The sequence below is a fragment of the Domibacillus robiginosus genome (genome assembly GCF_000966195.1).
GTDB lineage: Bacteria > Bacillota > Bacilli > Bacillales > Domibacillaceae > Domibacillus > Domibacillus robiginosus.
In genome coordinates, this window is record NZ_LAHL01000015.1 from 1 (window position 1) to 57,671 (window position 57,671).

Annotated in this window: 49 protein-coding genes and 1 riboswitch (1 of these 50 running past the window's edge); of the genes, 30 read left to right on the forward strand and 19 right to left on the reverse strand. The window is 38.9% G+C overall.

What is annotated here, in order from left to right; genetic code table 11:
* Nucleotides 1-268: 268 nt before the first annotated feature.
* The 5 genes from crcB (VP97_RS11710) to garR all read right to left on the reverse strand — a co-directional run bounded on the left by crcB (VP97_RS11710) (nucleotide 269) and on the right by garR (nucleotide 5,484).
* A complete protein-coding gene (crcB, locus tag VP97_RS11710; RefSeq protein ID WP_050182061.1) occupies nucleotides 269-637 on the reverse strand; it encodes a fluoride efflux transporter CrcB in 369 nt (122 codons plus the stop codon).
* Nucleotides 634-1,008: a fluoride efflux transporter CrcB gene (gene crcB, locus VP97_RS11715; protein WP_050182062.1), complete on the reverse strand. Its 375-nt coding sequence runs from the start codon at nucleotides 1,006-1,008 to the stop codon at nucleotides 634-636. The genes crcB (VP97_RS11710) and crcB (VP97_RS11715) overlap by 4 nt, the downstream gene beginning before the upstream one ends.
* 55 nt (nucleotides 1,009-1,063) lie before the next feature.
* Nucleotides 1,064-1,124: riboswitch (Fluoride riboswitch) on the reverse strand.
* A gap of 482 nt (nucleotides 1,125-1,606) precedes the next feature.
* Nucleotides 1,607-2,926 (reverse strand): gluconate:H+ symporter, encoded by a 1,320-nt coding sequence (locus VP97_RS11720; protein ID WP_050182063.1) that lies wholly within the window; start codon nucleotides 2,924-2,926, stop codon nucleotides 1,607-1,609.
* Between the two features lie 225 nt (nucleotides 2,927-3,151).
* Entirely contained in the window at nucleotides 3,152-4,588 is a 1,437-nt protein-coding gene (locus VP97_RS11725) for a four-carbon acid sugar kinase family protein (RefSeq protein ID WP_050182064.1), read from the reverse strand.
* On the reverse strand, nucleotides 4,585-5,484 hold the full coding sequence (gene garR / locus VP97_RS11730; protein WP_050182065.1) for a 2-hydroxy-3-oxopropionate reductase: 900 nt from the start codon (nucleotides 5,482-5,484) through the stop codon (nucleotides 4,585-4,587). Before garR ends, VP97_RS11725 begins: the two co-directional genes overlap by 4 nt.
* Nucleotides 5,485-5,974: 490 nt before the next feature.
* Here garR and VP97_RS11735 point away from each other — a divergent pair, with 490 nt between their 5' ends.
* Complete coding sequence (locus tag VP97_RS11735; protein ID WP_050182066.1) at nucleotides 5,975-6,595, forward strand: GntR family transcriptional regulator; 621 nt, start codon at nucleotides 5,975-5,977, stop codon at nucleotides 6,593-6,595.
* A gap of 256 nt (nucleotides 6,596-6,851) precedes the next feature.
* Here VP97_RS11735 and VP97_RS11740 read toward each other — a convergent pair whose 3' ends face one another.
* Nucleotides 6,852-7,688, reverse strand: a complete 837-nt coding sequence (locus VP97_RS11740) for a class II fructose-bisphosphate aldolase (protein WP_050182068.1) — start codon at nucleotides 7,686-7,688, stop codon at nucleotides 6,852-6,854.
* A 520-nt stretch (nucleotides 7,689-8,208) separates the two neighbouring features.
* On the opposite strand from VP97_RS11740, the gene VP97_RS11745 reads away from it, so the two are divergent.
* From VP97_RS11745 to VP97_RS11765, 5 genes are all read left to right on the forward strand, one after another.
* Nucleotides 8,209-9,069, forward strand: a complete 861-nt coding sequence (locus VP97_RS11745) for a Cof-type HAD-IIB family hydrolase (protein WP_050182069.1) — start codon at nucleotides 8,209-8,211, stop codon at nucleotides 9,067-9,069.
* 257 nt (nucleotides 9,070-9,326) lie between these two features.
* Nucleotides 9,327-9,677, forward strand: coding sequence for a GNAT family N-acetyltransferase (locus VP97_RS11750; RefSeq protein WP_050182071.1), 351 nt, complete (start codon nucleotides 9,327-9,329; stop codon nucleotides 9,675-9,677).
* 56 nt (nucleotides 9,678-9,733) lie between these two features.
* Nucleotides 9,734-10,417, forward strand: a complete 684-nt coding sequence (locus VP97_RS11755; protein WP_050182072.1) for a GntR family transcriptional regulator — start codon at nucleotides 9,734-9,736, stop codon at nucleotides 10,415-10,417.
* Nucleotides 10,418-10,611: 194 nt separating this feature from the next.
* The gene (locus VP97_RS11760) at nucleotides 10,612-11,709 is read left to right on the forward strand and encodes a tartrate dehydrogenase (RefSeq protein ID WP_050182075.1); all 1,098 of its coding nucleotides are present in this window, start codon (nucleotides 10,612-10,614) and stop codon (nucleotides 11,707-11,709) included.
* Nucleotides 11,710-12,196: 487 nt separating this feature from the next.
* Nucleotides 12,197-13,225, forward strand: a complete 1,029-nt coding sequence (locus tag VP97_RS11765; RefSeq protein ID WP_050182076.1) for a glycoside hydrolase family 88/105 protein — start codon at nucleotides 12,197-12,199, stop codon at nucleotides 13,223-13,225.
* A 486-nt stretch (nucleotides 13,226-13,711) separates the two neighbouring features.
* Here VP97_RS11765 and VP97_RS11770 read toward each other — a convergent pair whose 3' ends face one another.
* Nucleotides 13,712-14,272 carry a GNAT family N-acetyltransferase gene (locus tag VP97_RS11770; RefSeq protein WP_050182077.1) on the reverse strand — a complete coding sequence of 187 codons (561 nt, stop codon included), beginning with the start codon at nucleotides 14,270-14,272 and terminating at the stop codon, nucleotides 13,712-13,714.
* A gap of 700 nt (nucleotides 14,273-14,972) precedes the next feature.
* Here VP97_RS11770 and nikA point away from each other — a divergent pair.
* The 7 genes from nikA (at nucleotide 14,973) to VP97_RS11805 (ending at nucleotide 22,726) form a co-directional block, all read left to right on the forward strand.
* Nucleotides 14,973-16,598 carry a nickel ABC transporter substrate-binding protein gene (gene nikA / locus VP97_RS11775; protein ID WP_050182079.1) on the forward strand — a complete coding sequence of 542 codons (1,626 nt, stop codon included), beginning with the start codon at nucleotides 14,973-14,975 and terminating at the stop codon, nucleotides 16,596-16,598.
* Between the two features lie 17 nt (nucleotides 16,599-16,615).
* A complete protein-coding gene (gene nikB / locus VP97_RS11780; RefSeq protein ID WP_050182080.1) occupies nucleotides 16,616-17,560 on the forward strand; it encodes a nickel ABC transporter permease subunit NikB in 945 nt (314 codons plus the stop codon).
* Nucleotides 17,557-18,390, forward strand: a complete 834-nt coding sequence (gene nikC, locus VP97_RS11785) for a nickel ABC transporter permease subunit NikC (protein ID WP_050182081.1) — start codon at nucleotides 17,557-17,559, stop codon at nucleotides 18,388-18,390. The genes nikB and nikC overlap by 4 nt, the downstream gene beginning before the upstream one ends.
* A gap of 15 nt (nucleotides 18,391-18,405) precedes the next feature.
* Complete coding sequence (gene nikD, locus VP97_RS11790; protein WP_156153478.1) at nucleotides 18,406-19,233, forward strand: nickel import ATP-binding protein NikD; 828 nt, start codon at nucleotides 18,406-18,408, stop codon at nucleotides 19,231-19,233.
* A gap of 31 nt (nucleotides 19,234-19,264) precedes the next feature.
* Nucleotides 19,265-20,077 (forward strand): nickel import ATP-binding protein NikE, encoded by an 813-nt coding sequence (gene nikE, locus VP97_RS11795; RefSeq protein ID WP_050182083.1) that lies wholly within the window; start codon nucleotides 19,265-19,267, stop codon nucleotides 20,075-20,077.
* A 259-nt stretch (nucleotides 20,078-20,336) separates the two neighbouring features.
* Entirely contained in the window at nucleotides 20,337-21,383 is a 1,047-nt protein-coding gene (locus VP97_RS11800; RefSeq protein ID WP_050182084.1) for a flavin-containing monooxygenase, read from the forward strand.
* A gap of 563 nt (nucleotides 21,384-21,946) precedes the next feature.
* Nucleotides 21,947-22,726 carry a PhzF family phenazine biosynthesis protein gene (locus tag VP97_RS11805; protein ID WP_050182085.1) on the forward strand — a complete coding sequence of 260 codons (780 nt, stop codon included), beginning with the start codon at nucleotides 21,947-21,949 and terminating at the stop codon, nucleotides 22,724-22,726.
* Between the two features lie 1,153 nt (nucleotides 22,727-23,879).
* Here the strand turns inward: VP97_RS11805 and VP97_RS11810 are convergent.
* On the reverse strand, nucleotides 23,880-24,764 hold the full coding sequence (locus VP97_RS11810; RefSeq protein WP_050182086.1) for a YitT family protein: 885 nt from the start codon (nucleotides 24,762-24,764) through the stop codon (nucleotides 23,880-23,882).
* Nucleotides 24,765-25,321: 557 nt separating this feature from the next.
* Between VP97_RS11810 and hprK the strand changes: the two genes are divergently transcribed.
* Nucleotides 25,322-26,257: an HPr(Ser) kinase/phosphatase gene (gene hprK, locus VP97_RS11815; RefSeq protein WP_050182087.1), complete on the forward strand. Its 936-nt coding sequence runs from the start codon at nucleotides 25,322-25,324 to the stop codon at nucleotides 26,255-26,257.
* Nucleotides 26,258-26,689: 432 nt separating this feature from the next.
* Here hprK and VP97_RS11820 read toward each other — a convergent pair whose 3' ends face one another.
* Both VP97_RS11820 and VP97_RS11825 read right to left on the reverse strand, forming a co-directional pair.
* A complete protein-coding gene (locus VP97_RS11820; protein ID WP_245629880.1) occupies nucleotides 26,690-27,424 on the reverse strand; it encodes an NAD-dependent deacylase in 735 nt (244 codons plus the stop codon).
* 350 nt (nucleotides 27,425-27,774) lie between these two features.
* Complete coding sequence (locus VP97_RS11825) at nucleotides 27,775-28,059, reverse strand: hypothetical protein (protein WP_050182088.1); 285 nt, start codon at nucleotides 28,057-28,059, stop codon at nucleotides 27,775-27,777.
* Nucleotides 28,060-28,874: 815 nt separating this feature from the next.
* Between VP97_RS11825 and VP97_RS11835 the strand changes: the two genes are divergently transcribed.
* From VP97_RS11835 to VP97_RS23835, 3 genes are all read left to right on the forward strand, one after another.
* The gene (locus VP97_RS11835) at nucleotides 28,875-29,657 is read left to right on the forward strand and encodes a TerC family protein (protein ID WP_050182090.1); all 783 of its coding nucleotides are present in this window, start codon (nucleotides 28,875-28,877) and stop codon (nucleotides 29,655-29,657) included.
* A 242-nt stretch (nucleotides 29,658-29,899) separates the two neighbouring features.
* A complete protein-coding gene (locus VP97_RS11840; protein WP_156153479.1) occupies nucleotides 29,900-30,145 on the forward strand; it encodes a hypothetical protein in 246 nt (81 codons plus the stop codon).
* Between the two features lie 186 nt (nucleotides 30,146-30,331).
* Complete coding sequence (locus VP97_RS23835) at nucleotides 30,332-30,499, forward strand: hypothetical protein (protein WP_156153480.1); 168 nt, start codon at nucleotides 30,332-30,334, stop codon at nucleotides 30,497-30,499.
* 471 nt (nucleotides 30,500-30,970) lie between these two features.
* Here the strand turns inward: VP97_RS23835 and safA are convergent, their stop codons facing one another.
* Nucleotides 30,971-31,570 carry a SafA/ExsA family spore coat assembly protein gene (safA, locus tag VP97_RS11845; RefSeq protein ID WP_050182093.1) on the reverse strand — a complete coding sequence of 200 codons (600 nt, stop codon included), beginning with the start codon at nucleotides 31,568-31,570 and terminating at the stop codon, nucleotides 30,971-30,973.
* Between the two features lie 851 nt (nucleotides 31,571-32,421).
* On the opposite strand from safA, the gene VP97_RS11850 reads away from it, so the two are divergent.
* On the forward strand, nucleotides 32,422-34,353 hold the full coding sequence (locus VP97_RS11850; protein ID WP_050182095.1) for a fructose-bisphosphatase class III: 1,932 nt from the start codon (nucleotides 32,422-32,424) through the stop codon (nucleotides 34,351-34,353).
* Nucleotides 34,354-34,569: 216 nt separating this feature from the next.
* Here the strand turns inward: VP97_RS11850 and VP97_RS11855 are convergent, their stop codons facing one another.
* Nucleotides 34,570-35,619: an alpha/beta fold hydrolase gene (locus VP97_RS11855; RefSeq protein WP_050182096.1), complete on the reverse strand. Its 1,050-nt coding sequence runs from the start codon at nucleotides 35,617-35,619 to the stop codon at nucleotides 34,570-34,572.
* Nucleotides 35,616-36,317: a hypothetical protein gene (locus VP97_RS11860; protein WP_050182097.1), complete on the reverse strand. Its 702-nt coding sequence runs from the start codon at nucleotides 36,315-36,317 to the stop codon at nucleotides 35,616-35,618. The genes VP97_RS11855 and VP97_RS11860 overlap by 4 nt, the downstream gene beginning before the upstream one ends.
* 181 nt (nucleotides 36,318-36,498) lie before the next feature.
* On the opposite strand from VP97_RS11860, the gene VP97_RS11865 reads away from it, so the two are divergent.
* Complete coding sequence (locus VP97_RS11865) at nucleotides 36,499-36,741, forward strand: hypothetical protein (RefSeq protein ID WP_050182098.1); 243 nt, start codon at nucleotides 36,499-36,501, stop codon at nucleotides 36,739-36,741.
* Between the two features lie 690 nt (nucleotides 36,742-37,431).
* On the forward strand, nucleotides 37,432-38,118 hold the full coding sequence (locus VP97_RS11870; RefSeq protein WP_050182099.1) for a CAP domain-containing protein: 687 nt from the start codon (nucleotides 37,432-37,434) through the stop codon (nucleotides 38,116-38,118).
* Nucleotides 38,119-38,333: 215 nt separating this feature from the next.
* On the opposite strand, the gene VP97_RS23840 is transcribed toward VP97_RS11870, so the two are convergent.
* Nucleotides 38,334-38,546, reverse strand: coding sequence for a hypothetical protein (locus VP97_RS23840; RefSeq protein ID WP_156153481.1), 213 nt, complete (start codon nucleotides 38,544-38,546; stop codon nucleotides 38,334-38,336).
* 381 nt (nucleotides 38,547-38,927) lie between these two features.
* On the opposite strand from VP97_RS23840, the gene VP97_RS11875 reads away from it, so the two are divergent.
* The 4 genes from VP97_RS11875 (at nucleotide 38,928) to VP97_RS11890 (ending at nucleotide 43,674) form a co-directional block, all read left to right on the forward strand.
* Complete coding sequence (locus VP97_RS11875) at nucleotides 38,928-39,314, forward strand: MerR family transcriptional regulator (protein ID WP_050182100.1); 387 nt, start codon at nucleotides 38,928-38,930, stop codon at nucleotides 39,312-39,314.
* A 38-nt stretch (nucleotides 39,315-39,352) separates the two neighbouring features.
* Nucleotides 39,353-40,675 carry a hemolysin family protein gene (locus VP97_RS11880; protein ID WP_050182101.1) on the forward strand — a complete coding sequence of 441 codons (1,323 nt, stop codon included), beginning with the start codon at nucleotides 39,353-39,355 and terminating at the stop codon, nucleotides 40,673-40,675.
* 54 nt (nucleotides 40,676-40,729) lie between these two features.
* Nucleotides 40,730-42,052 carry a hemolysin family protein gene (locus tag VP97_RS11885; RefSeq protein WP_050182102.1) on the forward strand — a complete coding sequence of 441 codons (1,323 nt, stop codon included), beginning with the start codon at nucleotides 40,730-40,732 and terminating at the stop codon, nucleotides 42,050-42,052.
* Nucleotides 42,053-42,612: 560 nt separating this feature from the next.
* Complete coding sequence (locus VP97_RS11890) at nucleotides 42,613-43,674, forward strand: phosphatidylglycerol lysyltransferase domain-containing protein (RefSeq protein ID WP_050182103.1); 1,062 nt, start codon at nucleotides 42,613-42,615, stop codon at nucleotides 43,672-43,674.
* Nucleotides 43,675-44,347: 673 nt separating this feature from the next.
* On the opposite strand, the gene VP97_RS11895 is transcribed toward VP97_RS11890, so the two are convergent.
* Nucleotides 44,348-44,842, reverse strand: a complete 495-nt coding sequence (locus tag VP97_RS11895) for a YhcN/YlaJ family sporulation lipoprotein (RefSeq protein ID WP_050182104.1) — start codon at nucleotides 44,840-44,842, stop codon at nucleotides 44,348-44,350.
* 673 nt (nucleotides 44,843-45,515) lie between these two features.
* Here VP97_RS11895 and VP97_RS11905 point away from each other — a divergent pair.
* The 4 genes from VP97_RS11905 (at nucleotide 45,516) to VP97_RS11920 (ending at nucleotide 50,081) form a co-directional block, all read left to right on the forward strand.
* A complete protein-coding gene (locus tag VP97_RS11905) occupies nucleotides 45,516-46,601 on the forward strand; it encodes a CdaR family transcriptional regulator (protein ID WP_050182106.1) in 1,086 nt (361 codons plus the stop codon).
* A 504-nt stretch (nucleotides 46,602-47,105) separates the two neighbouring features.
* Nucleotides 47,106-48,272, forward strand: coding sequence for a glycerate kinase (locus tag VP97_RS11910; protein ID WP_342667319.1), 1,167 nt, complete (start codon nucleotides 47,106-47,108; stop codon nucleotides 48,270-48,272).
* A 16-nt stretch (nucleotides 48,273-48,288) separates the two neighbouring features.
* Nucleotides 48,289-48,567: a YciI family protein gene (locus VP97_RS11915; RefSeq protein ID WP_050182109.1), complete on the forward strand. Its 279-nt coding sequence runs from the start codon at nucleotides 48,289-48,291 to the stop codon at nucleotides 48,565-48,567.
* Between the two features lie 272 nt (nucleotides 48,568-48,839).
* Nucleotides 48,840-50,081, forward strand: coding sequence for a diguanylate cyclase domain-containing protein (locus VP97_RS11920; protein ID WP_050182110.1), 1,242 nt, complete (start codon nucleotides 48,840-48,842; stop codon nucleotides 50,079-50,081).
* A gap of 222 nt (nucleotides 50,082-50,303) precedes the next feature.
* Here the strand turns inward: VP97_RS11920 and VP97_RS24350 are convergent, their stop codons facing one another.
* Complete coding sequence (locus tag VP97_RS24350) at nucleotides 50,304-50,504, reverse strand: hypothetical protein (RefSeq protein ID WP_050182111.1); 201 nt, start codon at nucleotides 50,502-50,504, stop codon at nucleotides 50,304-50,306.
* A 1,305-nt stretch (nucleotides 50,505-51,809) separates the two neighbouring features.
* On the opposite strand from VP97_RS24350, the gene VP97_RS11935 reads away from it, so the two are divergent.
* On the forward strand, nucleotides 51,810-52,907 hold the full coding sequence (locus VP97_RS11935) for a tartrate dehydrogenase (RefSeq protein ID WP_050182114.1): 1,098 nt from the start codon (nucleotides 51,810-51,812) through the stop codon (nucleotides 52,905-52,907).
* Between the two features lie 261 nt (nucleotides 52,908-53,168).
* Entirely contained in the window at nucleotides 53,169-53,927 is a 759-nt protein-coding gene (locus VP97_RS11940) for a GntR family transcriptional regulator (RefSeq protein ID WP_082220336.1), read from the forward strand.
* 215 nt (nucleotides 53,928-54,142) lie between these two features.
* Here VP97_RS11940 and fdhD read toward each other — a convergent pair whose 3' ends face one another.
* From fdhD to fdhF, 3 genes are all read right to left on the reverse strand, one after another.
* Nucleotides 54,143-54,925, reverse strand: coding sequence for a formate dehydrogenase accessory sulfurtransferase FdhD (gene fdhD / locus VP97_RS11945; protein ID WP_425388464.1), 783 nt, complete (start codon nucleotides 54,923-54,925; stop codon nucleotides 54,143-54,145).
* 141 nt (nucleotides 54,926-55,066) lie between these two features.
* Nucleotides 55,067-55,540, reverse strand: coding sequence for a helical membrane plugin domain-containing protein (locus VP97_RS11950; RefSeq protein ID WP_050182117.1), 474 nt, complete (start codon nucleotides 55,538-55,540; stop codon nucleotides 55,067-55,069).
* A gap of 17 nt (nucleotides 55,541-55,557) precedes the next feature.
* Nucleotides 55,558-57,671, reverse strand: the 3' portion of a protein-coding gene (gene fdhF, locus VP97_RS11955; protein WP_050182118.1) for a formate dehydrogenase subunit alpha. The gene runs 826 nt beyond the window's last position; only the last 2,114 of its 2,940 coding nucleotides appear in the window; its start codon lies beyond the right edge, outside the window; the stop codon is at nucleotides 55,558-55,560.

Consider the following 57,671-nt stretch of genomic DNA (forward strand, 5'->3'; position numbering starts at 1 on the left):
TCTGTAACCGGGTTATTTTTCACCTCATGATTACAAGCCGCCGGCGTAGTAAAGTACCAGTCCCGTAAGCTTTTGCGTATAAACCGTAATTCTAGAATAGAAGAAGAAAAGCGCTAGTACACGGATTCCTTTTCCTTAGTTAATTAGTGGTGAGCCTCTTCCCAATTTAATTATAGTATTTAAAAAAACGGTTAATATGAACTTCTTATTCTCTTTTACCACTGCTAAAATCAATAGAACATTAAAGGTAAAGTGACTACATGAATTTTTACTGATAGAAATTACCGACTACATAACCAATGTAAGCGAGAATAATCCCGATTCCATAGGTCATTATTGCATAGATGTAGAGCTTATTTATATTCTTCCTAACAATTATTTGTATCATTTCTAGCTTTAAAGTAGAAAAAGTAGTAAAGGATCCTAAAAACCCAGTTCCGAACAAAAGAACAATCATTATATCAGCTTTGGCTCCAGTAATTACCCCTAAAAGAAAAGCTCCAAATAAATTAACAGTAAGAGTTCCGATTGGTAGTAAAAATGCTGATTTATTATTTAGATGTTTACTAATCGAATATCGAGCTATCGCACCCAAAAAACCACCAATTCCGACCAGTAAAATATGTGTTGCTGTCACGATTGTTGATCCTCCTTTTTTACACTAAATCCTAATCGACTCATCAATAAACCGCCAAAAGCACTGATTAATACATAAAGTACAGCTAGCAGTGTATTCCCAGCTTGAAACATTGTAACGGTTTCTATGCTGAGGGTTGAAAAAGTAGTAAAAGAACCAACGAAGCCCGTTCCAATAGCAGTTGCAATAACAGGTGAAACGGAGAGCTTTTTGAAAAAATGGGTTGTTAACCAGGCCAATAGAAAACTTCCAATTAAATTGATGATTAATGTTGCATACGGGAACGAGCTATTTGTGAACAGGGAAACCCCCAGTAAATACCTTAAAATAGCACCAAAACTTCCCGCAATACCTACCCAAAAATAAACCACTTCCTGGTTGCCTCCTCATTCTTAAGAAATAAAAAGACTCCTGCCAGTAATAAAGTTACCAGCAGGAGTCATTAGCCTTTCGGCGGTTAAAGGTGAACTCCATCACCTATAAATGTTCACTAACATTATATATTTTATTTCGTCCGAAAAAAAGAAACTTCTTTATCACAAATCAGGCTTTTTTGTGTAATGAGCCTATCAAAATCTTGTGGGGAATTTGTATGTTAATAAAACATAGTATCAAATGGAGGTTATCGCGCTCGATCAGCTTGTGCCGGCTGATCATTTGTACTATACGGCAAGAGTATGCAAGGTGCAAAGAAACAAACGATTGAACGTTTTTTTGCAGCTACTGAAGAGGGCATGGCATGTGATGGACAATCATCAGGGGAATTGAGAAATTATCCATGCAGGCGATGTTTACTTTCCTGGCCATGAATTTTAAAGCTGGCCTGCCGGTCGTGGAAGCCAGCGCAGCCAGCTTGAATAGAGCTGTTTAATTGTATAAAAAACTAAAGCGGTTCTCAAATTGAAGATTTGAGAACCGCTTTATCTATAGTCTGAGGCATTATTCCGAAAAGCAATGCTTTTTTACAAGTTACATAAACATATCGAGGATCAGCACACCAGCAAGTCCCACTAAAGAAATAATCGTTACCATGACAGACCATGTTTTAATGGTTTTTCCGATAGTGAGGTTAAAATATTCTTTGTAAATCCAGAAGCCCGCATCATTCACGTGTGAGAAGGTAACACTTCCCGCACCAGCGGCTAGCACCATCAATTCTGGGCTAGCACCAGTTGAAGCGACAAGTGGTGCCGCGATACCTGCTGCTGTCATACCTGCTACGGTTGCAGATCCTACCGCTATCCTTAAGATCGCTGCAATCAGCCAGGTTAAAAGCAGCGGTGAAAGGGTAGAACCGGCCATAAGATCGGAAATATATTTGTCAATATGGCTGTCAATCAGTACTTGTTTAAACGCACCGCCAGCAGCAATGATTAATAGAATCATTCCGATACCGCTTACAGCTTCACTAAGAGATTGCATAATTTCCGGCATTTTTTTGCCAAGGTTTAAGCCAAATGTAAAGATGGCCACAAGAACGGAAATTAAAAGAGCTACATTTGCATTACCGATAAAATCAGTGATCGGTGCAACGGCTGATTCAGGTGCAAAGATTTGTACAATCGCTTGTAACGCAATTAAAATAACCGGTAAAAGCGCAGTGAAAAGGCTTACTCCAAATTTAGGGAGCTCTTCTTCTTTAAATTCCTTGGGATTAAATAGACCCTTTGGAATGTCAATTTCCAATGATTCTTTTTTAAAGAATTTTGTATAAACTGGACCTGCAAGGATAAAGGCAGGAATGGCAATGATGATTCCCAAGATCATTGTTAAACCGATATTAGCTTCAAAAACATTTGCAACTGCAGTAGGGCCAGGGTGAGGAGGTACAAATCCATGCATCGTAATCAGGGCAGCAATAACGGGCATGCCAAGGTATAGAACGGGAACTCTAGCAGCTGTCGCAATGGTAAATACCAATGGAATTAAAACCACAACCCCGGTTTCAAAGAACAAGGCGATTCCAACAATAGCAGCTGTAATAACAGAAGCCATCTGAACTCTTTTTTCTCCGAAAGCCTTAATCAATGTTGTCGCAATACGCTGCGCACCGCCTGAATCGGTCATTAACTTACCAAGTATAGCACCAAAGATAATAATCATGGTAAGATGTCCGAGTGTTCCGCCTAGCCCGGCTTCAATAGATTCAACTGCCTCAATCGGTGTCATTCCTTCTAGAATTCCTACCGCTAGCGAAACAATAATTAATGATACGAAAGCGTTTAATTTTAAGCCCATCATTAATACTAGTAACAGGGCAACTCCAATCGTAACTGAAATAATTGGCATTTTTTCTCCCTCATTTTCTAATTGGTTTCATAAAAAGAGGTCCGTATCCGTAAGGAGTTTACTCAAATCCCATAATCCAATTCTTGATGATTAAAAATTCTTGGTGAAAGACTAATAGTTGAGTGTTTACTCCTTACGTTAGGACCAAACCTAATGTTTAAAATCTGGTCAACCCGCCTATTGATTTATGATCCCAGGCGCTCAGCCAATTTCAAAGACGTTAGGTTATTTTTTACTTAACATTTCAACAACTTCTCTTAAATCTGTTTTTGTCCCTACATTTCCTGGGAAGATCACATAGGAAATGCCCGGGAACTTACTTTCGCTGCCTGTTGTCCAGACTGGAATTCCAGGTCGAATTTGACCGGCTACTGTTGCTCTTTTGACCTCCAGACCGTTTGTTCCAATATCACTAGATGTAATACCGCCTTTAGCGATAATGAAGGAAGGTCTTGCTTCTAACCGTTTGACGATACTTGTAACAGCATCTGAAATTTGGACAGAAAGCTTTAATTCTTCTTCTTTTTTGCCTTCTCCAAGATCCAATCTTTCTCTTCGTGTATAAACGGCTACATTTTTTCCTTCAATAATAAGCTTATTCGTCGTTTCTACGACTCTATCCAGTTCTTTTTCGAATTTTTCTGGCTCTAGTACAAGATGAACGTTAAATTCAATCAATTCAACGGCATCCGACTTTTTCAGCTCTTCAAACTGTTCGGTAGTCTTTTTAACATGTGAACCAATAATGACTAATCCACCGTGGTTTGTGTCTTCACTCATCATTTCCTCACGAGTGAGCAGGTTTTTATCGCTTACGCCTCCGATCACTTTTGTAAGGGCAGCTGCGCTTCTGAACATAAAGTTCTTTCCTTTATTCATGGCTCTGATTAGCGCAATCGCAAAGACTTTAACATCAGCATAATCTACGGCATTCACAATTACTTTATTAAAATGTTCCACTTTTAGCAGCTGCTGTTCAATAGTTTCAATATCTAGAGCACGCAGGCTTTCAAGTGAAATATAGGTCATATCCTTGGCTTTATATTCACCGTTAGATTTTTCTTCAGCCCACTCGCCTAAATGCGATTTGGTATAACCAAAGGTACGGTCTTTCGCAAATTCTGTTTCTCCTGCCGGGACTAAATATTCGTCATATTGAACGTAATGGGTATTATCAATTGTGAAGCGTCCACCTTCTTTAAAGAATGGAAGGATTACCTCACCATCAAATGTAGCAGCAGAGTTGCCTTCAACCGTTTCTTTTAATACTTGAGTTTCCAGCGGATAGTGGCCTCTTAGCGTTGAATCACCGCGGCTGATAATTGTAAATTCACGATTGTTTCTTTTGGCTGCTTCCACAATATTTGCGGCAATTTCCTGATGTGCTTTTGCTGTTTCGGCAGCTGTAAATCCACGTGAATTTGTTAAGATAAAGAACATAGAATTTTCTTCCTGGAAGCCTTTTGTGATACTGTCCAAAGACCAGTCTGTATAAACCGATATTCCATGAATCGTTTGAACGCCTGTTGGGTCATCATCCAGTACAATAATTTTTTTGTTTAAATTCTTAAGTTCCTTCTCAATCATTTCATTCACAAGGCTTGTATCAATAGAAGGCAGCTTGCTAAGAACTTCTTCTGCAACTCTTTTATTTACACTCATTGATTAGAACCCCTTACTTCTACATTTGCTAGTTTTTCATAATATTGAACGATACCGCCGTGATCATCCATTACTTTTCCGTCTACTTTTAATGCATGGAAGATTTCTAACAGATGGCTTGATAATGGAAGCGGTACACCAATTTCATGAGCTGTATCCATTACGTTCGTAATATCCTTCATGTTAATGGCAATGGTTCCGCCTGGAGCAAAGTTTCTATCAAGGATTAATGGAACCTTTGCATCAAGCACTGCACTTCCTGCTAATCCGCCTCGGATCGCCTGATACATTTTATCAATATCGATTCCAGCTTTAGCTGCCAGTACAAGCGCTTCTGACATGGCAGCAATGTTAAGGTTTACAATAATTTGGTTCGCTAATTTGGCAGTCACTCCGCAGCCGTTATCTCCAACTAGTGTAACCGCACTACCCATATCAAATAGTACTGATTTTGCCGTTTCAAATGCGTCTTCCTTACCGCCAACCATGATGGCTAGTGTTCCGTCAATTGCTTTTGGTTCGCCGCCGCTGACCGGTGCATCCAGGAAGCTAACGCCTTTAGCTGCCGCTTCTTCTGCAATTTCAATCGAAACCGCAGGGGTAATGGAACTCATATCGATAATAATTGTGCCTTCTTTTGCTCCCGCTAAAAGTCCATTTTCGTCTAAAACTACAGACTGTACATGATGAGAGGCCGGAAGCATGGTGATAATGATTTCACTGTTTTCTGCAACTTCTTTTGGTGAATGGGCTGCTGTTGCACCCGCTTTCACTAATGCTTGTACTGCCTCTTGATTAAGATCATTTACTGTTAACGTATGACCTGCTTTAACCAGGTTTAAAGCCATTGGTTTTCCCATTATGCCTAATCCAATAAAGCCAATTTTTTTTGTCATGCTGTTTTCCTCCAATGCATTTTTTTGAAAGGCTCAGTTAAATTGCCTGTTGATTTTCGCTTCAAGCGCTGGTCCTCCGCGGACGGTTTGGGAGCCTCCTCGAAAAATAAGAGAGGAAGGGGTTTCCCTCTACCTATTTTTCTCACGGGATCCTCGCGCTGTGCGGTTCAATCAATCTATTAGCAACTCAACAATGAGCTTTAAGATTGTCTTATAAAAAGTAGATAGCCGCTTGAAAAAAAATCGTTTTCCCATTTCAATCCGGGTCGTCTACCTTGGAATTAAAAGCGTGTAAGCAATCGCTTACATCATATTTACGTTTACATTGTATACTAAAATATATTTTTTGTATACAATTTATAAATAATTTGTGTACATTTTTGAAATATGCGTATACTTTTTGTGATTTTACTTTTTTAAAAAGTGTGATTTTATCAAAATAATTTGGTACTATGGATATTATTAGAACTGGGAAACTGGGGTGAAATTTGTGCTTGAAAGTAATAGCTCACGACCGGCGTATCATCATTGTTATGAAATTCTCCGTGATAAAATTTTAAATGGTGAGCTTCCTGGTGGTACGAAAATCGTTGAAGAAAAAATTGCTGCTGAGCTTGGCGTCAGCAGAACACCGATAAGAGATTCGATACGAAAATTAGAATACGAAGGCTTAATTGTTAAAAAGAGAGTGGTAAATCCAACGGAGAAGGATTTACGAAATATGTTTGGTGTCCGCCTCTTGCTAGAAGGATACTCAGCCCGATGTGCGGCAAACTTTTTAAAAGAAAACGAAATTGAGAAACTATACGAATATGTTGAAATTGGCAGAAGGGGCACGAAAGAAGAAATCATGTCCGCTAATGAAAGCTTTCACAATGATATTGTGAAAGCAAGCAATAATCCTGTCATGATCGATATTATTGATCGAATGCAGGCCATTATTTATTTGCTTAGAAAAACGGTTGTTATTTATAACCGTCCGCATCTTATTGATGAGCATGAAGAAATTTATGAAGCAATCAAGGCAAGAGATGGTGAAAGAGCTGAAATGCTGATGAAAAAACACTTGGAAATGGACTTGAACTTTTACCTGCACGTAATGGGCAGGTAATGCATCCCATTTTCTGCATACAATTGATGGATACACAAAAGTGCCCCGGTAAAATCTGAGGGCACTTTTGTTGTGTTTTTATAAATTATAAAAATACTTCGGGTCCAGACAGCTCTGCTTGGGCACCTGAATCTAGCTCCAGCGCTTAGCCTTTAAAATACATTTCGTTTCTGTTAGGGCTGATCAGCTGGAAAAGCTTCTTAGCATGATCATCGCAAGAACAATTATACTCGTGCTAAAGGCGCTTCCTGTTTTTTTATTTTTGGGATAACAAGCGTACAAATTTCGTTATTACAGGCTCCATTGCTTGCTGCATTTCGTCCATAATGGTAGATAGGTGAGCCATTTGTTTTTTTTCAGCCCATTTTCCAAGATAAGAGACAGCTGCCATGGAAACTTCTGTATTGACGTTTACTTTACAAATTCCCAATTCAATCGCCCTCTTTAAAACATCTTCCGGTGTTCCGGAACCACCGTGCAGAACAAGAGGGATACCAACCGCTTCACGAATGTTTTCTAGAAGAGCCAGGTCAATTTTAGGTTCGCCCTGGTACATTCCATGAACAGTCCCGATTGCAGCAGCTAAAAAGTCAACGTTTGTTTCAGCCACAAATGCCCTGGCCGATTGCGGATCTGTTAAAGTTCCATCTCCTTCTTCTTCGTCGGAGAATGCTCCGCGTGCTACAGAGCCGATTTCTGCTTCAACAGAAACTCCTGCCATATGGGCAATTTCTACAATCTCTTTAGTAAATTGAATATTTTGTTCAAGGTCATATTTAGATCCGTCGTACATAACAGAGGTGAACCCAGCGCGAATCGCTCGGATAATGGATTCTTTTTCGTAGGCATGATCAAGATGCAGTGAAACCGGAATTTTTACTTTTTCTGCCACCGCTTTGATCATGGCGGAAAAGCCTTCAACATCTACTGTAGGAAAATAGCGTTCTCCCAGAGCAATAATGACAGGTGTACCTTCTCGCTCGCTTACCTGGATAGCAGCCTGTGCTGTTTCCAGGTTGTAGACGTTAAAAGCAGCTACAGCATATTGTCCTTGTTGTGCCTTTGTTAAGATTTCTTTTGTATTCACTAACATGATCGTTCACTCCTTACTGATAGACTAGTTCGAGAACATTGTATACATTTTTATATTTTTTGTATACATTTTATTTTTATTTCTACGTACGCTTTTTTTAATGAACGATAAAGATATATAGAATATCAAAGCTTCTCTACTGAAACAGCAGTTACCCTTATTGAACCCGCTTTAAAGTTCTATTTATCGTATTACAAGCCAGAAGACTTCATCAAATTTTGCAGCAATTTGTACTAACATGATTTACAGTCGACAAGGATGTAAAGCATAGCCCATAGTTTTTTGTAAAAAACCTGTGTTAAATATATAAAGCACTTAATGAGTAAAAAGCTATATGGTTTTTCCACATAGCTTTTAAATAAGGGTGTTCAAGAAACAGGAACCAAGTAATCACAATCTTGAGATAAAAAATGAAAAGAAATTGTCCGAAAAGCTCTGAATTTTTCAGAGGAGGAATGACATAATGGTTTATACTGAGGAGGCAGTATTCTATTCAATTTTAGTATAAGAGGTGAAGAATATGAAACTGATTGCTATTGATTTGGATGGCACCTTGCTGTCCCCGGAAATGGAGATTACAAAAGAAAGTGTTGAAGCACTGAGAAAAGCACAGAGCCAGGGGGATATTGTCATGATTTGCTCCGGCCGGGCTCCAGAAGATATTCAACAAATCCTTAAAAAGTTTGACATTTCATGTCCTTTGGCAGGAAGCAACGGAACAGTTGTTCAAGTCAATGAAAGTGTTTTGGAAAGTATCTCGATGGATAGAAAAGATATTGTAAAGATTGCAGAAAAACTAGATGAAGACAGGGTTCCACATCGGATCTATACCAACCATGGGATTTATGTGCCCGCAGACTGGTCAGAACGAGTAGCGTTTGCTGTGAAAAAGGATCAGATCAAAGTTGAAGGACTTCCGGACGAAGTTTATCAGAGAATCACTGAACAACCACAAAAATCTAGTCTCATTAACTATTTTAATCACTATAGTGAATTGTTTAACAAGAAGGACTTGACGGTTCAAAAATTCTTTGTGCTAACGTTAAACAGCAGCATTAAAACAGAGTTACTTGCTTATTTCGGGGAAGTTTCGAGCATTGTCGTCACTTCTTCAGGCCCTTTAAATATTGAAGTGATGGACCAAAACGGAAATAAAGGGAATGCGCTGAAAAAAGTAGCTGAATACTACGGTATTCCTCTGGATGACACCGTGGCCATTGGAGACAACTTTAACGATATCCCAATGCTTGAGTTGGCTGGCCTCTCAGTGGCAATGGGGAACGCAGACCCTCTAGTAAAAGAAATATGTGATATTATTACACATTCAAATGATCAAAACGGTGTAGCTTATGCAATAAATCAATATATACTGGATAAGTAAATAAAAGACTCCATTAAGTTCTTATATCAGTTTAGAAGCAGATCATATCTTGTACAAAAATGTCTTTTAAGCGGAATTCATTTTATTAAATGCCAAACACGTTACCAATAAGCTAATAAAGTTTTAAGGAATGAAGCAGCTCATTCAAATGTAGTTGCTTCATTTTTTTTGATATATACTAAAATAAAAATAGTTTGGAGAAGCAGCAATGGAAACGATCATTAAAGAGCTAGCCTGGAAGTATAAGGAATAAAGTGATGTGGCCTAATAAAAGTTTTGAGCACATTATGTTAAAAGGTGATGATGACGGCCTGCGTTTTGGTGTATATAACAAAACAATGTTAATTTCAGTTGTCTCTCTTTTTATAGAGGGTGAGGAGGCTCAATTCAGAAAATTTGCTACTCTTCAGGAAGAGCAAGGAAAAGGGTATGGCAGTCAGCTGCTAAACTATATCATAAAAGAAGCAAAAAGCAGAGGCGCAAAAAGGATCTGGTGTAATGCTAGAAAAAATAAAGTAGACTTTCATAATAAATTTTGGTTTACAGAGTCAGGCTCTGAGTTTGAAAAAAACGGAAAGGAATACGCTATAGTGGAAAAGTATTTGTAATCTTTTCGTATATGCATAAAAAAAGAAATAGCCACCATAGGAAGAAGGATGAGAAAATGAGCGACTTTACAATTGAAAAACAGCTCCCATACTATGAACAATTTTACCAGTCTATTAAAAGAATGATATTTGAAGGGAAATTTAAACCGGGAGAGCGGATTATTGAAAATCAGTTAGCAAAAGAGTTTGGGGTAAGCAAAACCCCCGTCAGGGAAGCCATTCGTCTTTTAGAGAAAGACGGACTTGTCGTGATGGATGAAAAGTCTAGAATTATCGTATATGAGCCGACTTTGAAGGACGTAGAGGAAATTTATTTTTGCCGGATGGCGCTTGAATCCTTTGCTGTTGGATTAACAACGCAAATTGCCACAGAAGCTAATATAGAAGAAATAGAAGAAATCTTACTGAAGACAGAGCAAGCTATTAATGATTCACTAGATGCTAATAGCATCATCACATTAAATGAACAATTTCACAGTTTAATTATTCAATACACTCAAAATCGCCGACTTCAAAAGCAGCTAAACGATTTAAAGTCGCTTATGTATTTTTTCCGCATTTTAAATTTTCAAGGAGAAAATCGAGCGGAAATTATTTTAAAACAGCACCGCCATATATTTTCGTATATAAAAAAGAGAGAAGAGGAGCAGGCCTCTTCAGCCATGATGGAGCATTTAAAACTTGATCTGGAGCACCTTACTAATGTTCTAACCAATTCAGCTGATACGACCAAACCATGATTAAATAATTCATGGTTTTTTGCTTGTATCTAGGAGAATAAAAATGAAAAATTTTAAAATTTCAAAAATATCTTGCGTAGAAAATCGTTTTCAATTAAGATAAAAACATAAATCGGTCGACCGGATACCAGATACCGAATTTAGATTTTTGAAAGTTTTATCATCTTATTAAAGAAAAGGTGAGGAGAGATAAAATGAAAGCGTTAAAAGTTGCGAACATCCCGGGGGACGGAATAGGAAGAGAAGTAGTACCCGCAGCAGTCGAGGTTTTAAAAACGATATCTGACATTCATGGCGGATTAAAATTTGAATTTACCGATTTTCCCTGGAGCTGTGAATACTATTTGGAACACGGTAAGATGATGGCGGATGATGGCATGGAAAAACTTAAGGATTTTGATTCCATCTTTTTAGGTGCAGTAGGTAATTTACAGCTTGTACCCGACCATGTGTCTTTGTGGGGCTTGCTTATTAAGATCCGGCGCGAATTTGAGCAGCAGATTAACATACGACCTGCTAAAGTGCTAAAAGGCATTCGTTCACCGCTTATAAATCCAAAAGATTTTGACCTTATCGTAGTACGGGAAAACAGTGAAGGGGAATACAGCTCAGTTGGCGGAAATATTTACAGCGGTGATGATGAAATAGCCATTCAAAATGCTGTGTTTTCAAGAAAAGCTACTGAAAAAGCCATGCGCTATGCGTTTGAATTAGCAAAAAAGCGGAAGAAGCACGTAACAAGCGCAACCAAGTCTAACGGAATTACGTTCTCTATGCCATTTTGGGACAATGTGTTTAAAGATGTAGCGAAAGACTATCCAGATATCCAGAATGATTCTCAGCATATTGACGCGTTGTCTGCCTTTTTTGTCACACAGCCTGATCGTTTCGATGTCATTGTGGCCAGCAACTTATTCGGAGACATTTTAACGGACCTGGGTGCAGCTATTATGGGCAGTATTGGAATCGCACCAGCAGCTAACATTAATGTAAATGGAAAATACCCATCTATGTTTGAACCTGTACATGGATCTGCTCCTGATATTATTGGAAAAGGAATTGCAAATCCAATTGGACAAATTTGGACGGCTAAAATGATGCTGGATCATTTTGGCGAACAGGAATTAGGTAGTACATTATTAAATGTTATTGAAAGTGTAACAAGTGATGGATTTTTAACACCTGATATTGGTGGGAAAAATACTACCAAAGAAGTAACAGACGAAATCATTAAACGGCTTAAAAAAGTAGACAAAAAAGGCTTAGAAGCTATTGAAGTCAATCATCTTTGATGAATCATGATTAAGTCAAAGGAATGTAACTGAAAGAATGATACGCTGACTGGTGTTAATTTACAGAAAAATAGGTTTGTTTTCTAGCTGCAAACATAAAAAAACCGGGTCTTGTATGAGGCCCTGGTTTTTTTATGTTATTCAATTTATGCAGCCCTTTATAACATAAAGCGGAATGAAAGTCGGAGAGTACAAAAAATTATTTAAAAAGTGAAAAGCGTTCCGAAATCCTTGAAATGTGTGCATTTAACAGTGTTTTTTGTTCAATTTATCAACATGCAGGAAAATCCTATATAAAGTAAAAAAGATGTATTTTACAATAATGACATACGAAAAAGGGGTGTTCGGTCAAACGTGCAATTATCGATTATGTATTCCATCAATCATAATGCTGATCAGCATCTCCTCATATATCCTTGTAGCTTCATTTTAGCTTCGCAGGATCATGTATCGAATTTTTTACTTTTATCAATTAGGAGAGTGAAAGATGGTTAAACTTGTTTTTGATGAGAATGAAGTAAAGAACAAAATAGGTAAAGTGATTGAACGGACTATGAAAATGGATTATGGATGGGACTGGCCAGGCGGAGTAGCTTTTTTCGGTATTGCTGAAGCATTTGAAGCCACCGGAGAGGAGAAATATTTACATTTTCTTAAGAACTGGATAGATAAGGAACTTGAAGACGGTTTACCACTATTATCTGTAAATGCTTGTGCCATCGGCCACACGCTTCTTACTTTATACAAGGCTTCAGAAGAAGAAACGTATTTGAACTATGCAATGGAAATGGCCGATTTTTTATTAAATGATGCAGACAGATTTGCAGATAGTATTTTACAGCACACGGTTAACGGAGGAAAGGACGTATTTCCCGAGCAGGCATGGGCAGATACGATGTTTATGGCGGGATATTTTCTTTTGCGAATGGGCCATATGTTAGATCGAAATGATTATTTTGAATTTGGCTTGAAACAATATCACGGACACGAGCAGTTTTTACAGGATGAAACCACAAATTTATACTATCACGGCTGGGACAATGTTGCTCAAAATCATATGTCTGGCGTTTTTTGGGCAAGAGGAAACAGCTGGGCAGCTTATACGATGGCAAGAGCATTAGAGTTAATCAAAGTACAGCATCCGTCTTATATGATTATTGCTGATTCTCTTCGTGATCAGTTGAGTGCCCTGGTCCGTTTGCAATCGAAAACGGGACTCTGGCATACGGTTTTGACAGATTCTGATTCTTATCAAGAGACATCGGCGTCCGCTGGCATTGCTGCTGCGCTGCTATCTAGAGGCAAATTGTACAATGAATACACCCAGAGATCGATTGAAGGGATTTTTAGCCAGATCAAAGAAGATGGATCCGTAGCAAGTGTCTCTGCAGGAACAGCTGTAATGGATGATGCAGAAGGGTACAAGCAGGTTCCGTATAAAAGAGTTCAGGGCTGGGGACAGGGATTAACATTAGCTTTCTTATCAGCACTGTTAAAACAAAAAACAAAGAATTAATGCGGTTAAACAACAAAAAGAACGAAATTAACATTCTTTCGTTCTTTTTGCTATTTTTTATTCAAAAGAGCACGCGTCTTGTTTCAAAAATTTCTTATTCCTTACAAATTTTCCGGCAGCCATTTCAAGAAGCTTTAATGAACACATTTATGCCGGGGATAGCAGCCTGTACTTGTCTTAATTTGTAAGGTAGATCCATTTGTATATAGCCACAAAACAAGAGGTGTTTTGAACAGCTTGACGCTCTGAACAACTCAAACGTACTTGAAGGTAAATGGGAAATTTGTGAAAATGATGGAATAAAGACAGTAAAGGATCTTTTCAAGAAATGGCTCGTATTCCATCAACTATAGCGAGTAATGAAGCCTGCTTTGCGACTGGCTTGAAAAAGTAAATGACAAAAAAGAAACAGTTCCCAGGCAAGAGAGTACTATTCTGTTTTAACTCCCTTGGTTAAAAAGACTGAACCAGGAGAAAAAGCCATCCCTAACCTTCCTGCTTCCCATCTCCACGAAAAGACAGCCGATGAAAGGTATTAATAAACACAAACAATTCTTCTCCCGTTACCTTCCCCGAATCAGCAGCCAGGGGAAGGTACATAGCCTGGTAGGTTTCCGGCACCCAGATATAGTGATGGACATACTCTGTGAGAACAAAGCCGCATGATTGCCAAAAGTGGATACGCCTTTTATTATCTGGTGTTTCTTCTGACTCAGCCTCAATGATTAATTTTTGATACCCCTCATCACCTGCTTTCTTTCGCAGGTAATCAACAAAATGTTTGCCCAACCCTTGATCTCGCTTTTTGGGGGATACAGCCAAATAGTCGATGATCATCACCCGATCAAGTGCGAGTTTCCCTGTAAGAGCCATCGCAACTGCCGCCGACTCATCGTACGCCACATGAAGCTCGGCAATTCCCTGTGTAAACATATTTTTGATGATCTTAACTGGCTTGGCTCCCTTATCTCCAAATGCCTCCATATAAAGAGGACTCGCGTCTTGCCAGAGGTCATCGTTCCAGGCGCTAACAGTTTTAATTTTCATAAAGATTTCTCCTGCCTACTTTATTGTTCCTATTTTACCACCAAATCCGGGTTTTACTAACTTACCGGTGAATCTTTCCTCCTTTTATATTTATATATTTAATTTAAGAAGTATTTTTCCATTTTTTTGATTTTCCTGCTTTTAAATTACTGGTCGACTGTACAGTACATTGTAAAAGCTATTGGCGGAGGATGTCCGATTGATAGGGAGCACAAGCTGGGGTAACGATATCTCAGAAATAAACCAAACGCTTGCTAGGAAGAGTTTAGAGCCGGGAAAACAGAAGAGACTGGGATCACTGCTGTCCTTGTATATGAAGCAGTAAGGAACAATAAATTATTTGAAAACCAGCCCGGTTCCCGAAATTTACAAATGCAATTCATCACGAGCAACGAGACCATTGAAGATTAAAGGAGAAGTTTAGCGTTAGGAAAGTGGTTGTTGAACCAAGAGATTATGTACTCGCAGATGCAGAGGGAATGGATAAAATGATTCACACAAGCAGCCTTGAACAAAGAAAGAAGCAAAAAAAATACATGAACCCACTAATTGGGAATAAAACTCAAATTTGCTATTGCCATTTTGAGCTAGTTATATAAATCGATTCCATTTAGAAGGAAAATTCAGATATTACATTGACAAAGGTATATAGCACACTTACAATTGAAAACGATTATCATAATCAGGAGGAACCAACACCATGTTTAATGAAAAAAGTAAACGAAATATCTTACTAACAACTGTATTTGTTTTAATTCTGTCAACGCTATTACTTGGTTGTACAAATACTAGCAGTGATGATTCAGCGTCAAAGGCGGATCATGACAACATGCTTACAATTGCCTGGCCGCGGGATGTAGGCGAAATGAACCCACATGTTTATAATCCTTCACAATTATTTGCTCAGTCAATGGTGTATGAACCGTTAGTGAGCTACGGTGATGGGGGAGAGCTAAAACCGCATCTGGCTGAGTCATGGGACATTTCTGAAGACGGAAAAGTATATACGTTTCACCTGCGTCAAAATGTGAAATTTGCTGATGGAACAAGTTTTAATGCAGACATTGTTAAAAAGAATTTTGATACGATACTAAATCATATGGACTTACATAGCTGGTTGGGATTCCTTACGAAAATCGATCGTACAGAAGTAATCGACGAACATACTTTTAAAATGACATTAACTGAACCATACTATCCAACGATTCAGGAGTTAGCTGTTGTTCGGCCTGTTCGTTTCTTAGGTGAAGCTGGATTTCCGGAAGATGGTGACACATCAAATGGGGTTGTGGAAGCGGTCGGTACAGGTCCATGGATTTTAGATGAGTATAAAGCGGATGAATATGCCGTTTTTAAACGGAATGAAAATTATTGGGGTGAGCTCCCAGAAGTAGAAAAAATTCAAGTCAAGATCATTCCTGATGCGGAAACAAGAGTACTTGCGTTTGAGAAAGGTGAGCTAGACTTAATTTATGGAGAAGGAACGATCAGCTTAGATGCCTTTAAACAATTGGAATCTACCGAAAAGTATGAAACGAGTATTTCTGATCCAGTTGCGACGAGACTGCTTGTTATGAATACAAAGAGAGAACAGCTTGCTGATGAACGTGTTCGTCAAGCGCTGCATTATGGATTTAATAAAGAGGCAATGGTTGATGGAATTACTTCAGGATTAGAAGAAGCAGCAGATCATATTTTACCAACAAACTTCCCTTACACTTCCAAAATTGACGTAATGTCAGTTGATTACGATGTGGAAAAAGCAAAATCGTTATTAGACGAGGCCGGCTGGACACTTCCTAAGGGAAAAACAGTTCGCGAAAAAGATGGACAACCACTTGAAATAGAATTGATGTATGATTCAGCAGAACTAATTCAAAAAGCCATGGCAGAAACCCTACAATCAGAATGGGCAGCTATTGGTGTTAATTTGAAAATTGTTGGTGTAGAACTAGCTGATCAAGTGCAAAGATTTAAAGATAATAAATTTGATATTAATATCTACAGCAACTTCGGGGCTCCTTATGATCCACATACATTTGTAAATATTGTGGCAACCGAAGGATATGGGTTTAGTGAAGCTATTTCCGCTTATCCGAACAAAGATGAATTACTTGAGCAAATGGCACGGGTTCCACAGACAACTGATGATGAGGAACGTCAACAGCTTTACTCCACTGTTTTATCATCATTGCAAGATCAGGGAGCAATTGTTCCTGTTTCTTATCTCAAGAAAACAGCGATTTATAAAAAGGATATCACTAATTTCACTTTCTCTGCTAATCGTGACGAACATCCATTCACGGGAATTAGCATTAAACAGTAAGTAGCAGGAGGACCCCCATGGGCACCTATATATTAAAACGAATTTCGTCCATCATCCCAGTTTTTCTACTGGCCGCGCTGCTTACGACTGGGATGATTCACCTTTCACCGGTAGATCCGGCCGAGGCCTATTTAACAGCAGCTCATATCCAGCCAACCGATGAGATGTTGGCCCAGAAAAGACATGAGTTTGGTTTAGATCAACCATTCTTCATTCAATATGTAAACTCTATTATAAAGATATGCCAGCTTGATTTTGGCATATCTTATATTTCGAATAAGCCCGTTTGGGACGAAGTGATTTACCGAATACCAGCGACCATCCAGCTTGCGCTTGGGAGCTTATTCCTAGCGGTAGTTGTGAGTGTGCCGCTTGGCTTTCTGGCAGGAGTAAAGAAAGGTAGTGCAGTTGATCACTTTAGCCGGTTACTTTCCTTTTTCGGAGCTTCCATTCCTTCTTTTTGGCTGGGTTACCTATTGATTTTTTTCTTTTCTGTAAAGCTTGATCTTTTCCCGGTTGAGGGGACTGGAACATGGCAGCATCTTGTGCTGCCTTCCATTACACTGGCCCTCCCCTTAATTGCGATGTATACAAGACTGTTGCGTGCTAGCATTCTTGAAAATGTACAAGAGCCCTATGTGCTGTTTGCCCGTACAAGAGGACTTAAAGAAAGAACGATTATGGCCAAGCATGTTTTGAGGATAGCTATTTCTCCAATGATTACTGGGCTGGGGATGAATCTTGGAAAACTGCTGACAGGAACAATTATTGTTGAGACCGTTTTTTCTTGGCCGGGGTTTGGGCGTTATTTTATCGAAGCGATTTTTAACCGCGATATACCTGTTATTCAATGCTACGTGCTCATTGCAGCTAGCTTATTTATTTTGAGTAACTTAATTGTTGATCTTATTCAAATGTATGTTGACCCACGCATTTCCAGGAAAGAAGGTCAGCATCGATGATGACAAGTATAAGCAAGATATTAAAAAGTCAAAAAGTGATCCTCATGTGTTCTATAATATTAGGTACTCTTTTTATCATTTCTATATTTGCCCCGTGGATAGTACCAAATGATCCGATTGCTGTCAATTTAGCCTATAAACTACAGTCTCCATCCTGGGACTTTCCATTAGGAACCGACCATTTAGGAAGATGTAATTTATCCCGCATTATATATGGATCACGAATTTCATTGGGATTTGCCATGCTTATTTTCATTTCCTCTTTACTAATTGGTTTAATCATCGGAACCTTTTCAGGATACAAGGGTGGCTGGATTGATCATATTCTGATGAGATTTTGTGATGGAGTTATGGCTTTCCCAAGTCTTATCCTTATCCTTGGACTGGTTGGTATTTTTGGACCTGGACTTCCACAGGTCATCTTAGCGCTAATGCTTGTGCAATGGGTCTATTACGCGAGAATGTTCCGGGGAATGGTGCTTAGCCTGAAAGAACAAAATTTTATAGCAGCTGCAAAAATAAGCGGCTCCTCTCAATGGAAGATTATAAAAAATCATATTGTTCCAAATGTTCTCCCGCCACTTGTCATAATGGGCACATTGGAAATGGGATGGGCGATTATGGATATATCCGCCATGTCGTTTCTTGGATTAGGAGTGCAGCCGCCTGCATCTGAATGGGGAGCGATGATTCACGAAGGAAAATCGTATATCCGGACGAACCCAGAATTGATGCTTTATCCAGGTTTGATGATTATGGTTGTTGTTGTTACCTTCAATTTATTAGGCGAAGCGTTATCGGAACGTTTTGGTATCAAACGTCGATTTTAAAAAGGAATGATGATGTTGGCTGAAGAACAGTCGAATGTGTTACAAGTGAGAGATTTACATGTACAGGTAAAAACAAAAAGTGGTGCTACAACCCTCGTTGAAGGTATCAATTTTGAACTTAAGCGCGGAAGAGTACTGGGTCTTGTTGGAGAAAGTGGATGCGGTAAAACCGTTACGAGTATGTCCATTCTTCAGCTTCTTGATCGTAAAACAACAAAGGTTGAAGGAAGTATCATATTACAAGGGAACGAATTGAACGGTTTAGGAGAAAAAGACATGCGTGAGATCCGTGGGAAGGACATAGCTTTTATTATGCAAAATCCAATGAATGCTTTTACGCCTGTTTTTACGATCGGTCATCAATTTGTTGAAACCATTTGTTCCCATACGAAATGGAATAAAAAACAAGCAACAGAGCTGGCCAGTGATGCGATGCGGCATGTGAATTTACCTGATCCAGTTAAACTATTAAAATGTTATCCTTTCCAATTAAGTGGTGGGATGCTTCAACGAGTGATGATCGCAATAGCAGCATGTTTACATCCAGCTGTTATTATTGCCGATGAACCAACAACCGCCCTTGATGTAAATAACCAGAAGAAAGTGCTGTACCATTTAGATAAAATTCGTGCTGAATATGGTACAGCCATTTTATTAATATCCCATGATCTCGGAGTCATTGCTGAAATGGCAGATGAAATAGCCGTTATGCAACAGGGCAGAATTGTAGAAAAAGCGGATGTGTTCCAACTATTTGATGAGCCACGCCATGAGTATACGAAAAAACTTTTAAATGCACGCTCAATTTTACATTTAGATGAGACGGCCATCTCTTTAGCTTGAGTGATGATAGGCATTTATGAGGAGTGAAAAAATGAGTTTATTGCAAGTAAATGAAGTAACTCATAGCTATGGTACCCGAGCGCTTTTTAATTGGAAAGGTCACTCCCAAAAAGTGCTTTCTAATATATCTTTTTCTTTGGGGGAAGGAACCTGTTTAGGAATGCTTGGTACGAGCGGAGCTGGTAAAAGCACGTTGGGAAAAGTCATTCTAGGGTTAGAACGGCCTCAATTGGGGCAGGTTCTATTTCAAGGGCATGATATCTATACAGCAGACAAGCAAACACGTCAAAACATTCGCCGTGATCTTCAGGTTGTTTTTCAGGATTCATATTCGGCGGTCAACCCTCGAATGTCCGCCAGGCGTATTATTGCAGAGCCACTAGAAAACTACGAAAAGCTAACAATAACCGAAATGAAACGCATTGTTATTGAATTATTGGAAAGGGTAGGGCTGAGTGAAGGGGATTTAAACAAATATCCTCATCAATTTAGCGGCGGCCAATTGCAGAGAATCAATATTGCAAGAGCTATCGCACTCAAGCCCAAGCTGATTGTCTTAGATGAATCTGTAAGCAGTCTAGATATGGTTAATCAAACCCTTATTTTAGAATTACTAAGAGAGCTAAAAGAAGACTTCGGGTTATCCTACTTCTTTATTACACATGATATTAAAGCTGCTTATACGATTAGTGATAAGTTAGGTGTACTCGAAAAAGGAAAATTAGTCGAGCTTTACGATTCGAAAAATCAGTTTTTCACTTCAGAACATCCGGTAGTAAAGGAAATGAGAGATTCTATACTTGCCGAGCACCCGCGTTTTCGATCAGTTAGAACAAGGGCTTAGCCATATATAACTTAACAGCATCTACATTAAATTAAATTCCAAGCGCAACAAATACAATTATGCTGCATTGGAAACACTCCAGAACTTTAGGATCTGGGGTGATTTTTTTTTTCTCCCCCTAAGGTTATTTTAGTACTTTATCATATTGAGGTATTTGTTATTTACCTAAAAATAACAAATGATTGACTTCTTATTTATTTTACTTATAATTACATTCAAATATATATTTGAATGTTATGGGTGTAAAGGAGCTGATCATGTGGAGCATTATGAAGTTGCAATTGTTGGAGCAGGCCAGGCTGGAATTACAATCGGCTATTATTTAAAAAAAGAAAAGGTTCCATTTATCATTTTAGATAAAAACGAGAAGGCAGGAGATTCATGGAGAAAAAGGTATGATTCTTTAATTTTATTTACTCCGCGAAAGTATAGCAGTCTTCCTGGATTACACATGAACGGCTTACCTGAAGGGCTTCCGACAAAACAAGAAATGGCCGATTATTTAACTGAGTATGTTAATTATTTTAAGCTGCCTATCCTCAATAATGTAACCGTAGAAAAGCTAGATAAAATAAAAGGTTTTTTTTATTTGGATACCAATAAAGGCATTGTAGGAGCAAAAAAAGTCGTTATTGCTACGGGAGCATTTCAAAAACCATATGTGCCGTCTTTTGCGAAAACAGCAGAAGAAAGCTTCTATCAACTTCATTCAGCTGCCTATCGATCTCCGGATCAACTACCGGGTCATTCTGTATTAATTGTAGGAGGAGGAAATTCGGGAGCACAAATTGCAGTGGAGCTGTCAAAAGAAAAAACAGTGACAATAGCTGTTAATCATCCATTTAAGTTTTTACCTTTGTATTTATTTGGTAAAAGCATATTTGATTGGTTGAAATTCACTGGTCTTTTATATGCAGGTATTAATACAACAAAAGGAAATTGGTTTAGAAAACAAAAAGACCCCGTTTTCGGTCAGGAATTGAAAGCATGTATAGAACAGGGGAAAGTTGATGTAAAGCCCAAAGTAATTGGTATTGAGGGGAAAACAGTAGTCTTTCAGGATAACAGCCAACAGTCATTTGACAGTATTATTTGGTCTACAGGTTTTGTTCCTTCATATGACTGGATTACGGTCGAGGGTGTGGTTTCGTCAGAGGGAAAACCTATTCATGAAAGAGGCGTAAGCCCAATTAAAGGGATGTACTTTATTGGGCTGCCCTGGCAGCATCAACGCGGCTCCGCTTTAATTTGTGGAGTTGATCTTGATGCGAAGTTTTTAATTCATCGTATTCTTGAAAAGGATTAATGTTGTCATCAAAATTAGCAACTGAATGGAAATATCCTTACTAAAACCTCCACACAGGATGCTACTTATCATTTACTGTGCATGCTCTATAACATAAATATTTCTGTTTCACCGTTGTTAGCAGAATTAGCTGCCCAGTTCATTGTGTCTCATATATCTGGATACAATCATTGATAAACTTCGAAAACACACGATTTACCGAAATCAATTGGTGAATAATTATTTATCGGGCTATGATTCTTACAATGATGAAATGGTAATTTTTAGCTGACTGAAGCTTCCAGCCCATAGATCAGGAACAGATTTTGAGGCCCTTGCTTTAAAGCATGGTGTTGAAGCAAATGCTGCTGAACGATTGGCAATAGGAAGCAGTATTCCTAAGAGAGTCGTTCGTCTATCTATTTGTGGGCCTGAAACAAATGAACAATAAGAGAAGGGTTTCATCATTTTACAGCTATTATTTAAAAGTCTTTAATTAATTTGTATGCCACACATTTTTGGGATTGTGTGGCTTTTTTGGGCATGTTACCATAACATCAATTGATTTCGAGGAGGTTATAGCGATGAGAATTCCTATTTATCAGATTGACGCGTTTACAAATGAACAATTTAAAGGGAATCCCGCAGCAGTATGTCCACTAAATAAATGGATAAAAGATGATGTAATGCAGAAAATTGCAGCAGAAAATAATTTATCTGAAACAGCCTTTTTTGTTAAAAAGGATAAGGGGTATGAATTAAGGTGGTTCACTCCAAAAGGAGAAATAGATTTGTGTGGGCACGCCACACTGGCATCTGCTTTTGTGATCTGTACGTATCTAGATCAGAAGGTAAAGGATATAGCGTTTTATACAAAAAGCGGGCTCTTAGAAGTGTCTCGGGATAATGGGTTGTTTACACTATCTTTTCCTTCCAGAGAAGGAGAAAAGTGCAATGCTCCAGAGGCACTTATTAAAGGCTTAGGTAAAGTACCTGTAGAAGTGTATAAGTCCAGAGACTATATGGCCGTATTTGATACGGAGCAGGACATTTTGAATCTTGAATTAAATATGGATGAATTAAAAAAGCTAGATGCTTTTGGCGTAATTGTAACAGCTAAAGGAAAGGAAGCAGACTTCGTATCAAGATTTTTTGCACCAAAGGCTGGAATAGATGAAGACCCTGTTACTGGTTCTGCTCACTGTACATTGATTCCTTATTGGAAAAACAAATTGAATAAATGTAAATTTACTGCATGGCAGTTATCAGAAAGAGGCGGAAAATTGTATTGTGCTGATTCAGGTGAAACGGTAAAAATGTCTGGAGAAGCTGTCTCTTATCTAGAAGGATATATAACTATTTAGATACATTTACTCAACAAATAAAGAAACTTATTAAGCTAACGGGCGTGCAGCTGAAGAAAGTAAAACATAAAACCCGCTTCCAAATATAAGATAAGTGCAATTATGCTGTATTTCTAATATAAAGTGAATTGTTAAATAATCGGTAAAATGGACAATCTGTTTCAAGGATATACTTATACATGAGAAAGGGGTGAGAATAATAAAAAAGTATCTTATATTTTTAATTTGTTTTGCTGTATTGTATATGATAGTTCAAACCGGAACAGGTCTATTTCTCACAGCGTGGTACACGCCCGATCTTTATTCAACAAGGGGGAATCCAGGTCCAGAAGTGGCCTTTGGACAAGCCTCTTCAAGCTTCGTTTTTATCATATTCCTAACAGCTACATTCGCTTATTTTCTTTCTCAAAAAGTATACAAACAGCCTAACTAGCCTGTTTAAAATATGGTTTAGAACATGATGTTCACAATGTAAGAGTATCATTAACTTATAGGGTATTTCTCCCTCAAGATAAGCGAGAAAAGCTTCAAGCTTGGTCCAACGGTCATATTTAGTCATAAAAAAGCTGCATCTTCAATTGTTAATTATGTTTAACAATTGGAGATGCAGCGCAAAAATGGTCCTTTTTCTTCTTCTAAAATAAATTGTTATTCAACAGTTCGTCCATTCAGGCAAGCAGCGCGAATCTCAGCTTAAGATAATGTGAGGAAATCGGCTCCAGGGCTCTCGTAGTTACAGTGAGTGATTGACTGGTAAAGCCAAAAGTGGGATTGTCTCGCAATGCCGGGAAGGAAGAAGATGCATAAAAATACAAATAAGCATTTGCCTGTACCTATAGTTAAAAGGATGTCTTTTTGTTTTGTTTTTTGTTAGACTTTTAAATTCATATGGAGAGGTATTTCTTTTTGGTTAGCCCGTAATCCCTACTTTTACACAGATAGTAGCGTTATGCTTATGTAAGTTAACCTTCATTTTCATCCAACAGAAAAATGGATGAAATTAACATATAGTCAATCAACAGTACTTCTACATAAATAAACAATCATATTTTCAGGCTCACTAGCTATTGAGTATCAAGAGATGATGATTTTCTGTTTTCTTCCTTAATTAAAATTCACTTAATGACCTATACTCCATTAACAGGGCTGGTTATTAATGAATATCTCTCTTTTTAAAACGCCCTCCACGAACTTCTGTAATGTCTCCTACTGCCAAAAAAGCATTTGGATCTAACTCTTCCACAATCCCTTTTAACTTAGCTTCTTCCAGGCGCGTAATAATACAAAAGATTACTCTTTTTTCGTCGCCTGTGTAAGCTCCTTCACCATTGAGAAACGTTACCCCACGCCCTAAACGGTCATTGATGGCCTCCCCAATTTCCTGAAAATGATCACTGATAATCCAGGCGGATTTAGATTCTTCCAGCCCGGCAACCACCGTATCAATTGTTTTGGAAGCAATAACATACGCTAAAATCGAATACATCGCACGATCCCAACTAAAAACGAATCCTGCTGCACTTAAAATAAATACGTTAAAGAACATTACAATTTCACCAACAGAAAAGGGTACTTTTTTATTAATCAAAATAGCAAGAATTTCTGTTCCATCTAACGCTCCGCCGTAGCGAATAACAAGGCCGATACCACTGCCGAGTGCCATTCCTCCAAAGATTGTAGCAAGAAGAATGTCTTCTGTAAAAGGAGGAATAGGATGAAAATAAGCTGTGAAGATTGATAGCATGAAAATGCCAAAAATAGTTGATAAAGCAAAGGTTTTACCGATTTGTTTGTATCCAATGTAGACGAACGGTAGGTTCAAGAGGAAAATAAAGAGCCCCAGGCTCACTCCAGTAATGTGGGAAAGCATGATAGATATGCCCGTAATTCCCCCATCAATAACGTGGTTTGGAACTAAAAAGATTTCCAGGCCTGTTGCCATCAATAAGGATCCAACAGTGATAACAGCTCCTCTTTGAATAATCTCAAATAGTGAAGCCCTTTTGTGCTGTGCTTTTAGTTTTCCTGATTCTGCCAATGTATTCCTCCCTTTCGTTAAATATGTATTGTAATAGTCATACATTTTTGTTTGGAATAGAAAAATATTATTAGAAAAAACCTGCAAAAATAAATATGACTAAATGGATCATAAGATTTAGAAAATTGCCATGTTTATAATACATTCTTTCTTACAGAATAAGAAGTTAGACTTTAAAGAAACGATAGAAGACCAGAGATATAACAAAAACACTTCACTAATTGACAGTTAGATAATAGTTGTACTGAGGAATAAGAAAATTGTAATCGAGGGGATAAGAGTAAAAAAAATGTGACAAACCATCATTCAGATAACAGGGCATCTGATGAATCAAAACTTTAACGAGTACCTGCTCTAATCCTCTTTTATTTTAAGTTCTCACTTTTATTATTATACTACGTAGCTTGCCTGGGAAGAAAGGCTGCATATCATCACACTGCAACGAAACTGACAGGTTATATGAATATCCTTTGGAAGGTCCGTTCGTAAACGAGTGACGCCATCCATAATCTAAAGTATAATTCATTATAAAAAGGCTAATAGGACGTGAGTATAGAGTGAAAAAAATAACGGTTGAAAACTTGGTTGAAAAGTTTTCATTAAAAGTACTGGCTGGTGAAGATCAGCTACAGCAAGTCATTACGCAGCCACGAGTGCATCGTCCTGGTCTTGAGTTTGTTGGTCATTTTGATTTTTTTCCAACAGAACAAGTTCAAATTTTGGGGAAAAAGGAAATTACGTATTTACATAAATTAAGCCATGAAGAACGTAAGCTCCGAATTGGAAATATTGTTCATTATCATCCGCCATGTTTTATCGTAACGGCTGGTGAAGAGGGACTTACTTATTTAATTCATCATTGTACAGAGCAGGGAATCCCTTTGTTAGTAACAAATAAGCCACAGATCACTTCAGAGTTTATCACCAGATTGGATTACTATTTAATAAAGGAACTGGCGTCCGAAATGGCGGTGCACGGAGTTTGTATAAATGTGTCAGGCATTGGGATATTACTTCGTGGAAGCTCGGGAGTAGGGAAAAGCGAGACAGCGCACACATTGATTCGCCGGGGACACCGGCTGGTTGCCGATGATATCGTTGTCCTAAAGAGGCTTAGTCCGCAAACAATTCTAGGTACACATGATGAGAAAACCAAAGAGTTTTTGGCTCTCCGCAGTATTGGATTATTGAACGTGGTTCGCTTATATGGTCGTAAGGCGTTTCAGGATGAAACACGAATCGCTCTTGATATCCATTTGACGAAATGGGAGAAGGATGCCTTGTATAATGATTTGGAACAGGAATTTCACTATACTGATTATATGGGTGTTAAAATTCCTTCTATAGAAATCCAGCTTCAGCCTGGGCGTGATGTGGCAGGGTTGATTGAAGCAGCTGCAAACAACTGGTATTTAAAGGAGCAAGGATACAGTGCAGCAGAAGAGTTTATGAGCAGAATTGAAGCTGATATTACGAAATCTGATAATGAATAATTTTTTAAGCCTTGTTAAATGAAAGCATTTTATTGACGAGTATGTATTCATTGGGGATTTTTATATATCATCCAAGCAAGCTCTCCTTGTTCAAACAGCCCATAACGTTCTTTAGGAAAGAGATTTTTTTAAGAAGAGTAGTCAATATGGCTGTTTAATAGAACTCGAAGGTAAGAAGAGAAGGTGAATTATTTCCCTTCTCTTTTTTGATTAAAGAAATTTTCTGGAGCTGTTATCCATTTTATTACTAATAATGGTTTAAAGAGAAGGTGTATTGTATTACCGCTAGTTACTCAATAGTTCATCCGTATAGCTGGGTAAGCAAGGTTTACTTATTTCAGCCACAGTTAAGCAAAACGATTTAAGACAGAGCTTGACTTTTTCTTTTACAGAGGTAAAGAAGTTGAAAAACAGCGCCAGAGAATGATGATGTTATACCAGGTATTCGTTTACCGCCTGCAAGGCTGCTGTAATTTTATCATGCAGTCGGATACTGGCGATTCCGTCATAGGGTGTTTCGCTTTCTGTTACAATAACAATTCGGGCGGCATTCCCTCCCTGATAGGCTTCATCAATTAAGGAGTTGAACGGCCATACTTGAAGAGATGTGCCAAGAACGATAACCAAATCTGCTTTTCTCGCTTCCTGAATCGCTTCAGACCAGGCAAGGTGCGGAAGTTCTTCTCCAAAGAGAGTCACATTTGGGCGAACAGTTCCTTCGCAATCCAAACAGGCATCACTGTGTTCAACCGTAAATTTACTTACATCGTAATCTCGTCCACACCCATTACAAGTGAGGTAGCGAAGATGTCCGTGAAGCTCAAGAACTTTTTTGCTTCCAGCCGCTTTATGGTATCCGTCAATATTCTGGGTAAGGATGGATTGAACCAATCCCTTCTTCTCCCAATCTGCTAAAAGGCGGTGAGCAGCATTCGGTTTATGCTCGGCTGCATCATTCAATCGTTTTGTGAAAAAGTCACGGAACTCGTCTGTCCCTACTTTAGAAGCGTGGGAGATTTCTTCTGGGCGCCTACCGTCCCAGAGACCGCCCTGTGAGCGAAAATCGGGAAGGCCACTTTCAGTCGAGATGCCAGCTCCAGTTACGATAACTGCATAGTTTGACTCTTTCAACAGCTTGGCAATGTTTTTTGATGCTTCCTTTGTCACAATAAGTCCCCCCTAGAGTTTGACGATATTATTCATAATAAAATACTTTAGTTAAAATAAAAAGCAGCCAGGCAAGGCCTGACTGCAGAAATGGATTACCAGCCCCGTATTATAGACCACCATTCAAGAAAATCCATTCAAAAAAGCCAGGAAAGCTCCCACGGCTTTTTAAAAGTACGGATACTCTGCGATATGAAAATAAATGATGAAAACATGACCGAAAAAATTAGCCTACTGTAGAATGCCGTCTGTGCGATAAAGAACGGCAGTTACAGGAAGTCGCCAAACTTCTTTACATTAAGCCAGGGATGGACCGTTTTATATAGACCTATACAAGCAGCTCATCCATATTACTTATGATGAGCTTTCTTTAAAAAGGAGGCAACACTTATTTTTAAAGAAACATACGAACCGATCGCCGCATAGCCATAAAACCAGCCTATAAATAAGCCTGCCTTTAAATGACCTGGATGACTAATTAAGACAGAAATAAGAAGTCCAATTACCAGAGCAATAGTAGGGACCAGGGCTTTGGCTGGTTTAAACTTCAGTTTAATTAACTGTGTTAGAATCATTACAATTGGAACAGCAGTCACTGCATCCCAGAAATTTGTATGTATGGTAGGAAAGTACATGAAGGTATCACCTTTTTACTTACAGCATTCCAATGTTGGAAAGCTTTTATTCGGGGACTTGTCCAGCAAATTATCGCTTAATAAAAAAGCAGCCAGAGAAAGCCTGGCTGAAGAAATGGCTGCGTTCATATGGGGTGGGTTTGAAACTAACAATATCAGTATAACCTTTCAAATGAATATTTATACAAAAGATGAAGAAAAGCCGAGAAAGGTCCCGGCTAAAGAATGTACTTACCTATGTTGTAATTGGAGCTAAAGAATCAACTTATCTACCTGTTCACTATAGTGGAGCGTTTCTTAACTGCCAGGGCCACAATTTAACCCGGCAGTTTCCTGAGTATTTGTAAAAATAGTAAAAGACAAAGGAGAAGCCATTTTAGCTAGAATAGAGAACTTTAAAAAGAATTAGACATTTTATATATAATCTAGATATAATTAGATTGTATTTAAAACGTCATAGCCAGTTGAGCGTTGATCGGGGCAATTTTATCCCGCAGAAAATCTTTTTCCGTTTTAAATATCCGGATTATCCTTGTGAATGGAATGGGTTGGCAGAGGTGAAAGAACAATGCGCCCATATAAAGGAATAAAAAATCAAGAAAAGCTGAAGGATCTATTCTTGATTTTTTATGTTCACATTACGAATTAGGCAGTCTCTTTTCACATTTCCATTAAAAGATACGGTGTCCGCTGCGGATAATTGTCTAAGAATAGAATCGTATTTTATAGGATTAACGGTGGAATGTGAGGGAATACATACTATTGGTATCAAAAATTTTACATAGCAAACTATATTGTTAAAAGGAGAGAGATGAATGGATTCAATCTGGCTGGAGTATGCCTGGGCATTATTAATCCTAATTGGATTAGAAGGATTGTTATCGGCTGATAATGCCCTTGTACTAGCAGTTATAGCCAAGCATTTACCTGAAGATCAAAAAAAGAGAGCAATAAGTTATGGGATTCTTATGGCCTTCGTATTCCGATTTGCTGCACTTTTTGCCATTTCTTTTATCGCAAATGTCTGGCAGATACAGGCGATAGGAGCAGCTTATCTTCTTTACCTGGGCTTAAAGCACGTCATTAAGGCCCGGTTTGGGAAAGAAAATGAGAATATCCGTGAGGACGTGGAAGAAGAAGCAGAACAAGCCGCAGGAAAAGGGTTCTGGCCGACAGTAGGGAAAATTGGTTTAGCGGACCTTGCTTTCGCTATTGATTCAATTCTAGCTGCGGTTGCGCTGGCCCTCGGTCTTCCGGATTCACCGCTTGGTAACTTCGGCGGCATGGATGGAGGAAAGTTTATTGTTGTTCTTCTTGGAGGAATTGCTGGCCTTATTTTGATTAAGTACGCAGCAACCTGGTTTGTCAAGCTGCTTGATCAACGTCCAGCATTGGAAACAACAGCTTATGCCATTGTTGCCTGGGTCGGTGTCAAGCTTGCTGTTATTACTCTTGCCCATGAGGACATTGGTGTCCTGGACCATCATTTCCCACACAGTACCGTGTGGACGCTGATTTTCTACGGAGTATTAGTTGGTATTGCTCTAGCCGGCTGGTTTGCACCGGCTAATAAGTCATTAGAGAAAGAAGAACTGTAAAAGGAAAAAAGATAAAAGCGATTATAGGAACAGGAAAAACATTTATGTAAGCTGAGCAGCATGCCATTGATGAGGTTAACCAGTAAAAACTGGTTAACCTTTTTATATAGGAAGGGTTATATCGGCAGCTAAACTTGTATAAAAAGCGAAGCGATAATCATGCAAGCTGCTGGAAAACAAATAGAGAAAAAGGATAAATGAAGTGAAATTTTTTATAAAAGTACGTTACTTGGTGAATAGTATTGGAAGACAAAATGTTTTTAGGTTTAGTAAAAAACTCAAAGTTCTGCTTTTCAAGAGAAATTCCGATATCCATCATAATCGGTAAGAAGCTGCATAAATTGAAACAGCGTACAGTAGGTATGTCTAAAACGAGCATGCATGAAAACGAAGGAATTGGAGCAGTAGGCCAGGTCAGCAAGCCTACTGAACAAGCCGCCCTAGATCAAAATAAGGATTTGCTACTACGGAATAACCTGGAACATTAGCTTCAGATACACCTTATTAAGGTCATCTATAATATGATAAGATGAACAACTGAGCATACGAAAATGATTCATGCCTATTTTTATACAAGAAAGAAGCGGACCTGGGAGCAGATAACAAAGAGAGCGAATGATTGTGGCTGCTGCAGAAATGCCAGGGCTTTGATAAAAGTAGACTGAAGGGCGTGAATGGCAATGAAATATGTATTTGTAATGAAAGGTGAGGACATTGCTGGTACTTTGCATGGTGTCGGTACCAGTTTCGCCAAAATGACCAACATGCTTCTCTTTAAAGGGTACGGAATTAAATATGTGACCAAAGAAGAATTTCTAGAAGAAGAAGCACGAGAAATTTAAAGCTGCTGTCTAGGTCATAAAACCAATGAAGCAGATTGGGAAATCCTTCAAACAGAATTTAAATAGTAACAGAAGAAAAAGCAGCCATACCATCAAAGTATAAGAAGCTTAATCAAAGAGCAAGTATGATCCAGCAAGGTTATGAAGAGTTAGTAAAGATGATAGGTCGGGCGAGAAAGATGGTCGTATTTGAGGATAAGGGAACTTAAAAGCCTTTCGTGAGCTGGAGAACAATAAAGATTTAAAGGAGATAGCAGAGTAAAAAGCACAGCAACATCGCTGTGCTTTTTTATGTTTCACATTTTGCCATTGTATAGGGCGGGATATTGACTATAAAACCAGATTCATTTGATCGAAAATAATCGAACTATATAAGAATCACGATTGATACGTACAGAAAGAACGTGTGTTTAAGAGAGGTCTTTTTTACAAAGACAACAGGGTAAGCTAACTAACTTACCTTTTTCATCCTTACTTCTGGATAAATTGCTGTGTCCAATAATTTCCATTCGGCTCGTAGCCTACACCAATTTGAGTGAAGTTACTGTTTAAGATGTTTGCTTTATGACCGGCTGAATTCATCCAGGCTTTCATGACTGCTGCAGGTGTTGTCTGCCCCTGGGCGATATTTTCTCCTGCTGATTTATATGTAATGCCAAAATTTTTCATCATATTAAATGGAGTACCATATGTAGGTGAATTATGGGAAAAATAATGATTGTTCATCATGTCTTGAGATTTGATTCGAGCAACACGAGAAAGCTCCCAATTTTGTGTTAATGGTTTAAGGCCCGCCTTTTGACGTTCAATATTCACTAAACGGACAACTTCTTCTTCCATATTTGTTATATTTGTGGAAACCGTCGGAATATTTAGCTTCTGGCCCGGATAAATCGTGTTTGGATTCTTTACCGAGGGATTGGCTGTAATAATTTCTGAAGTTCCAACCTTATATTTACTGGCAATTTTCCACATTGTATCTCCAGATTGAACCGTATAGGTGGTGGCTGCTGAGGCAAGAGATGGCATTAGAGAGACGGTAAGCAGTGTTGCGGCAATAATTTTCTTCATGTTTCCTCCTGAAATTTCTGATTGATTGAATAAGACTTTTCCATTTAAACACAAATCTAGAAACCAACCAATAATCAATTTCTCCCATTAAAAAAAGAATAAGACAATATTGTTATTTATCTACTTGGTTAAGCTATCTGTTTTGGGCAAACCAGTATGCGTGGTGGTAATAATTAGCGAATATTGAGGAGCTTATTGAAAAGCTGGCTGTATGGGCTGAACATGAGTTATTGATCCAGTAAAAGCAGAAGAAAGAGAAGAAGAAAAAAAGCTGTTTTTCAGCGCTTGTATGATGAAATCGGTGAACGCATCCGAGCGTTTTGCGAAAATAGGCGAATAATAATAAAAATCGTGAAAACTTTCCCGGCTACAGTATTGCTAAAACAAAAAAAACATCTTGGGAGATTTTTTATTGTTAGATAAATGAATCCTCAAGATCATTACATTTTCTTATGCCTGTTTGCTTAAAATTAGTATTTTGATTTCTTTATGGTAGCATCCTTTAGTAGAATTTATAGATCAGAGCCAAATTTACCCTTGAGTGTATACTTATATATATGTATATGAATATATGAGTAGATTTATCTACAAGTTCATTTATAGGTTTAGGCGCAGGCTCATTGACAACTGTCTTTTCTTTTTTTGCTTATTTTTTCTTTACATAACTTGTCCATAAGTACGATTTTATTCAGAGGATGTTAGTTTTAAAAGCGAAAGAGCGTACACTTAAAGTAACATCGATAAATATTAATGATTGTTATAACGTCTATTTCATTTTTCCTTTATAATGGGAGTATGAAATAGGTTAGATTAGAAATAGACAGTGATTTTTTGAAAGGGGATACATAACTTTGAATTCAAAATACTTAGATTTATTAGCGCAAAAATACGATAGCGAAGAAAAAGTAGCCACTGAAATTATTAATCTTGAAGCGATCCTTAACCTGCCAAAGGGGACTGAACATTTTGTCAGTGATTTACATGGGGAGTATCAAGCTTTTCAGCATGTGCTGCGAAATGGTTCGGGAAATGTAAAAGTGAAAATTAGAGACCTTTTTAAAGATAAATTATATGAAAAAGAATTAAATGAATTTGCCACATTGGTTTATTACCCTGAAGAAAAATTACAATTAACTAAAAGTCATTTCGGCAATGAAAAAGAATTACATGAATGGTACATAGAAATCATAGAGCGTATGATGCAGCTTATTTCTTATGCTTCCTCCAAATATACACGCTCGAAATTACGGAAAGCACTGCCTAAACAGTTTGTCTATATTGTAGAAGAGTTATTATATAAAACAGATGAATTTAAAAACAAGAAAGATTATTATACAAAAATGGTCCAGCAACTTATTTCACTTGATCAGGCTGATAAGTTGATTATTGGTCTTGCTTATACAACTCAAAGATTGGTTGTGGATCATCTTCATGTCGTTGGGGATATTTATGACCGTGGACCTGATCCTCATAAAATTATGGATACTCTTATTAATTATCATTCCGTTGATATTCAGTGGGGGAATCATGATGTTCTATGGTTAGGTGCTTTTGCCGGTTCAAAGGTTTGTCTTGCCAACATTATTCGTATCTGTGCCCGTTATAATAACTTGGATATTATTGAAGATGTTTATGGAATCAATCTAAGACCGCTTCTGAACCTTGCGGAAAAGTACTATGACGACAATCCAGCTTTTTGGCCAAAGAGACAATCAAACAACAACCTATCGGAGCAGGAACATTTGCAAATCACCAAAATTCATCAGGCCATTTCCATCATTCAGTTTAAGCTAGAAAGCCCGATCATCAAAAGACGCCCGTGCTTTGATATGTCGGAGAGGCTTTTGCTTGAAAAAATTGATTATGACAAAAACGAAGTAACGATTCAGGGAAAAACGTATCCGCTGGAAAATACGTGTTTTGCAACCATTAACCCGGAGCAGCCCGATCAATTATTAGAGGAAGAGGAACAAGTGCTGGATAAACTGTTATTTTCTGTTCAGCATTCAGAAAAACTAGCTAGACATATGAATTTTCTCATGAAAAAAGGCAGCCTTTATTTGAGATATAATGGGAATTTGTTAATACATGGATGTATTCCTTTAGATGAAGAAGGAAACATGGAAAAAATGGTGATTGAAAATAAAACCTATGCAGGTCGTGACTTACTTGATACTTTTGAGCATTATTTACGGTATGCATTTGCACATCCGGAAGAGACCGATGACCTTGCGACGGATATGGTCTGGTATTTATGGACAGGAGAATATTCATCACTCTTTGGGAAAAGAGAAATGACAACCTTTGAGAGATACTTTATTCAGGATAAGGAAACCCATAGAGAAAGAAAGAATCCATACTACTCTTTACGTGAAGATGAGAACATTTGCCGTAAAATCTTAACCGAATTTGATCTTAATCCTGACCAAGGTCGTATTATCAATGGTCATACGCCCGTTAAAGAAATTGATGGAGAAAATCCGATTAAGGCGAACGGGAAGATGATTGTCATCGATGGCGGTTTTTCCAAAGCGTATCAATCAACAACAGGTATAGCTGGATACACTTTGCTATACAATTCCTATGGGATGCAGCTGGTCGCTCATAAACATTTTAATTCAAAAGAAGAGGTTTTATGTAAAGGAACGGATGTTTTATCGGTAAAAAGGCTGGTAGATGAAGAATTAAAGAGAAAAAAAGTGAGAGAAACGAATATTGGTGAGGAGTTATTACAGGAAATCTCCATTTTGAATAATTTGAGGGAATATCGTTATATGAATTGACATTAGTTATTACACTTTGATTGAGTTCAAAATGGAATACAAGCAAGAAGGACGGCTTAAAGAAGTAGCGCCAAACAGCTAAAATCTTCATCAAGAGATCTAACCGTAAGACAAATACAAAAAGAAGAGCGGCTGGTTAAAGCCGCTTTTTTTATTATTGAAGTCAATTATTCATTTTAATATTTTTGTCAGCTTTCCTGATTTAGTTCTGTGACATTATAATTTATCAGATCTTGGCGGAAGCCAGTCTGCCAGAAAAGGCGGAAGGGCGCCTCCCTTGACGGCCACTGTTGTATGCCCGCCGGAGACGAGGCGGTAGTCCTTGTCTGGACTGGATACCTTGTTGATGAAATCCTGGCTAAGCGTTGCGGGAACCAGCCGGTCATGTTCTCCTGCCACAACTAGAAGGTTTGCCTGGATGTTCGCTGGATCAGCATTTTTGCCTCTGATCACAAGTGTTCCTTTCATAAATTTATTATCTTTGCCGATTTCGTTGGCCAACTGTTTAATGGCTGCTCCGGAAAAGCCGACATGCCCATTCGTCCATTTGTTGAACCTCCGCCACCTGTCGACATAGTCCTTGTCGTAGGCCTTATTTAAAAGGGAAAGATATGGGCTGATATAAATAGGGGAGCTGGCCAGCCGTAGTCCGTACTTCATAAACCTGCCTGGAATGAATCCCAGTGCATCAAGAGTTGGATCCATACTGAAATCGCCATTTTTCATCGCTTCTGCTAGTTTATCAAAAATCGGCGGTTCAGAAAAATTAAGAGGTGCCACAAGAATAATCAAATTTCGGATAGGTTGTTCTGAAACGGAAGCATACAGGGCGGCCAGGGTCCCTCCAAGGCAGACACCCGCCATTGTAAGCTCGGCTGCATGAGAATGCTTTAACGCCTTTCGGACTGCCCGATCAATGTAATCTATCAAGTAGTCATCAATCGTGATATCCTTGTCTTCATATCCGGGTGAACCGAAATCCATTAAATAGACGTCATACCCATTTTGCAGATAGGATTCAATCATGCTCGCTCCTGGGGCCATATCCAATACAAATGCCCTGTTTACAAGTGAATAGACAAGGAAAAGGGGGATAGCGTATTTCTTGTTTGGGGATGGATAATACCAAAGGGTAGCTTTATTTTTCTTCCAGACAGCGATTCTCGGTGTCTGGCCTACTTCGGGTTCTGGCGTAGTCCAAATACTGAAAAAACCTTTCCAGCGCTGCCATTCTTTTTCATGATCAAAGTCCGGCCGCTCTTTCATCTCTTCTTTCTCCTTTTTACCTTCATATCCTGTAGAAATTTTAAAAAAATCTCATCTCCAAAAGCAGAATCCAAAGGAATAAAGGACTTGGAGTCCATGGCTGGGTTCAGAAGTTCTTCGAGGTTTACTTTCTTCTTATTATGCTTGGCTTCTGATTTTCTTTTACACTTTGCATATCGAGTCAATGACGAATGGCTGAAGACCGGCCTTTTATGGGTTCCTTTTCTGAGTTCTTCTACCACTGCTGCTAAATCATCCATTCTGTTTATCAAATCATTTACTTTTTCCTCAGTCTGGCTTAATAGCTTTGAAACACTTTTTTCTGCGTACCGAGCCGATGATGAATGGCTGGAGGCCGGCCTTTTATACGTTCCTGTCCTGAGTTCCTCTATCACAGCTACCAAATCATCCATTCTGTCGTTTAAATCATCTACTTTTTCTTCTGTCTGAATCAGCAGTTTTGCAACATTTGCCACATCGTCCTTGGTTGGCGTATTTAAATGGAGAGAAATAATTTCCTGGTATTCTCTAATAAACTGGATCAGCTTTCCCTGTACATTTGATAAAAAGGCTGCCGGTAACACAAGCTTTTCTTTATTTAATTGGTCCTGGATCCACTCATTAAACTGTGTTTCCAGCCCAAATCCTATGTTTCTGATTGCTTCATATATATCTGTGTATTCGGTTTTTTCCGCCATTAAGAGCGCTCCTTTCAATAATTTCTGTTTGTTTATTATAAACAAGCAATAAGAGAAGTGTGCGTAAATTGGTGAACAAGTCTATGTACTTTTTTATAGCTGGCAAGAGGGGCTATGTGCCGGTTCCATTCTGTTATTCGGTCATACTATAGGAGGAATCTAGCAGAAAGGAGAGTGGAAAATGACAGAAGAAGAAACGGAAAGTATCTTTGGAGTTTATGGCCACGGCAAGATGTTTGAAAAGCTACAGTATCCGCTTAATGTTTCTGGTGAGCTTGATGATGAGCATCCTGATATTTTGGAATCGTTCTTTGACTGGTGTGATTTTGAAGAAGGAACTATCTTCCATTTTAATGAGTTTAAAGTTCATTTCAGGATTTTTAAGATGTTATATGATAGAGACATATTGCCGTCTATTTATTAGTCTGTAAAAATAGCTCTGGGACTGATCTCCGTTTTCAAGACGGGGGCAAAGCATTTTTTAAGCAGCCAGCTGCCGGTTATAACGGGCAGCTGGCTGCTTCGTTTCACTTCATATATGGCAGTAAGGAATCGATTCGATTGCTGCCATTAAAATGCTGAACAAAATCGTTGCCATTCACCATTCTTTTTTCTTTATTCATTTATAATAAACATGTAGTTTAGGCGAAAATATATGTTCGGAGGAAGTCGAAAGGCAAAGCTGCCGTTTCTTTTTCATAATTCCCGGGCTTATTTTAAGGCTTCAGAGCAGTCCGTCATTTTCTGAGTAAGTCATAAAACCGCTAAGTTTAACTTGGTGGTTTTGTTTTTATGTAAAGGACACACCAGGCATTTAAAGCATAAAACATTTTTTTACCATATTTTTTGTTTGAACATTGTTATAACAATTATAACAATTCAATTACAAAAACAGAAAATTGCTTTTTATTATAGAAGCAGCATTTACTCCAGGATCAAGCCACGCTTACGTTTATAGTCTAGTTTTAAATTGGAAGTTTATCATTGCAGAAAACTAGTTAAAATTGGAGGTTTAAAACCTATTGCGGAATAATCTTTTTTCTTGCATTATTAGTGGCAGAGACCGAGCAACATGGTCATAACAAACAAATAAGGATTTCAGGAGGGAATTAATTTGAAAAAGAAACTACGTATGATAGCTACGGCTGGTGCTCTTTCACTAGGATTACTTTCAGCAGGACAAGCGCATGCTGCTACACCAACTGTTCAAACGATTCAATATAAGGTAATTGTGAAATATGTTGATGGTAAACAAACTGTTTCGTTTGTTAAACAGCCAGCACAAACAACACCAAAAGCAACGACAGCAAAGGCACCAACGACAACTACTCAGGAGCCAGCAAAGGCACCGACAACAACTACTCAAGAGCCAGCGAAAGCTCCAACAACAACTGCTCCAGCTCAAACACCAGCAGCAACGACTGGCTCTGTTAACGAGTTTGAGAAAAAAGTATTTGAGCTTGTAAATCAAGAACGTGCAAAAGCTGGCTTGAAAGCTCTTCAGCTCGATACAAAATTAAGTGAAGTTGCCCGTGCAAAATCAGCAGATATGAAAAACAAAGGATACTTTTCTCACCAATCACCTACGTATGGTTCACCATTTGATATGATGAAGCAATTCGGTATTACGTATAAAACGGCTGGTGAAAACATTGCCAAAGGTCAAAAAACACCTGAAGAAGTAATGAAGGCGTGGATGAACAGCGATGGACACCGTAAGAATATTTTGAGTGCTGACTTCACTCATATTGGTGTAGGTTATGTAGATGGACATTGGACACAAATGTTTATCGGAAAGTAAACAAAGTAACCCTTTATATTTAAAAGACTGTAAACAAATATATATTTAAAAAAACCGCTAGATTTAGTCTGGCGGTTTTATTTTTAATTATGCTAAGAATTCTGGCAGCTCATCAAGACAAACCAGACAAACCTTCATATCCATCCTTATTTCATGTTCATTATTTACTTCATCAAACACCTCAATCACAGCCTGACGAAACGCATGATCATACTTTACCAATTTCGCAAATCTTTCATAGTAGGAACACCGAAAAGAACATTCAACTCATCAGATGGTTGTCGAAGGGCTTTTTCTCCAATTAAGTTTACATGGCAATTGACAGAATTCATTACATAGTAAAGCCGTTCAAATTCTATAAACACATTTTGGTCCGGATTTGTTCGTTTAGGTCCATTACTGGATCCAAGGCTAAATGATTTACTCATAAAACTCCTTAATTTTTTCTCCCATTATATCAATTGAAAAGCAGTAAAGGGAAAAGCAAGGAGTGTATTGCTTGTCGTGTAGTCTGTATATGGAAAACATGAGGGGGAAAATCAGAAATAGTAACGAAAAAGAAGCTTGTCAGTCACGAATTCAGTAAGACTATTTCACTTTATACACTGGGTATCAACAGTGTGAAAACAATTATTCGGGGATAGGTACATGTTACTTTTTATTTAGATTTTGACAAGGTGTATGTAAAGCAGTATCACTTCAAAAAAAAACATTCAACCATCACGTGCTACTGTACGCTGTTGGGTTTATATGATATGATTACACCATAAATAAAAAAGCAAGGGGGCGTTTAGGTTGGGAAGGCGTTATTGCGCATTGGCCAGGTGGCTGAATTAAGCGGTTTATCTTCACGTACAATTGATTACTATACACAGTGCGGGCTACTGCCGGTTGAGCGTTCTTCTACTAATTATCGTCTCTATCCGGAAAGCGTGCTTCAAACATTGGAACGAATTAAGCTGCTAAAAAAGCAGCGTATGTCGATTGCGGAGATTGAGCAAGTGCTCCATGAACCTGAAGACAGGGAAATAGATCCCATTATGTATGACGTGCAGGAAGAAATCGATTGCCTTCAAAAAAAGCTGGCATCACTTGAAGAAAAATTAAAAGATGCGCCTAAAGAAGAAAAAGAGCGCGTTCATAAAATTCTTGAGCAGAAAATGATGGATATTATGAAACTATTAACCATGCTATAACAATACCTGGAGGTGAATCCCTCAAGAGAGGGAAATAATTGGACATTATTACAACCATCAACTTGTTTTTACTTGTACTTTTGCTCGGACTGACGGCTTTCTTCGTTGGTTCAGAGTTTGCGGTGGTCAAGCTACGTATGTCACGCATTGACCAGCTGATTGCGGAAGGAAATAAAAAAGCGGTACTGGCCAAAAAAGTAGCCGGCGACCTGGATTACTATTTATCGGCGTGTCAGCTTGGCATCACTGTAACAGCACTCGGGCTTGGCGCACTCGGAAAGCCGGCAGTGGAGAGCCTACTGTACCCAGTATTTAACTATTTTAATGTATCAGATGCTGTAGCCTCCGCTTCTTCCTACGCGATTGCCTTTATCCTAGTGACGTTTCTACATGTGGTGGTGGGTGAAATGGCACCAAAAACACTCGCGATCCAGTTTTCCGAGAAAGTAACACTTCTCCTGGCTCCTTGGCTTTACCGGTTTGGTAAATTGATGTTTCCATTCATCTGGGCACTAAATGGAACGTCACGTGTGCTTCTCCGCTCCTTCGGTGTGAAGCCGGCAGGACATGGTGAATCATACTCTGAAGATGAATTACGTATTATTATGGCACAAAGCTTCCAGGGCGGCGAGATCAACCGGTCAGAGCTTTCGTATATGGAAAACGTCTTCACATTTGACGAGCGTGTCGCAAAAGACATTATGGTACCAAGAACAGCTTTTGTAGCGCTTGATAAAGAAATGCAGTATAGCGACATTGTTCAGGTACTGGCTGAACATAATTATACACGCTACCCTGTCACAGAAGCTGGCGATAAAGACCGCATTATGGGTGTTGTTAATGTTAAGAAAATGCTGACGCATATTGCGGCAGGCCGTGAGCGCAGGCTGGAAGAGTTTGTACGGGATCTTCCATTAGTTCACGAAGTGACAAGCATTCAAGATGCGCTTTTAAAAATGCAGACTGCCCGTGTTCACATGGCACTGGTTATTGATGAATATGGCGGCACGGCCGGCATCATTACAATGGAAGACATTCTGGAAGAGCTCGTTGGGGAGATCCGCGATGAGTTTGACGCAGATGAAGTGGCAGATATTGTGAAAAAAGGTGAAAATCAATATATGATTAATAGCCTTGTTCTTTTAGAGGAATTAGAAGATCGGTTTGGGATTGAATTTGAAGAAAGTGAAGACGTCGACACCATTGGTGGCTGGATCCAGTTTAAAAAGATGGAGACGGTTGAAGTCGGGGATATCATTGAGCAGGGAAGTAATATCTGGACGGTCGCTGAAATGGATCATTATCAAATTAAACAGGTACTCCTGGAGCGTACAGAAGTCAAAGACGAAGAAAACAATTAATCATTACAGGATACGAATACTTTTGGAGGTGAATCCCTCAAGAGAGGGAAATAATTGGACAGTATAATATTATTAAACTTGTTTTTAGTGGCAGTGATGATTGCATTGACAGCTTTTTTTGTAGGTGCTGAATTTGCAATCCTGAAAGTGCGGATGTCCAGAATTGACCAGCTTATATCAGAAGGCAACAAAAAAGCCGTGCTGGCCAGAAAAGTAGCCCATAACCTGGATTACTACTTGTCTGCCTGCCAGCTTGGTATTACGATTACGGCACTTATCCTGGGCGCGCTCGGGGAACCGACGGTTGAAAAAATCCTTCACCCTGTCTTTGAGAGCATGGAGTTATCGGATGCGATGGCGACCGTACTTTCGTACGCTATTGCTTTATCACTCGTAACGTTTTTGCATGTGGTACTTGGAGAGCTTGCTCCCAAAACGCTGGCTATTCAATTTGCGGAAAGAATGACGCTGCTGCTTGCGCCTCCACTTTATTGGTTCGGTAAAATTATGTCTCCATTTATCTGGGCATTAAACGGTGCTGCCCGTATTTTTCTCCGCCTGTTTGGTGTGGAGCCTGCAGGACATGATGAAGTTCACTCCGAGGAAGAATTGAAACTCATCATGCACCAGAGCTTTGAAAGCGGTGAAATTAACCAGACAGAATTAAATTATCTGGAAAACATCTTTGCATTTGATGAACGCGTGATCAAGGACATTATGATTCCGAGAACAGAGATCGTCACACTTGAAAAAGATATTTCGTTCGAAAACATGATTGCTGTTTTGGAAGAAAACGATTATACACGCTATCCTGTCACGGAAGCATATGACAAAGACCAGGTAATTGGCTTTGTAAATACGAAAGAAATGTTAACGCACATTGCAGCCGGCAATGACCGCGAAATGGAGCGTTTTATACATGAAATGCCGCGCTTCCATGAAGCTACCCCCATTCAAGCTGTTCTTTTAAAAATGCAGCAGAGCCGTACGCATATGGCCATCGTAACCGATGAATATGGTGGCACAGCGGGTCTTGTAACGATGGAAGATATTTTGGAAGAAATTGTCGGTGAGATCCGTGATGAATACGACACAGATGAAATACCAGATATCCAGGAAAAAAGCGAAACAGAGTATGTGGTAAATGGACGTGTTTTATTATCGGAATTGGAGGAGAGATTTGGCTTCTCATTTCCTGAAAGCAATGATGTAGATACGATCGGCGGCTGGATCCAGATACAAAATGACAAGCTGACTGAAGAAGGAGATATGATCAATCTTCATTCACACCTTTGGACAGTCATAGAAATGGAAAATTATCAGATCAAATTGGTATCCTTGAAGCTAAATGCTTCTTCTGCTGCATCAAAGTCTTAAAAAAAGCATGGTTCCTTTTGGGAATCATGCTTTTTATTTTCTTGTTTTTAGTATTTGATGACTGTTTCGAGGCCAAAGAAACAAAGCTGAAATCTGCATAAAGTAAAAAGAAATTTTAGTATCGAGCTGCAACTTTTTTAAAATGAAAGATATTTTCTTTTATCTAGAAGTCCTGGGGGAAATAATAAGAAGTTAAAGAGAATATAATAGAAAAAGGTATAACCGTTAAAAAGAGCAGCAAGAAAATTATACTCCTGAGCAGGTATAATTTCGAAGTTTGAAGTGCTTATAAGAGTTATAAGGGCTGGGATATTAAAAATTAAAAAGTAGGAATCAGTATTTGTCTTCAGCCCTCTTATCGAGTTGAAAAACCTGTTTGTATCTTGTCAATGTTCATGAAATTGTCAAACTTCTTTAAGGCAATATCGAGGCAAAAAGTTAGTATGGAAAAGAGACAGAATTTTTTGCTGAAATATATGTTTAAGAAGGAAGCAGACCATATTGCATATTTAAAGCAAGGCCGATATTTATCATCATGATTTGGAGGGATTTTTTCTATTATGCTTCTTCAATATGAAAATGACCTGAATGAAGTGTGGTTATTTTTACAAAGAAACGGTGGAAATCACGCATCCCACTTAAGCTTTTTGAATGATAAACGCTTTTTTTGGTCACAACAGAAGCAAGTTTTGATTATCTACCAAAAAGCAGGCAATGCCTATATTGTACTGGGGGATCCCATTGGGAAAGAATCTCTCATTTATGGAGCTATTCATGAATTTCACAAATACTGCCGTCAAATAAATATGACTCCCGTCTTTTATCAGGTATCTATTCGATATATGGCGGCTTATCAGGAACTGGGGTATGGTTCTCTTAAAATAGGAGAAGAAGCGAAAGTGTATCTTCCGGATTTTTCACTGTCAGGGAACAGCAGGAAACGGCTGCGTACTTGCCGGAATAAATTTGAACGGGAAGGCTATCAATTTTCTGTTTTATTTCCACCCCATTCAAAAGAGCTGCTAGAAGAAATAAAGGAAGTTTCAGATGCCTGGTTAGGGAGCAGGAAGGAAAAAGGGTTTTCAGTCGGCTATTTTTATGATGACTATGTAGCCAGATTCCCTCTTGGAATTGTTAAAAATCAGAATGAGGATATTATTGCCTTTGCAACGCTTGCGTACAATCAGCCAAAAATCGATCGTACACTTGTCATCGATTTAATGCGTTACCAGCCTGAAAAAAGCCCAAACGCAACTATGGACTTTTTGTTTATTTCTATCTTCAACTGGTGCAAGGAACAAGGATATGAGTGGTGCAGTATGGGCATCTCCCCTTTAGCCAATATGAAAGACCCTGATCAAAGTGGAATGTATGAGGCTGCGGGACAGATCATTTTTGACAAAGTTAATCATTTTTATAATTTTAAAGGGCTTTATCAATATAAAAATAAATTTCAGCCTAAATGGGAGTCACGTTATCTTGTGTACCAGAGTAATTTTCTTCCTGCTGTTTTTCTGCGTATTATCCGTTTAATCCACGCTAATCAGGTGGCAACAATGGGCAAGTTTATTTTGGCAAGGAACCCACTCGAAAAATTAAAATTCGGTAAAAGACCTTTTTAACAGATCATACTTAAAAAGTGTATCTCAAAAAAGACAGTCTTTTAGGCCCATCTCATTCTGTTGAAATAAGAGACTGACTGTTTAAACCCAACACATTTTTGAACGTTTAGGTCTCTAGCAGTATGGGTTACCGTGCTTGGTCCAGGCGTAGAAGAGGCAGCATCCGCAGGGCTCCGCTTTTCGCAGGGCAGACGCAGCCCCTCACTGCTTCTTAAAGAAAACAGCGTGCTTCTGGCTACCATAAAAAGACGATTTCAGCTAAACAATGGAATATTCTCTTGACGACTCTATTTTTCAACACTGTGAGACGGCCTTTTAAGCCGTCTCACAGTGTTTTTGAATGTTTATTTTTATAAAGGCCAGCATCTATTCCTAGATGATTATATTTTCCTTTTTTTCGGAATATAAGAGAGCTGGGGATAGTTAAAGACAAGAACAGCGCACATGGAAAGAATTTTAACTGAAATAGGTTGCCTAGTAAACGTACTACTAAGAATTAATTCAGCTTGGCAGTTATCCTGTCCAAAGGTGATTGCTTTTTTGCATGGGGAGTGGTGCATATTTTTATAGCTCTTAACATGATAAACTTTGTAAAAATGCTTTTAGTGCATGACAAAAAGTCCTCTTTTCGATGAGGACTTTTCTTTTCATTACAAGATGCTTGACCTTGCATTTAAGCATCTGGAAATACTCGTCGAACAGCGTCGCTGAATTCATCGAAGAATCCTTCAACGGGCTCGCCTGCCTCGATTCGATCAGCATATTCCTTCATTTGCGTGCTGAAATCTGGATCTTCAGAAACATAGACTTTTTCCACCGAGGTGTCTGCTTCTTTTACTTTTTCTTCAATGTTATTTTTCAAGTCATCACTGACGTCAGTTCCATTTTTTAGATCAACAGCTGCATAAGCACGGTGATCGGTTACAAGCACTGTTGCCCCATTAACCTCTTCAATTTTTTTAACATTATCAGCAGCTTCATCAGCTACTTCTAAGGTCTGGTTATCATTAGTGGTATCGTCATCTGCTTGCTGATCATTTGTAGCTGTATTTTCTGCCGGAGTATTATCCTCTTTGTCAGCGGCATTATTGTCATTATCGTTACCCATACAAGCCGTTAATAAAAACATCGCCATAAAAGCTGCAGCGTAAATCGAGACTTTCTTCATTGTTAGCCCTCCTCACATATAGTAACAAAGGATATACTCTCCAATGAGCCATTTATTATTCCACCTAGTGAATAAAAGAAGCAGCTATTGTTTAAACAATAACTGCTTATATTAAAAGGGGTAAAGTTAGCCTGTGCTTTCGGAAGAAAGATATACACAAATCCGGTATTTTGTTTCCTTGATTTTTCGTGAAGCAGTAAATAAAAATACAGACCAAAAGATCCTGGATCTAAAAGAAGCCCCGGCTAAAGAGCCGAAGACAGTCATTACGGATAGAGAAATAATCAATGAGCCACTGTCCGTCATGAATTGAAACAGAGGATGGTTAAAACAGAGCTGGACAAACAGGGAGTTGCCATTGATAATGCTTTTCTTAGACAGGTGGATTCTAAGAGGCGGTTAAAAAAGGGTTTGTTTGATGACGGGCGGAAGGTCTTAAACTTTCAGGGAAAACCTTAATTGCTTGCGGCGACAAAACATGCGGGGTGTACTTAGAGCTATTTGCATTTAAAACAGAAAAGAGAAAAGCCATATATAAAGTAAAAAAATGAAAGAAGCCAGCCACGCATTTTATTATAGTTGCTTCAAATGTATAATTAACTTTCTACAGACATTTTAATTCAGGATTTAGTGATAAAATAACAAAAATAATCCACTATAAAGGAAAATAAACATGAAAGAACATTTTCAAATCAGCCCACCTCTGGCTCAAATGATTGTAGATGCTGCCAAAGAAGTGATTGGGAAGGATATTAATCTTATACATCTAGACGGAAAAATTGTGGCCAGCACAGATCCAAATAGAGTTGGCACCTTTCATGCTGCTGCTTTTCAGGTACTGGAAAAAGAAAGTATCGTAGAAGTTTCAGAGGATGATACGTTTAAGGGTGCAAAAAAAGGCATTAATTATCCAATCATGATAGACCAAAAAATGCTCGGTGTAATCGGCATATCAGGAGATCCAGAAGAATGTAAGTCATTAGGTTTTTTACTGACCAAAATTACCGAAGTGTTGATCAAGGAGCAAATGATAAAAAGCGCCATTCACTCTCTTGATGAGTTACGCGCCTCTATTGTTCGTATGCTCATTTTTGAAAATGAAAAAGAGGATGCCTTCATGCGTGAGCACTTGCCTCAATTGCAATATGAATTAGAAGAAAAAGCTTTTGTCGCTATTATTCATTTGCATGATTTGGATCATACTTCATCACTCCCTGTTAAAATGAATGGGACGTTATTAGAACAGGGAATTAAACTTTTTACTTACTTATTTCCTAACCAGTACGCCCTCATTATTAACGAATCACAGTACCAAACAATATTAAAAGCCTTTCAGACGTGTTTCCGTTCTATGAATGTAAGCTATTCAATCGGAATAGGGAGCATTGATATTTTAGATAAACTTGGAACGTCCTATACGCACGCCAAGCTCGCCTTAAAATATGCTCTTTCAAGAAAAGTAACAGTATGCGAATATACAAAGCTGGATCTAGAAATGATAATGGAAAATATTGATTTTCATATAAGAAAGGACTATACGGCGAAACTTATCGGTGCGCTTTCAGAAGAGGAAATAAGCCTTTTGCACAGTTATTATCACCATAACCTTTCATTGAAAAAAACAGCTGAAGAGTGGTTTATTCATAAAAACACCCTGCAATACCGCCTTGAAAAAATTGCCGAAAAAACAGGATCAAATCCAAGAGACTACCACGATTCTGTGAAACTTTATATTGCTCTTTTACTTCAAACTCTTTAGTTTAAAGCCAGTGTGCAGACCAAGCCTTTCACTTTCAAAAAAATAGCCGATAAGTGAAGCCTGCCGAACTTCGCGTTTCTTGGACATTGCGAAAGCCTCCTCGACTGCGCTGGCGAGGTCTTCTGACGTACTGTACTTCCCGCAGGAGTCTTCGTCCGGCAGGCTTTACTAAGTAGTATTGAAAATCAATAAACAGAGGCTGAATCGGCATTTCCTCTTTTTCAAAAAGAAAAATACAACCCCATTAGCCCTATACAGTCTTGTTGCAAGCCACTTGGCGGCGTCCGGGCAGCGCCCTATGGAAAGCGGAGCAGCCCGGACACCGCCGATCTATCCTATTCATGTGCTCGGTTATCAATCATTTGTCTACAATCTGATTTCAAGCTCTTTAGTTCAAAGTTTTTTTGTTACAGAGAACAAAATGTTTCTTAATTCTTTGGTACCTGGACTATTACATCCTTATCATTCTTTCTCTATACTTAATGATAAATAAGGGAGGTGCTAATGATGAAAGTTTTAATTGCTATTGATTCATTTAAAGGAAGCATTTCTTCTATAAAAGGTAGCGAAGCAATTTCTTTAGGTATAAAAGATATCTATCCTGAAGCGGAAGTCTTGACACTTCCTTTAGCAGACGGTGGAGAAGGTACGGTAGAAGCATTGGTACAGGCAACAGGCGGGAAATTAGTCGAAAAAGAAGTAGTGGGTCCTTTAAAAGAAACAGCAAGGGCCATCTATGGAATTTTAGGTGACGGGAAGACAGCTGTAATTGAGGTGGCTGCAGCCTGTGGTTTGCCCCTTGTTCCTTACAGCCAGCTCAATCCGTTTCTTACAACTACATATGGCGTTGGAGAGCTTATTTCCGATGCCATTGAAAAAGGATGCCGTGAGTTTGTTATAGGCCTTGGTGGAAGCGCTACAAACGATGCTGGAGTTGGTATGCTGCAAGCTCTGGGCTTTCGCTTCTTAAATGAAAACAATGAAGAGGTTGGTTTAGGAGCAAAAGCATTGCTTGAGATTCAGAAAATTGATCGGCTTCACGTAAACGAAAGATTGAAGGAATGCACATTCAAAGTAGCATGTGATGTAAACAATCCTTTATATGGTCCAGAGGGAGCAAGCTATGTGTTTGGGCCTCAAAAAGGAGCCACACCTGAAATGGTGAAACAGCTTGATTTAGGGCTGAAACATTTTGCTGAAGTTGTCCTTTATGAATCCGGTACTGATATTCACAATATCTCCGGTGCAGGCGCAGCCGGGGGACTGGGGGCTGCATTTTCAGGTTTTTTAAATGCCGATCTGCAGTCTGGAATTGAATTGATTTTGGAAATCATCGAGATGGAAAAAAACATGAAGAATACAGACTTTGTGATTACAGGAGAGGGAAAATTGGACGGACAAACTTCTATGGGAAAGGCTCCTCTGGGTGTCGCACAGCTTGCCCACAAATATAATATCCCTGTTCTGGCATTGGCAGGCGGTATTACAGAAGAAACAGCGGTATTAAATGAACTTGGTATTACCTCTTATTTTTCAATTGTAAATGCGCCGATGTCACTGGAGGAAGCCATGGATTCAAAAATGGCTTATAACAATTTAAGACGAACGACAAACCAGCTATTCCGTTTGCTTAAAGCAGTGAATGCCGAGACAGGTATAAATATACGATAGAGAGGACGATTGTTACATGAAATACTTTGCTGTTTTTTTACCGATGAAAAATGAGGAGAAAAGCCAACAGTATCGCGCACAGCATCTAGACTTTTTAAATCAAAAGCGCCAGGAAGGTAAAATATTTGCCAATGGCCGATTTGCTGATGAAGCCGGTGGGTTGGTTATTTATCGAGCCGGCTCATTGGAAGAAGTGGAACAAATCGCAAAACAGGATCCTTATGTTATTCAGGGAGCAAGAGGATTTGACATTCATGAATGGGAAATGGTCAGCGACGCAGTGCTGCCTTATTGAGATGAAAAGATTTTTCAGAGGAAAAGCTATCATACAGAAAATTTTCAAATGAAAAAAGGCCTTGACGAATGTGAAAATATTTGTTGAGGCTTTTTTATTGAGCTTTGTTAAACGAAAGGGACAATTTAACTTAAATTATATATAAGCTAAACAATGAAAGGTGAGAGGACGAAATATAGTATAATGAGAGAGAATACAAAATCTAATCGGAGTATAGTGAAAACGCGCAACGACGCAAAAATTTAATGTCTCTAAAGGTGGATACATGAATTATGTTGCAAAAAGATTTACTTGACCAGGCTGGTGCTCTTCAGTATTTATTTGAAAGTCATCCAGACGGTATATGTATTGTAGATGTGGAAGGTCAGTTTTTATACGTAAATGCCGCGGTATTAACGATGTTTGGTTATAAACAGGAAGAGATATTACAGACATCGTTGGATCAGCTATTTTATTCATCAAGTGTTAACAGTGATAACTCTGGCAGAAATATCAAAGCCCGATCTACATTGGCCATTCGGCATAAAAAAGGCTTCCTGGTTTATGTTAGATTGACAAGTATTCCACTTGTAAGCGACGGGCAAGAGACGGGCAGTTTCATCAGATTTGAAGATATCACTCAGCAAGTGAACCGGAGCAAGGGATTATTAGATATTCAAGAAATGTTTTCATTCATTTCGGAAAAATCTCAAAATATCATTTCCTCTACTTCTGCCGATGGCATATTCACGTATATCTCCCCAACTGTAGAGGCATTACTCGGGTATACTCCAGAAGAGGTTATTGGAAAACCTGCAGCATCTTTCAATCCTCCGGACACCAATAAAAAATTCCAGGAGCATCGCAACTCATTATTTATCGACCAGGACACGGAGCGGTTTACGGGTCGTGTTCGGCATAAAAATGGGGAATATCGCTGGTTTGAGACTACAGCCGAGTATATCCGCGATCCATCTGGAGAAATCATACAAACCATTAGCGTCGGGCGTGACATTACAGATCGTAAAGAAGCAGAAGAGAAAATTATGCACCTGGCCTATCGCGACAGCGTAACCGATCTGCCGAACCGACGTTTATTTAAGAAACGTGTCAGCCTGCTCTTAGGCGAGTCGAAAAATGAACAACATGTTCACGCTCTGATGTTACTTGATTTGGATGGGTTTAAATACGTTAATGATACTTTTGGACATGACGTTGGCGATCTGCTTTTGATTGAAGTGGCAAAAAGGCTGATACACACAGTTGGGGAGGAGGATTTTGTAGCTCGTTGGGGTGGAGATGAGTTCACAGTTTTTCAAGTGAATATAGAAAACAGGTCTGATTTAATTTCCTTAATGGAACGGATCAAGGATGTAATCGCTGAACCAATGATTATTTCAGACCATACACTTTGTGTTACTGCAAGTATAGGTATCTCATTTTTCCCCGAAGAGGGGGATACGGTTGAGGCGCTTTTCAAAAATGCAGATAAAGCGATGTATCGTGCTAAAAAACAAGCAAAAAATCGGGCTTGAATTCCAGAACAGTTCTAAGAACGAAAAGGAAGTCTGGCTGCATAAAAGAATCCGAAGATGAATGTTGAATTTTTTATACTGAGGGAGGCTTTAGTTGAAGAAGATATCGTGAACCTCTCTATTTAAATCAAAGATTTTGATGGAGAGGTTCACCTAGTTGTACTTTATGATATCGACTTTGTCCAACAGCAAAGCATAAATCCTTTTTAAAAGGGCTTTTTTCTAAATCGGCAGTGCCCCGGTTAATGTATAAACACCCAGATATAAAAAACAATGGGCCAGGTATACATGATATACTTTTTTTGGAAGTTTATAAAATTTATTTCCTATGCCGATAAAATAAGGCATAGAAATAGCGAACACTTCAGCACCCCGCATACCTGGCAACAGGTCTGCAAATAATTCGCTGATACTTACATCCATGGCTGTAGCTGCAGCAATCGTTGGACACCCCATGGAAGCCGGTTAAAAATGCCAATAGGGATCACGATAATGACAGCTAAATAAACGAGCTTGATATTCATTTATTTATACAGTTGCAGGAAAGCAGCCACACAAATAATAATCGTGGTAGTCGTATCCCCATTCATTGTGACGTCTGTCGCTGTTAAAACAGTAGCCATCATCACTTTCAATGGGTCTCCTTTTGCTTTTTTTATAAAAAGTTCGCATAAAGGGTCGAACAAACCGACGTTAAGCATAACATCGAAATACAAAACCGCAAATAAAATCACAATAGCGGGTAAAATAACTCCGTAGAAACCTCTCCTGTTTCTTCATCTACACTAAATAAAAACCTTCTTTAATCCATTCGAAGAGATCCCAAAATGAAGCACCCGTTGCGAAGGTAGCAATGGCTCCAAAAATAAATGGAACAATGGTTAGCGCCCCGAATACCGTTAATTTATTTTTTGAGAGAAGTGCAATGAATACAGTGATCATTTATAATGCTAAGACTGTTAACATACAAACCATCTCCCCTAAAAATGATAAAATCCAATCTTTTTTCTAAAACCTTCTCAGAAGGGTTAACAGTAAATAAGGTTTCTGGACTCTTATTCATTTACTCCATGAAGCGAATTTATTTACTGCTTTTTTTAAAAGCATTTTCTTTTTATTCATTAAAAATGACTTTACTCAATATTTTTATTTGTACTGTTTAGTTTTGTGGTAACCTCACTTTTATATATCTGTTTATAACATGAATTGGTGGTATCATTTACAATCCAGCTAAACACTTTTAAGATCCTTGTTTGTGATGACCTTATCATTAAAACCGTATACAAAAATACTACTTCAGTTATTATCGACCTGAGGGAATAAAGCCAAAATCTCATTAAAAAATTATGAAGTTAAATCTCTACTTTTAAAAGCGCATTCGAAAAAAAATCCCTCCTTTTTTTTCCGAGGATGATAAAAAAAGAAAATAGTAAGCTAATCTTCTCAAATCGGCATTAATGCATACATTAATGCCGATTTATTCTGGGTATTTCCTTTTATCTGAAATAATAACTGTACCAGTAAGGAGAAGCTTTAAGTTTTAAAAATTATAAAAATTGCATTCCAATAATACAACATTTTGTTGAGTATTTATAGAAGGAACTAAAAATATTCTAAATTGTCAAAAAATATTTGACAATAACGTATACATTAATTATTATAATGACTATAAGATTCACATTAAACTAAACCGCCTGAAGAGGTAGAGTTAGTAGAGGAGGATTTTCAATGAATGAAACAAAAAAATTCCGTTTAGCAGTTATTCCAGGTGATGGAATTGGCACAGAAGTCGTTGAGGCTGGTCTTCGTGTCATTAATCATTTAGCGAAAGATTCTAATGGGAAGTTTGAATTTGAAAGCGATTTCTTCCCCTGGGGATGTGAATATTATTTAGAAAATGGAAAAATGATGGATGAAGACGGAGTAGATAAACTAAGAGATTATGATGCGATTTATTTCGGAGCTGTTGGATTTCCAGGAGTGCCAGATCATATAAGCTTATGGGGCTTGCGCCTGGCGATCTGTCAGGGATTTGATCAGTGGGCTAATATTCGTCCTATCGAATTTCTCCCTGGTGTTCCAAGACGACTTAATCATCCGGATGTTGATTCTCTAAACTGGGTATTGATTCGTGAAAACTCCGAAGGGGAATATTCAGGCATCGGAGGCCGCAATTTCTCTGGACGTGGACCTGGAAAAGAAGTGGCTGTGCAATCCGCTTTATTTACAGAGCATGGCTGCGAACGGATCATCCGTTATGCTTTTGATCTTGCCCGGACACGTAAAAGAAAGAAAGTAACAAGCATCACGAAAAGCAACGCGCAGCAGTATGGAATGGTACTTTGGGATGAAGTATTTGCCCGTGTAAGCAAAGATTATCCGGATGTAGAGACGGATCAATGGCTTGTTGATGCAGCGGCAGCACAGTTTGTATTAAAACCCGAGGAGCTAGAGGTTGTGGTGGCTTCTAATTTATTCGCAGACATTCTTTCTGACCTGGGCAGTGCTCTTGCAGGAAGTCTAGGATTAGCTGCCAGCGCAAACATCAATCCTGAAGGGACTGCACCAAGTATGTTCGAATCCGTTCATGGATCGGCACCTGATATTGCAGGCCAGGGGATTTCCAACCCGATTGGAGCAATCGGAAGCGCTGCACTAATGTTAGATCATCTAGGGTTAAAAGAAGAAGCAGAGCTCATCAATAAAGCCATTGCTGAAACGACGCGCCAGGGCATTCTGACGCGAGACCTGGGAGGAACGTATAACACAAATGAAATAACCGATGCTATTATAGAAAATCTATCAAAAGTCAAAACGGAAGTTTAAAAAAGAAGGCTCGGGGGTTTTTGAAAAAAACTTCCCCGGCCTTTTTCTTTTGTAAGAGAATTTTTATCAGTCGAAAATAATTTTTCAATAATAAGAGCCTGATTTTTATGTTGCTTAATTTGTTTATTTGACATTGCACGATTTGGTTTGCAAACTAAAGAGGATACTTTTTTTTTAGATGCGTAAAATGGTACGTGTTAAGCACCAGATTTATCGCTTAAATAATGACTTGATAAAAGATGAATGGATTAGGTGATAGTGATGAAAAAAAGGATAGCTGATAAGGATAGTGAAATAAATTTTTCTTTAAACGAAACAAGTATAGAGAAAGAGTTTTTGTTCTTTATTGATAATCTCAAAGGTTTTGATGAATACCGTTTACCACAGCGGGCATACCATATTATCCGGCTGGCTATTCGTGATTTAATCCTTCCTCCTGGAAAAACAATATTAGAGCGGGAGATGGCTGAAGTATTACAGATGAGTCGTACGCCAGTAAGGGAAGCGCTTGTCCGTTTGGAGACGGAAGGGATGGTTCGTCTTATTCCGAGACGAGGATTTATTGTAGAACCAATTGAAACAGAGGATCTTAAACAAATTTATGAAATTGTTGAAACACTTGATGGACTTGCCGTAAGTCTTGCTACTGCAAAGGTTGGAGAAGCAGAGATAGATGAACTTGAATTATTAATCGAACAGCAGGAAGAAGCGCTTGAGCAAGAAAATTTAAAAAAATGGGCGATGCTAGATGACCAATTTCACCATCTAATTATTGATTACGCAAAAAACAAGCGTCTTAGGACGGTAATAGATACCCATTCAGATCAACTATATAGGGCGCGGTTATTTACCATTAATCACAGGCCTGTACCTTTTCACTCCATAGTAGAGCATAAAGCAATTATTGCATGTATGAAGGCTAAAGACAGTAATGCAGCCCGTGTTTTAATGCAATCACATCGAAATCGCGCGCGTAATGAAATCCTTACAGCAGTTGAAAAGATTAGCGAAATAAAGTAATCGAAAGCTTATTTAATTTTAGAGAAGGGTCCATTTGATCCTCATAAAAGTCGAATGCTTATCTCATTAAGACCTTTTGGAAAGAAAGTAACATAACCGGTATTCCTTGAATTCGGAGTAACCGGTTATGTTTTTTGGGGGAAACATCGTTTTTCACGTTCATAGTTGTACTTATGCGTCTCAAAAAGATTCTCCCTTAAAAAAAATAGCCTGATTTAGTGCTGACAATCTAAAACACTATCAATTCGTTCAGGGTAAGTGTATATATTTAAAGACTGGTTGCGAATGAAACCTACCGTTGTGATTTGTAACTCCTCTGCAAGGTTTAGTGCCAATTCTGTTGGAGCGGATTTAGTTAGTACCACTTCACAGCCGATTTTAGCTGTCTTTAATAAAATCTCTGATGAAAGACGGCCGCTGAAAACAAGGATTTTATCATGCATCGTAATTCGGTTTTTTAAACAATATCCATATATTTTATCAAGTGCATTATGACGTCCAATGTCCATTCTGCTTAGAACAATTCCGTTACGGTCGCAAAGAGCTGCGTTATGGACACCGCCTGTCTGTTGGAACGTTTGCGCAGAGCTCTGCATTTCGTTCATTAAGCGGAAACAATCTTCCACTGAGATTGTAACGTTCCTGTTCTTCATCTTTTTTGCAGTAAATTTATCATTTACAAAAACAAATCCCTGCCGGCTTGCCCCGCAGCAGGATGTAATATAGCGCTTATTATGAAACTGCTGATAGTATGAGTTGACTCTGGCCGTCTTTATGTGAACGTAGCCTTCTCCTTCCTGCAGCCATACATCTTGAATATCTTCATATTTGCGGATAACCCCTTCAGAAGCTAAATAACCAATTACCATATCTTCTATATGCTCTGGCGTACAGACCATCGTAACAAATTCTTCATCATTAATTTTTACGGTGACAGGGTACTCGGTGACAATGCGATCCTCTTTGTACTCAGCTCTTCCGCTAGTGAAACGGAGAATTTTCCGGTTTGTTTCTGCTGGCGTCACGGTCATTCCCTCCCTTTATGTATAATGTGTTCGAAACTTTCCAACATTTTGCTGAATTTATAGCTATTACATATACAGGTGGGAAGGGGGATAGACCCCCTTCCCTGTATACAGTTATTCTTTTATTCCTTTTCCCAAACCCTTTAAAAAGTGAAGGCCAAAATTCATCGCACGGTTCACATCCGGGTCTTTCAATGCTTTCATTAAATCAAATAAGCGGACTTTTTGATCGTTGTTTTCTTTTGCTTCTTCGAGTCCACTGGTGACACCTGCCAGCAATTTTTTTGTTTGTTCCGGATCAATAGCGGTTAAAATACCGGCCGCAGCCATCACATTGTTGATAAGGGAGGTCATTTCTTTTCGGCCTATCTGGCCCAATGCCACTTCTGCAATGTTTTCTTTTGCTTTCAACATCGATTCTGCGGCTTCAAGAATGCCGCTGTCATGAAGCTCGCGAACAATGGCCATTGTTTTTTGAAGCGCTTCTTCATTTTCTGTTAAGCTGTCTGTTAATTTAGTCATTGACTGCTGCTTTTTTTCTTCTTCATTCCATTCCCGTTTTTTGAACGTGCTGATCGGACTTGCCATTCTCTTACCTCCAATGTTTAGTCAACTAATGAAACATATCCTGGCCGTTTCCACTTGCGTTCAACTTCCACTCCATTTTGAGGGTGGCGTTTTTTCGTTCTTGGACTTGTTTTTGGAAGTGGATTTTCTCCGCTAACGCTCAGCACTTCCATCCGCACCTTTGTTTGTTTATAAGCAGGTGTATGGGTGATAATATCAAATCCATTCCCGGTCAGAAGGTTGACCGCATTTTCATGACTGGTCGAGTGCATCGGTACATACACTTCTTTCCCATAAACACGGTCTGACACTAATACATTCAGCTTAATCGAACCGTAAGGAGATAAAAGGCGAACCAGTGATCCGCTTTCTACACCGCGCTCTCTTGCGAGTTCTGGTGATACCTCTACGAAAACCTTTGGCAGCTTTTTGTTCATGCCGTTTGATTTGTTGGTCATATTTCCTTCATGAAACTGTTCTAAAAGCCGTCCATTATTGAGCGTTAAATCAAATTCAGCCGGGTATTCCACTGGCGGTACATAATCAAACAGGGCAAAACGCGCTTTTTTGTCCGGGAAATTAAAGCCGTCCGTAAACAGGAGAGGCGTGTCTGTGCCATCTTGAGAACCCCAGCTAAAGCTATTCCAGCCTTCTAGTACATCATAATCACATTGACTGAAAAATGGTGTTAAACTCGCCATTTCCGCAAAAATTTCACTCGGGTGAGAGTAGTTCCACTCATAGCCAAACCGCTTTGCCATCTGCATGAAAATCCACCAGTCCGGCTTACTGTCTCCAAGTGTGTCCAGTGACTGATACAAACGCTGAACGCGGCGTTCTGTATTGGTGAACGTACCGTCTTTTTCTAACGATGGAGCGCCTGGCAAAATCACATCTGCAAATTGAGCCGTTGTCGTAAAGAAAATTTCCTGCACAACCAGGAAATCTAATTTCGCCAGCATATCCTGTGTATGGTTAGAGTCTGCATCTACCCATGCCATATCTTCACCGGCAATATACATGCCTTTTAAATCTCCTTTATCAATCGCGGCAAGCATTTCAATGTTATCAAGCCCTGGTTTCGAGGAAATATCAACGCCATAGGCTTTTTCGAATTTAGCGCGGATCTCATCGTTTGTAACAGACTGGTATCCAGGGAAGATGTTTGGCATCGTACCCATATCCGCCGCACCCTGGACATTATTGTGGCCGCGAAGCGGGTACGCCCCTGCACCTGGACGGGCCATATTACCGGTAACGAGAAGCAAGTTGGCAATAGCGGCTGACGTATAGGAACCGGCACTATTTTGTGTGACACCCATACCCCAGCAAATCGCTGTTCCATCTGCATCACGGATCATTTCCGCCATTTGAATCAGTGTTTCTTTCGAGATATTTGTTTCTTTTTGGGCAAATTCAAGCGTAAAGCGCTCCAGTCCTTTTACGTAGTCATCGAAGAAGTTTACTTTTTCGTCAACAAATGCCTGGTCATGCCAGCCCTGGTCGATCATATATTTTGCCACAGCCGAAATCCATACATAATCCGTTCCTTGTTTTGGACGAATAAACAAGTCCGCACGATCTGCCATCTCGTGCCTGCGCAGATCAACCGTAATTAACTTTTGCCCGTGCAATTTGTGAGCACGTTTAATTCTTGTCGCAAGCACTGGATGTCCTTCCGCAGGCGCACAGCCTACCAAAATAACAAGGCCTGCAGAAGCAATATCTTTAATTGTGCCCGAGTCACCGCCGATGCCGCCTGTTTGCTGTAATCCCCAGGAAGCAGGAGACTGGCAGTAGCGCGAACAGTTATCGACGTTATTTGTTTCAAATACCTGGCGAGCCATTTTCTGCATCAAGTAGTTTTCTTCATTGGTCATTTTAGAAGAAGAGATAAAGCCGAGGGCATCGCTGCCATATTGCTCCTTAATGCCTCCAAGCTTGCTTGCAACAAGATCTAGCGCTTCTTCCCATGTTGCCTCCACAAATTCATTGCCTCGACGGATCATGGGTGATGTAATCCGTTCTTCGCTGTTCACAAAATCCCAGCCGAATTTGCCTTTTACACAAGTTGAAATGGCGTTAACAGGTGCTTTTGATGTGGGCTGCACTTTAAGAATCTTCCGGCCTTTTGTCCACACTTCAAAAGAGC

What these genes read in the sequence shown, in the direction of transcription:
- VP97_RS11770 (WP_050182077.1), bottom strand. Translation starts at nt 14,272, where the DNA reads ATGAAAATTAAAACTGTTAGCGCCTGGAACGATGACCTCTGGCAAGAC.
- VP97_RS11855 (WP_050182096.1), bottom strand. Translation starts at nt 35,619, where the DNA reads ATGAAAGAGCGGCCGGACTTTGATCATGAAAAAGAATGGCAGCGCTGG.
- VP97_RS11865 (WP_050182098.1), top strand. Translation starts at nt 36,499, where the DNA reads ATGACAGAAGAAGAAACGGAAAGTATCTTTGGAGTTTATGGCCACGGC.
- VP97_RS23840 (WP_156153481.1), bottom strand. Translation starts at nt 38,546, where the DNA reads ATGAGTAAATCATTTAGCCTTGGATCCAGTAATGGACCTAAACGAACA.
- VP97_RS11895 (WP_050182104.1), bottom strand. Translation starts at nt 44,842, where the DNA reads ATGAAGAAAGTCTCGATTTACGCTGCAGCTTTTATGGCGATGTTTTTA.
- VP97_RS11725 (WP_050182064.1), bottom strand. Translation starts at nt 4,588, where the DNA reads ATGAGTGTAAATAAAAGAGTTGCAGAAGAAGTTCTTAGCAAGCTGCCT.
- VP97_RS11910 (WP_342667319.1), top strand. Translation starts at nt 47,106, where the DNA reads ATGATGAAAGTTTTAATTGCTATTGATTCATTTAAAGGAAGCATTTCT.
- VP97_RS11755 (WP_050182072.1), top strand. Translation starts at nt 9,734, where the DNA reads ATGAGCGACTTTACAATTGAAAAACAGCTCCCATACTATGAACAATTT.
- VP97_RS11720 (WP_050182063.1), bottom strand. Translation starts at nt 2,926, where the DNA reads ATGCCAATTATTTCAGTTACGATTGGAGTTGCCCTGTTACTAGTATTA.
- VP97_RS11765 (WP_050182076.1), top strand. Translation starts at nt 12,197, where the DNA reads ATGGTTAAACTTGTTTTTGATGAGAATGAAGTAAAGAACAAAATAGGT.
- VP97_RS11940 (WP_082220336.1), top strand. Translation starts at nt 53,169, where the DNA reads ATGAAAAAAAGGATAGCTGATAAGGATAGTGAAATAAATTTTTCTTTA.
- VP97_RS11745 (WP_050182069.1), top strand. Translation starts at nt 8,209, where the DNA reads ATGAAACTGATTGCTATTGATTTGGATGGCACCTTGCTGTCCCCGGAA.
- VP97_RS11860 (WP_050182097.1), bottom strand. Translation starts at nt 36,317, where the DNA reads ATGGCGGAAAAAACCGAATACACAGATATATATGAAGCAATCAGAAAC.
- VP97_RS24350 (WP_050182111.1), bottom strand. Translation starts at nt 50,504, where the DNA reads ATGGATGTAAGTATCAGCGAATTATTTGCAGACCTGTTGCCAGGTATG.
- VP97_RS11935 (WP_050182114.1), top strand. Translation starts at nt 51,810, where the DNA reads ATGAATGAAACAAAAAAATTCCGTTTAGCAGTTATTCCAGGTGATGGA.
- VP97_RS11835 (WP_050182090.1), top strand. Translation starts at nt 28,875, where the DNA reads ATGGATTCAATCTGGCTGGAGTATGCCTGGGCATTATTAATCCTAATT.
- VP97_RS11890 (WP_050182103.1), top strand. Translation starts at nt 42,613, where the DNA reads ATGCTTCTTCAATATGAAAATGACCTGAATGAAGTGTGGTTATTTTTA.
- safA (WP_050182093.1), bottom strand. Translation starts at nt 31,570, where the DNA reads ATGAAGAAAATTATTGCCGCAACACTGCTTACCGTCTCTCTAATGCCA.
- nikE (WP_050182083.1), top strand. Translation starts at nt 19,265, where the DNA reads ATGAGTTTATTGCAAGTAAATGAAGTAACTCATAGCTATGGTACCCGA.
- nikB (WP_050182080.1), top strand. Translation starts at nt 16,616, where the DNA reads ATGGGCACCTATATATTAAAACGAATTTCGTCCATCATCCCAGTTTTT.
- VP97_RS11750 (WP_050182071.1), top strand. Translation starts at nt 9,327, where the DNA reads ATGTGGCCTAATAAAAGTTTTGAGCACATTATGTTAAAAGGTGATGAT.
- VP97_RS11950 (WP_050182117.1), bottom strand. Translation starts at nt 55,540, where the DNA reads ATGGCAAGTCCGATCAGCACGTTCAAAAAACGGGAATGGAATGAAGAA.
- VP97_RS11805 (WP_050182085.1), top strand. Translation starts at nt 21,947, where the DNA reads ATGAGAATTCCTATTTATCAGATTGACGCGTTTACAAATGAACAATTT.
- VP97_RS23835 (WP_156153480.1), top strand. Translation starts at nt 30,332, where the DNA reads ATGGCAATGAAATATGTATTTGTAATGAAAGGTGAGGACATTGCTGGT.
- VP97_RS11915 (WP_050182109.1), top strand. Translation starts at nt 48,289, where the DNA reads ATGAAATACTTTGCTGTTTTTTTACCGATGAAAAATGAGGAGAAAAGC.
- nikC (WP_050182081.1), top strand. Translation starts at nt 17,557, where the DNA reads ATGATGACAAGTATAAGCAAGATATTAAAAAGTCAAAAAGTGATCCTC.
- nikA (WP_050182079.1), top strand. Translation starts at nt 14,973, where the DNA reads ATGTTTAATGAAAAAAGTAAACGAAATATCTTACTAACAACTGTATTT.
- VP97_RS11740 (WP_050182068.1), bottom strand. Translation starts at nt 7,688, where the DNA reads ATGTTAGTGAATACAAAAGAAATCTTAACAAAGGCACAACAAGGACAA.
- VP97_RS11825 (WP_050182088.1), bottom strand. Translation starts at nt 28,059, where the DNA reads ATGTACTTTCCTACCATACATACAAATTTCTGGGATGCAGTGACTGCT.
- garR (WP_050182065.1), bottom strand. Translation starts at nt 5,484, where the DNA reads ATGACAAAAAAAATTGGCTTTATTGGATTAGGCATAATGGGAAAACCA.
- VP97_RS11760 (WP_050182075.1), top strand. Translation starts at nt 10,612, where the DNA reads ATGAAAGCGTTAAAAGTTGCGAACATCCCGGGGGACGGAATAGGAAGA.
- VP97_RS11905 (WP_050182106.1), top strand. Translation starts at nt 45,516, where the DNA reads ATGAAAGAACATTTTCAAATCAGCCCACCTCTGGCTCAAATGATTGTA.
- VP97_RS11920 (WP_050182110.1), top strand. Translation starts at nt 48,840, where the DNA reads ATGTTGCAAAAAGATTTACTTGACCAGGCTGGTGCTCTTCAGTATTTA.